The 47,323-nt window shown below is 71.3% G+C and carries 43 protein-coding genes and 1 pseudogene (1 of these 44 running past the window's edge); 22 read left to right on the top strand and 22 right to left on the bottom strand.

Going from position 1 to position 47,323, the window contains the following annotated elements; all coding sequences use genetic code 11:
• Both ACYVK5_RS19545 and ACYVK5_RS19540 read left to right on the top strand, forming a co-directional pair.
• Positions 1 to 314, top strand: a 314-nt coding sequence (locus ACYVK5_RS19545; protein WP_460707642.1) for an HNH endonuclease, incomplete at its 5' end; no start/stop codon positions are given.
• 94 nt (positions 315 to 408) lie between these two features.
• Positions 409 to 831 carry a nuclear transport factor 2 family protein gene (locus ACYVK5_RS19540; RefSeq protein ID WP_460707641.1) on the top strand — a complete coding sequence of 141 codons (423 nt, stop codon included), beginning with the start codon at positions 409 to 411 and terminating at the stop codon, positions 829 to 831.
• Here ACYVK5_RS19540 and ACYVK5_RS19535 read toward each other — a convergent pair.
• A complete protein-coding gene (locus ACYVK5_RS19535) occupies positions 803 to 3,778 on the bottom strand; it encodes a glycoside hydrolase family 2 TIM barrel-domain containing protein (RefSeq protein WP_460707640.1) in 2,976 nt (991 codons plus the stop codon). The two genes, ACYVK5_RS19540 and ACYVK5_RS19535, sit on opposite strands and share 29 nt — an antisense overlap.
• A gap of 202 nt (positions 3,779 to 3,980) precedes the next feature.
• Between ACYVK5_RS19535 and ACYVK5_RS19530 the strand changes: the two genes are divergently transcribed.
• Positions 3,981 to 5,369, top strand: coding sequence for a family 43 glycosylhydrolase (locus ACYVK5_RS19530; protein WP_460707639.1), 1,389 nt, complete (start codon positions 3,981 to 3,983; stop codon positions 5,367 to 5,369).
• Between the two features lie 93 nt (positions 5,370 to 5,462).
• Positions 5,463 to 6,935, top strand: coding sequence for a glycoside hydrolase family 43 protein (locus ACYVK5_RS19525; RefSeq protein WP_460707638.1), 1,473 nt, complete (start codon positions 5,463 to 5,465; stop codon positions 6,933 to 6,935).
• A gap of 47 nt (positions 6,936 to 6,982) precedes the next feature.
• Here ACYVK5_RS19525 and ACYVK5_RS19520 read toward each other — a convergent pair whose 3' ends face one another.
• Positions 6,983 to 7,423, bottom strand: a complete 441-nt coding sequence (locus ACYVK5_RS19520; protein ID WP_460707637.1) for a gamma-glutamyltransferase — start codon at positions 7,421 to 7,423, stop codon at positions 6,983 to 6,985.
• Between the two features lie 111 nt (positions 7,424 to 7,534).
• Between ACYVK5_RS19520 and ACYVK5_RS19515 the strand changes: the two genes are divergently transcribed.
• Together ACYVK5_RS19515 and ACYVK5_RS19510 are read left to right on the top strand one after the other, a co-directional pair.
• The gene (locus ACYVK5_RS19515) at positions 7,535 to 9,013 is read left to right on the top strand and encodes an NAD(P)/FAD-dependent oxidoreductase (protein ID WP_460707635.1); all 1,479 of its coding nucleotides are present in this window, start codon (positions 7,535 to 7,537) and stop codon (positions 9,011 to 9,013) included.
• Entirely contained in the window at positions 9,010 to 9,438 is a 429-nt protein-coding gene (locus ACYVK5_RS19510; protein WP_460707634.1) for a hypothetical protein, read from the top strand. The genes ACYVK5_RS19515 and ACYVK5_RS19510 overlap by 4 nt, the downstream gene beginning before the upstream one ends.
• A 15-nt stretch (positions 9,439 to 9,453) precedes the next feature.
• Here ACYVK5_RS19510 and ACYVK5_RS19505 read toward each other — a convergent pair whose 3' ends face one another.
• The 5 genes from ACYVK5_RS19505 to ACYVK5_RS19485 form a co-directional block, all read right to left on the bottom strand.
• Positions 9,454 to 11,856: a glycoside hydrolase family 65 protein gene (locus ACYVK5_RS19505; protein ID WP_460707633.1), complete on the bottom strand. Its 2,403-nt coding sequence runs from the start codon at positions 11,854 to 11,856 to the stop codon at positions 9,454 to 9,456.
• Positions 11,831 to 12,556, bottom strand: coding sequence for an HAD family hydrolase (locus ACYVK5_RS19500; protein WP_460707632.1), 726 nt, complete (start codon positions 12,554 to 12,556; stop codon positions 11,831 to 11,833). Before ACYVK5_RS19500 ends, ACYVK5_RS19505 begins: the two co-directional genes overlap by 26 nt.
• 23 nt (positions 12,557 to 12,579) lie before the next feature.
• Entirely contained in the window at positions 12,580 to 12,861 is a 282-nt protein-coding gene (locus ACYVK5_RS19495) for a DUF1876 domain-containing protein (RefSeq protein WP_460707631.1), read from the bottom strand.
• A 65-nt stretch (positions 12,862 to 12,926) separates the two neighbouring features.
• On the bottom strand, positions 12,927 to 13,859 hold the full coding sequence (locus tag ACYVK5_RS19490) for an aldo/keto reductase (RefSeq protein ID WP_460707630.1): 933 nt from the start codon (positions 13,857 to 13,859) through the stop codon (positions 12,927 to 12,929).
• Complete coding sequence (locus ACYVK5_RS19485; RefSeq protein ID WP_460707629.1) at positions 13,856 to 14,740, bottom strand: aldo/keto reductase; 885 nt, start codon at positions 14,738 to 14,740, stop codon at positions 13,856 to 13,858. The genes ACYVK5_RS19490 and ACYVK5_RS19485 overlap by 4 nt, the downstream gene beginning before the upstream one ends.
• A gap of 126 nt (positions 14,741 to 14,866) precedes the next feature.
• Here ACYVK5_RS19485 and ACYVK5_RS19480 point away from each other — a divergent pair, with 126 nt between their 5' ends.
• Positions 14,867 to 15,793 (top strand): LysR family transcriptional regulator, encoded by a 927-nt coding sequence (locus tag ACYVK5_RS19480; protein ID WP_460707627.1) that lies wholly within the window; start codon positions 14,867 to 14,869, stop codon positions 15,791 to 15,793.
• A 10-nt stretch (positions 15,794 to 15,803) separates the two neighbouring features.
• Here the strand turns inward: ACYVK5_RS19480 and ACYVK5_RS19475 are convergent.
• From ACYVK5_RS19475 to ACYVK5_RS19465, 3 genes and pseudogenes are all read right to left on the bottom strand, one after another.
• Positions 15,804 to 16,118: pseudogene (locus ACYVK5_RS19475) on the bottom strand (DUF3626 domain-containing protein); the annotation flags it as partial.
• The gene (locus tag ACYVK5_RS19470) at positions 16,115 to 16,735 is read right to left on the bottom strand and encodes a response regulator (RefSeq protein ID WP_460707625.1); all 621 of its coding nucleotides are present in this window, start codon (positions 16,733 to 16,735) and stop codon (positions 16,115 to 16,117) included. The gene ACYVK5_RS19470 and the pseudogene ACYVK5_RS19475, both read right to left, overlap by 4 nt.
• Positions 16,732 to 17,985: a sensor histidine kinase gene (locus ACYVK5_RS19465; protein ID WP_460707624.1), complete on the bottom strand. Its 1,254-nt coding sequence runs from the start codon at positions 17,983 to 17,985 to the stop codon at positions 16,732 to 16,734. Before ACYVK5_RS19465 ends, ACYVK5_RS19470 begins: the two co-directional genes overlap by 4 nt.
• 186 nt (positions 17,986 to 18,171) lie before the next feature.
• Between ACYVK5_RS19465 and ACYVK5_RS19460 the strand changes: the two genes are divergently transcribed.
• From ACYVK5_RS19460 to ACYVK5_RS19450, 3 genes are all read left to right on the top strand, one after another.
• A complete protein-coding gene (locus ACYVK5_RS19460) occupies positions 18,172 to 19,272 on the top strand; it encodes an ABC transporter permease (RefSeq protein WP_460707623.1) in 1,101 nt (366 codons plus the stop codon).
• A gap of 21 nt (positions 19,273 to 19,293) precedes the next feature.
• Positions 19,294 to 19,989: an ABC transporter ATP-binding protein gene (locus tag ACYVK5_RS19455; protein ID WP_460707622.1), complete on the top strand. Its 696-nt coding sequence runs from the start codon at positions 19,294 to 19,296 to the stop codon at positions 19,987 to 19,989.
• A gap of 129 nt (positions 19,990 to 20,118) precedes the next feature.
• Positions 20,119 to 20,271 (top strand): hypothetical protein, encoded by a 153-nt coding sequence (locus tag ACYVK5_RS19450; protein ID WP_460707621.1) that lies wholly within the window; start codon positions 20,119 to 20,121, stop codon positions 20,269 to 20,271.
• 11 nt (positions 20,272 to 20,282) lie between these two features.
• Here the strand turns inward: ACYVK5_RS19450 and ACYVK5_RS19445 are convergent, their stop codons facing one another.
• Together ACYVK5_RS19445 and ACYVK5_RS19440 are read right to left on the bottom strand one after the other, a co-directional pair.
• A complete protein-coding gene (locus ACYVK5_RS19445) occupies positions 20,283 to 21,314 on the bottom strand; it encodes a DUF2157 domain-containing protein (protein WP_460707620.1) in 1,032 nt (343 codons plus the stop codon).
• Positions 21,315 to 21,368: 54 nt separating this feature from the next.
• The gene (locus ACYVK5_RS19440) at positions 21,369 to 21,998 is read right to left on the bottom strand and encodes a superoxide dismutase (protein ID WP_460707619.1); all 630 of its coding nucleotides are present in this window, start codon (positions 21,996 to 21,998) and stop codon (positions 21,369 to 21,371) included.
• A gap of 176 nt (positions 21,999 to 22,174) precedes the next feature.
• Between ACYVK5_RS19440 and ACYVK5_RS19435 the strand changes: the two genes are divergently transcribed.
• From ACYVK5_RS19435 to ACYVK5_RS19425, 3 genes are read left to right on the top strand one after another with little or no spacing between them, the layout of a single operon-like run.
• Complete coding sequence (locus tag ACYVK5_RS19435; RefSeq protein ID WP_460707618.1) at positions 22,175 to 22,843, top strand: ECF transporter S component; 669 nt, start codon at positions 22,175 to 22,177, stop codon at positions 22,841 to 22,843.
• A 3-nt stretch (positions 22,844 to 22,846) separates the two neighbouring features.
• The gene (locus ACYVK5_RS19430; RefSeq protein ID WP_460707617.1) at positions 22,847 to 24,739 is read left to right on the top strand and encodes an ABC transporter ATP-binding protein; all 1,893 of its coding nucleotides are present in this window, start codon (positions 22,847 to 22,849) and stop codon (positions 24,737 to 24,739) included.
• Positions 24,736 to 25,527 carry an energy-coupling factor transporter transmembrane component T gene (locus ACYVK5_RS19425; protein ID WP_460707616.1) on the top strand — a complete coding sequence of 264 codons (792 nt, stop codon included), beginning with the start codon at positions 24,736 to 24,738 and terminating at the stop codon, positions 25,525 to 25,527. Before ACYVK5_RS19430 ends, ACYVK5_RS19425 begins: the two co-directional genes overlap by 4 nt.
• On the opposite strand, the gene ACYVK5_RS19420 is transcribed toward ACYVK5_RS19425, so the two are convergent.
• The gene (locus ACYVK5_RS19420) at positions 25,460 to 26,431 is read right to left on the bottom strand and encodes a LysR family transcriptional regulator (RefSeq protein ID WP_460707615.1); all 972 of its coding nucleotides are present in this window, start codon (positions 26,429 to 26,431) and stop codon (positions 25,460 to 25,462) included. The two genes, ACYVK5_RS19425 and ACYVK5_RS19420, sit on opposite strands and share 68 nt — an antisense overlap.
• A gap of 117 nt (positions 26,432 to 26,548) precedes the next feature.
• Here ACYVK5_RS19420 and ACYVK5_RS19415 point away from each other — a divergent pair, with 117 nt between their 5' ends.
• On the top strand, positions 26,549 to 27,529 hold the full coding sequence (locus ACYVK5_RS19415; RefSeq protein ID WP_460707614.1) for a DMT family transporter: 981 nt from the start codon (positions 26,549 to 26,551) through the stop codon (positions 27,527 to 27,529).
• Here the strand turns inward: ACYVK5_RS19415 and ACYVK5_RS19410 are convergent.
• Together ACYVK5_RS19410 and ACYVK5_RS19405 are read right to left on the bottom strand one after the other, a co-directional pair.
• Positions 27,468 to 28,373: an ATP-grasp domain-containing protein gene (locus ACYVK5_RS19410; RefSeq protein WP_460707613.1), complete on the bottom strand. Its 906-nt coding sequence runs from the start codon at positions 28,371 to 28,373 to the stop codon at positions 27,468 to 27,470. The two genes, ACYVK5_RS19415 and ACYVK5_RS19410, sit on opposite strands and share 62 nt — an antisense overlap.
• A gap of 359 nt (positions 28,374 to 28,732) precedes the next feature.
• Entirely contained in the window at positions 28,733 to 30,277 is a 1,545-nt protein-coding gene (locus ACYVK5_RS19405; protein WP_460707612.1) for a hypothetical protein, read from the bottom strand.
• A gap of 275 nt (positions 30,278 to 30,552) precedes the next feature.
• Here ACYVK5_RS19405 and ACYVK5_RS19400 point away from each other — a divergent pair, with 275 nt between their 5' ends.
• The 5 genes from ACYVK5_RS19400 to fxlM (ACYVK5_RS19380) all read left to right on the top strand — a co-directional run bounded on the left by ACYVK5_RS19400 (position 30,553) and on the right by fxlM (ACYVK5_RS19380) (position 34,165).
• The gene (locus ACYVK5_RS19400) at positions 30,553 to 31,383 is read left to right on the top strand and encodes an HAD family hydrolase (protein WP_460707611.1); all 831 of its coding nucleotides are present in this window, start codon (positions 30,553 to 30,555) and stop codon (positions 31,381 to 31,383) included.
• Entirely contained in the window at positions 31,380 to 31,637 is a 258-nt protein-coding gene (locus ACYVK5_RS19395; RefSeq protein ID WP_460707610.1) for a KOW domain-containing RNA-binding protein, read from the top strand. Before ACYVK5_RS19400 ends, ACYVK5_RS19395 begins: the two co-directional genes overlap by 4 nt.
• A 262-nt stretch (positions 31,638 to 31,899) precedes the next feature.
• Positions 31,900 to 32,295: a hypothetical protein gene (locus ACYVK5_RS19390; RefSeq protein ID WP_460707609.1), complete on the top strand. Its 396-nt coding sequence runs from the start codon at positions 31,900 to 31,902 to the stop codon at positions 32,293 to 32,295.
• A 46-nt stretch (positions 32,296 to 32,341) separates the two neighbouring features.
• Positions 32,342 to 32,812: a helix-turn-helix transcriptional regulator gene (locus tag ACYVK5_RS19385; protein ID WP_460707608.1), complete on the top strand. Its 471-nt coding sequence runs from the start codon at positions 32,342 to 32,344 to the stop codon at positions 32,810 to 32,812.
• 102 nt (positions 32,813 to 32,914) lie between these two features.
• Positions 32,915 to 34,165, top strand: coding sequence for a methyltransferase, FxLD system (gene fxlM / locus ACYVK5_RS19380; RefSeq protein WP_460707607.1), 1,251 nt, complete (start codon positions 32,915 to 32,917; stop codon positions 34,163 to 34,165).
• Between the two features lie 12 nt (positions 34,166 to 34,177).
• Here fxlM (ACYVK5_RS19380) and ACYVK5_RS19375 read toward each other — a convergent pair whose 3' ends face one another.
• Together ACYVK5_RS19375 and ACYVK5_RS19370 are read right to left on the bottom strand one after the other, a co-directional pair.
• Positions 34,178 to 35,422, bottom strand: a complete 1,245-nt coding sequence (locus ACYVK5_RS19375) for a lanthionine synthetase LanC family protein (RefSeq protein ID WP_460707606.1) — start codon at positions 35,420 to 35,422, stop codon at positions 34,178 to 34,180.
• Positions 35,419 to 38,298 (bottom strand): lantibiotic dehydratase, encoded by a 2,880-nt coding sequence (locus ACYVK5_RS19370; protein WP_460707644.1) that lies wholly within the window; start codon positions 38,296 to 38,298, stop codon positions 35,419 to 35,421. Before ACYVK5_RS19370 ends, ACYVK5_RS19375 begins: the two co-directional genes overlap by 4 nt.
• Before the next feature lie 659 nt (positions 38,299 to 38,957).
• On the opposite strand from ACYVK5_RS19370, the gene fxlM (ACYVK5_RS19365) reads away from it, so the two are divergent.
• Both fxlM (ACYVK5_RS19365) and fxlA read left to right on the top strand, forming a co-directional pair.
• A complete protein-coding gene (fxlM, locus tag ACYVK5_RS19365; RefSeq protein ID WP_460707605.1) occupies positions 38,958 to 40,184 on the top strand; it encodes a methyltransferase, FxLD system in 1,227 nt (408 codons plus the stop codon).
• Between the two features lie 13 nt (positions 40,185 to 40,197).
• Positions 40,198 to 40,374 carry an FxLD family lanthipeptide gene (fxlA, locus tag ACYVK5_RS19360; protein ID WP_460707604.1) on the top strand — a complete coding sequence of 59 codons (177 nt, stop codon included), beginning with the start codon at positions 40,198 to 40,200 and terminating at the stop codon, positions 40,372 to 40,374.
• A gap of 779 nt (positions 40,375 to 41,153) precedes the next feature.
• Here fxlA and ACYVK5_RS19355 read toward each other — a convergent pair.
• Positions 41,154 to 41,846, bottom strand: a complete 693-nt coding sequence (locus tag ACYVK5_RS19355) for a DUF4241 domain-containing protein (protein ID WP_460707603.1) — start codon at positions 41,844 to 41,846, stop codon at positions 41,154 to 41,156.
• A 211-nt stretch (positions 41,847 to 42,057) separates the two neighbouring features.
• Here ACYVK5_RS19355 and ACYVK5_RS19350 point away from each other — a divergent pair, with 211 nt between their 5' ends.
• Complete coding sequence (locus ACYVK5_RS19350; protein WP_460707602.1) at positions 42,058 to 43,542, top strand: alginate lyase family protein; 1,485 nt, start codon at positions 42,058 to 42,060, stop codon at positions 43,540 to 43,542.
• Between the two features lie 143 nt (positions 43,543 to 43,685).
• Here the strand turns inward: ACYVK5_RS19350 and ACYVK5_RS19345 are convergent, their stop codons facing one another.
• The 4 genes from ACYVK5_RS19345 to ACYVK5_RS19330 form a co-directional block, all read right to left on the bottom strand.
• Complete coding sequence (locus ACYVK5_RS19345; protein WP_460707601.1) at positions 43,686 to 44,198, bottom strand: OsmC family protein; 513 nt, start codon at positions 44,196 to 44,198, stop codon at positions 43,686 to 43,688.
• A gap of 94 nt (positions 44,199 to 44,292) precedes the next feature.
• A complete protein-coding gene (locus ACYVK5_RS19340) occupies positions 44,293 to 45,399 on the bottom strand; it encodes an NAD(P)-dependent alcohol dehydrogenase (protein WP_460707600.1) in 1,107 nt (368 codons plus the stop codon).
• Positions 45,396 to 46,892, bottom strand: coding sequence for an aldehyde dehydrogenase family protein (locus tag ACYVK5_RS19335; RefSeq protein WP_460707599.1), 1,497 nt, complete (start codon positions 46,890 to 46,892; stop codon positions 45,396 to 45,398). The genes ACYVK5_RS19340 and ACYVK5_RS19335 overlap by 4 nt, the downstream gene beginning before the upstream one ends.
• 26 nt (positions 46,893 to 46,918) lie before the next feature.
• On the bottom strand, positions 46,919 to 47,323 hold the 3' portion of the coding sequence (locus ACYVK5_RS19330; RefSeq protein ID WP_460707598.1) for an alpha/beta hydrolase fold domain-containing protein. The gene runs 537 nt beyond the window's last position; 405 of the gene's 942 nt are visible here — the last part of the coding sequence; its start codon lies off the right edge, out of view; the stop codon is at positions 46,919 to 46,921.

The raw sequence follows: 47,323 nt of genomic DNA, 5'->3' as shown, positions 1-47,323 counted from the left end.
GGTTCTACGCCGACGGCCTGGCCGACCTCCTACGCGTGCGCGACCAGGGCATCTGCCGCACCCCCTGGTGCGACGCACCGATCAAACACCTCGACCACATCACACCCGCCGCCGCCGCAGGAGCCACCACCCTGAACAACGGCCAAGGCCTGTGCGAAGCATGCAACCAGACCAAAGAAGCCCCCGGCTGGACCGCCCACGCCGACACCGACCCCACCACCGGACGACACCGCGTCACCACCACCACACCCACCGGACTCCGATACGACTCCATCGCACCACCACCACCCACACCCGCGCAACACGCCGCCTGATGCACCCGCTGGTGCTCATCCACCCCGATGAGCACCACACCGGAACACGCCCACGTACCGCCGCCGGACACCACACGGCGACTACATTCGAACCATGGGCGACGTCGCCGGCACACCCCACCAGGCCCCCGAGGGGGATCCTCTCCACGCCCAGTTCCTCGCCCTCGCGACGGACTGGGCCGATGCCATCGTCTCCAACGATGCCCTCAGGATCGGTAGCTTCATGGCCGACGAGTGGGTCATCGTGTCCGAGTCAGGCATTTCCGCCAAGGAGCCGTTTCTCTCACTCATCGAGTCCGGGGAGCTGACCCACTCGGCAATGACCAGCATCAGCGAGCCGAGGATCCGGGTCTACGGCGACACCGCGATCCTCACGGCGCGGGTGACGAACACGGCCCATTACCTGGGCCAACGATTCGACGCCGACGAGTGGGCCACCGACGTCTTCGTGAACCGGAACGACCGCTGGCTGTGCGTGCTGAGCCACATCACGCCGGCAGCCCCGGACCCGCCGTGAACCGCAGCCGGAGCGTCGTCGGCTCCGCCACCAGCCGCGCCTCCGGTACGACCCCGGGCCCGCACGCGGCACTGCCGACCCCGTGCTGCGCGGCGTCGAGGTGCAGCCACAGCGCTCCGTCGGGCACCAGGTCGTGGGGGTGGGCGGCGGCGTCGAGCGCGTGGTCGGTCCAAGGCCGCGCGGTCAGCTCGACCCCGTGGACCGGTCGCCCGCCGACGTCGATCGCGCCCGCCCGGACGGTGAGCGGGGCGCCGGCCAGGCCCAGGGTCGCCCGGACGACGCCGCGCCGGGCGCCGTTCTCCTGGGGATGGGTGCAGGACGTCGCCAGGCCGTCGACGGTGTGTGTCCAGCGGCCCGCGAGCGCCGCCCGCCGGGAGTCCGTGTACGACTCGCCCGGTCCGAGGCCGGTCCAGTCGACCGGCACGTCGCCGGCTCCGGGCTGGTCGAGGCCGAGGAGCCAGCCGATCCGGGCGACCGATCCGGGCCAGCGGCCTTCCGGCGTCAGCCGCAGGGTGAGGTCGGTCGTGTCGCCGTCGACGGCTCGCCACTCGTAGCGCAGCCGGAACCCGCAGTCGCTCGGGGGTCCGCCGAGCCGGCCGGTGACCACCACGACGTCGTCCTCGAGCCGGATGTCGTCGAGGCGTTCGACGAGCCGCGGCAGTCCGGCGCGGTCCCACGCCTCGCCGTCGCCGATCTCGTCGTACCAGGACTGCTCCCGGTCGTTGTCGGTGCGTGCCCGCCAGGCGTCGGCCCGTGCGAGGCGGACGGGTGTGCCGGCCACGCGGACGGGCCGGCCGGCGCGGTCGAGCACGACCGCGCCGAGGTCGTACCCGTCGTCGGCGGTCCGGCGGGGCGCGCGGACCAGCGGGGACGGCAGGGCCGGGGCCTGCAGCAGCACCTGCCCGCCGCCGAGGTCCACGCCGTCGGGTACGCCCGGGACGGGGCCGGACGCGCGGGCGCGGAGCACGTACCAGGCGGGTGACGACGGCGGGAGGCCGGCGAGCCTGTCGCCGACGACGGCGCGGGGGTCGACGTCGGTGTGCTCGCCGGGTGCGAGCGCCGGCAGGTCGAGTTTGCCGTCGGCGATCGTGCCGTCGTCGGTCACCAGTTCCCAGCGCCAGTTCACGTGCTGGAGCGAGCGGAAGGCGTACCGGTTGCGGACGCGCAGGACGCCGTCGGTGTGCGGGGCGGGGCGGATGCCGACGGGTGCGTAGACGGCGGCGGTCTCGGCCAGGCCGGGCGAGGGCGTGCGGTCGGGCAGGAGCAGGCCGTCGGCGATGAAGGTGCCGTCGTGGAGTTCCTCGCCGAAGTCGCCGCCGTACCCGAAGAAGGGTTCGCCGTCCGGGGTACGGGTGGCGATGCCGTGGTCGATCCACTCCCAGACGAAGGCGCCCATCAGGCGTTCGGCGCCGTCGACGAGGTCGATGTGCTCGGTGAGTCCTCCGGGGCCGTTGCCCATCGCGTGCGCGTACTCGCACAGGACGAACGGCTGGGCGCGGCGCCGGGCGTCGTCGTCGGCGTCCGGCAGCGGGTCCTCCTCGCGCCGGGCGATGCGCGCGACCTCGTCGATGCTGGGGTACATCCGCGAGTAGACGTCCACGTGGGCGCTCGACCGGTCTCCCTCGTAGTGCAGGGGGCGGGTCGTGTCGAGCGCGCGGATCGTCGCGGCCATGACCTCGACGTTGCGCCCGCTCCCGGCCTCGTTGCCGAGCGACCACAGCACGATGCTGGGGTGGTGGGCGTCGCGCCGGACCATCCGGGTGGCGCGGTCGGCGAGCACGGGCGCCCAGGCGTCGTCGTCGGTCGGGTTCCCGCGCCAGCCGAGGAGCTCGAACCCGTGGGTCTCGAGGTCGTTCTCGTCGATCACGTACAGGCCGTGCTCGTCGCAGAGGTCGAGGAAGTGCGGGTGCGGCGGGTAGTGGCTGGTCCGTACGGCGTTCACGTGGTGCCGCTTCATGAGGAGCACGTCGGCGAGCATCGTCTCCCGCGTGACGGCGCGCCCGCGGTCCGGTTCGAACTCGTGGCGGTTGACGCCGTACAGCTTCACCGGGCGGCCGTTCACGGTGAACACGCCGTCGGTGACGGCGACGGTGCGGAACCCGGCGCGCAGCGTCACGGTCTCGGCGGGTGTGGTCACGACGACGTCGTACAGCCGGGGGTGCTCGGCGCTCCACGGTTCGACGGCGAACGTCTCCGCCTGCCCGGGCCGCGACGTGATCCCCAGCTCGGGCACCGAGACCAGGACGTCGGGCGCGGAGGACTCGACGTCCACCCGCAGCGTCCCGTTGCCGGTGGCGGGGTCGTAGTCGGCCCGGAGGCCGACGTGCTCGACGCCGTCCGCGGGCCGGTGCTCGAGCGTCACGTCACGGAAGATCCCGGACAGCCACCACTGGTCCTGGTCCTCGACGTAGGTGAACGCCGACCACTGCGTGACCCGGACGGCCAGAAGGTTCTCGCCGTCGACGACGGCGTCGGTGACGTCGATCTCGGTCGGCAGCCGGGACCCGTGGGACTGCGCCAGCACGCGGCCGTTGACCGCTACCTCGAACCAGGAGTCGACGCCCTCGAAGCGCAGCACCACGCGGCCGTTCGACCGCCAGCCGTCGGGGACGACGACGGTGCGGCGGTACTCCCCGGTCGGGTTCTCGTGCGGCACGCGCGGCGGGTCGACAGGGATCGGGAACTGCACGTTGGTGTACGCGGGAGCGCCGTACGGGCGGGTCCCGGGGGTGCCGGCGAGCTGCCAGTGCCCCGGCACGGTCAGCGGGCCCCACCCGGCGCCGTCGTCCGCGGGGTCCGCCTCGGTCTCCGCGCCGGGGAAGAGCCGGAACCGCCAGTCGCCGGCGAGGTCGAGGCCGGCCGCGGAGCCGGCCCCGGTCGGCGGGCGGAACCGTGCGGGACGGACCCCGGAGGGGACGACGACGGACTCGTGCGTGGGGCGGGGCACGGCGGCTCCTCCGGGGTGTCGTGGGTGCGGAGTTCGGGCGGCATGACCGATCCCGGGGCGTCCTGGGAGGCGACGGCCGCGTCGAAGAGTACCTCGCCCGCCTGGTTTCGGCAGGTAAGCGCTTCCACTCACCGGATGTGAGCGCTAACATGCAAGGGCACCAAGCAGGCGACGACGCCTGCTGTGTCCTCGAAGGAGAGCGATGAGAAGAATTACCGCACTCGTCGTCCTGGTCCTGGCGTCGGCCGTGGTCATCCCGCCCGCCGGCGCGGCCCCCGCGACGATCGACCTCGGACGGGCATCACTGGAGTCCGTGAACTACCCCGGGCGGTACGTCCGGCACCAGGACTGGCTGGGCCGCATCGACCCGGTCACGTCCTCCAGCACGAGCCTGACCAAGCAGGACGCCACGTTCACGGTGGTGCCGGGGCTGGCGTCGACGTCGTGCTACTCGTTCCAAGCCGTCAACGGGCAGTTCCTGCGGCACCGTGACTACCGAGTCCAGCTGGAGACGAACGACGGCTCGGCCACGTTCCGCGCCGACGCGACGTTCTGCGCCGAGACGGGCTCGGTGTCCGGCTCGGTGGCATTCACGTCGTACAACTTCCCGGACCGCCGGCTGCGTCACCGGGACTACGAGCTGTGGATCGACCCCGTCCAGGACTCGGACCTGTACCGCGCGGACAGCTCCTTCCACATCCGCTCCCCCTGGGTGCCCAAGACCACGGCCAACCCGGTCCTGCCGGGCCTGTTCGCCGACCCCCACATCGTCCACCTCGACGGCCGCTACTACCTGTACCCGACCACCGACGGGTACGCGAGCTGGTCCGGCACGCAGTACACCGCATGGTCCTCGGCGGACCTGGAGACCTGGACCTTCCACGGCAACATCCTGGACCACGGTCCCGACGTCTCCTGGGCCGACAACTCCGCCTGGGCGCCGGCGGTGGCGGCCAAGAACGGCCGCTACTACCTGTACTTCAGCGGCGGCGCCGCCTCGGGGAACACCGCCAAGCAGATCGGGGTGGCCGTGTCGGACTCCCCCACCGGACCGTTCCAGGACGCCCTGGGCGAGCCTCTCGTGGAGGACGCCGCGTACCCCGGCCAGACGATCGACCCCATGGTCTTCACCGACGACGACGGCCGCTCCTACCTGTACTGGGGACAGGGCGTCCTGCGGGTCGTGCCCCTGAACGACGACATGACGTCGTTCGACCCGGCACAGGTCCGCGAGATCACGCCATCGGGCTACAACGAGGCACCGTTCGTCATCGAGCGTGACGGGACCTACTACCTGATGTGGTCGGAGAACGACACACGCAGCGAGGACTACCGCGTCGCCTACGCCACCTCCACGTCCCCGCTGGGGCCATGGACCAAGCAGGGGGTGATCCTCAGCAAGAACCTCGACCTCGGCATCAAGGGCACCGGCCACCACTCCGTCGTCCAGGTGCCCGGGAGCGACACCTGGTACATCGCCTACCACCGGTTCGCGATCCCCGCAGGCAACGGCACCAACCGCGAGGTCGCCATCGACCCGCTGACGTTCAACGCCGACGGCACCATCGCCGTCGTCGTCCCGAGCCCCTGACCACGTCCGTCCAACCGCCGGACGACACCGCCCACGATCACGCCCTGCTCCACGACCACGTCCACCCACTCGCGACACGAAGGAGTGCTCGCAATGACCTACACCCTTCGCCGACGGCGCACCGCCGTCTGGCTGACCGCGTTCCTCGCCGCCCTCTCCCTGGTGACCGGCTGGACCGTCGCCACGGCCGAGCGCGCCGCCGCGCTCGACCCGTTCACCGGCTACCTCATGGCGCACTTCACCGGTGAGTCGTCCAACAACGGCGAGCAGATCTACCTCGCCCACAGCGACGACGGCCTGACCTGGACGGACCTCAACAACAGCGACATCGTCCTGCGCAGCGACGTGGGCACCGGCGGGGTGCGCGACCCCGCGCTCGTGCGCTCGCCCGACGGCGACCGCTACTGGATCATCGCCACCGACCTGTGCATCGGCTGCGGCACGAGCTGGTCGACGGCGATCAACAACGGCAGCCGGAGCCTCGTCGTCTGGGAGTCGACCGACCTGGTGAACTGGTCGGACCCGTGGCTGCTCGACGTCGCCGGCGCCATCCCCGACGGCCGCAACGCCTGGGCTCCCGAAGCCATCTGGAACCCCGCCACGGGCGACTACGTCGTGTACTGGGCGACCAACGTGCCGCAGAACGGCGCCACCAAGCACCGCATCTACTACACACGAACCTCCGACTTCCGCAGCATCACGACACCCCAGCCCTACATCACCCCGGCAGGCTCCGAGGAGATCATCGACACGCAGATCATCGACGTGCCGAACAGCGTCGGCGGCTACCGCTACTACCGGGCGAACGTCACCGCCCGGCACATCACCGTCGACGCGAGCAACAGCATCCTGGGCTCCTGGACCAACCTCGGGAACCTGTCGCACATCAACATCTCCAACGGGGCGATCCCCGGCAGCACCGTCGTCGAGGGTCCCATGTGGATGCAGTTCAACGGCCGCGACGAATGGGCGATGTGGCTCGACCAGTTCGCCACGGGCAGCGGCTACATGCCGATCACGTCCACCGACCTCGGGGACGTCACCAACTTCCAGCGGGAGAGCGGCTACAGCCTGGGCGCCAACCGCAAACGGCACGGCTCCATCCTCAACCTGACCCAGGCCGAGGAGAGCCGGGTCCTGGACCGGTGGGGCAGCACCGCGTCCAGCCGCATCCAGTCCTACAACTTCCAGGACCGGTACTGGCGGCACGCCAACTACGAGGCGCGCATCGACGCGAACGTCTCCCCCGCGCAGGACGCGCAGTGGCGTATCGTCCCCGGCCTGGTTGGTACGGACACCGTGTCCTTCCAGTCGGTCAACTTCCCCGGCTACTACCTACGGCACGAGAACTACGAACTCGTCCTGGAGGAGGACGACGGATCGGCCCAGTTCCGGGCCGACGCGAGCTTCCGGGCGGTCGACGGGCTCGCGTCGCCGGACTGGACGTCGTACCAGTCGTACAACTTCCCCGACCGGTACATCCGCCACTACGCGTACGAGCTCCGGATCGACACCATCGGCGACGCCACGGGCCGCGCGGACGCGACCTTCCGCGTCGTGGGCTGACGGGCGGCCGGCGCACCGCGTGTGCGCCGGCCACCCGATCCCGGCGACTACTCCGTGGGCCACACCACGCGGGCCGATCCGCCGCCGAGGCGGGTCGGCTCGGCCACGGCGGTGAGCCGGCCGCCCGGGCCGATCTCGATGGCGGTGGCCGCCCCGATGTTCGTGGTCGGCCACAGCTGGTGCCCGTACTCGGTGAGGTCCGCGCCGTAGCTGTCGATGAACCCCTGCTCGGACACCGTCCACGTCCCGTTCCGCGGCGTCGCGCGCGGTGCGGCGATCGCCTCCTGGACGGTCATGCCGCGGTCGATCCGGTTGATCAGCATCTGCAGGACCGTCGTGATGATCGTCGACCCGCCCGGCGACCCGAGCGCGAGCACCGGCTCGCCGTCAGCCAGCACGATCGTCGGCGACATCGACGAGCGCGGGCGCTTGCCCGGCTCGATCCGGTTCGGGTCGCCGGCGTCGTACGTGAGGCTGAAGTCCGTCACATTCGGGTGCGCGACCCGATGGCCGGCGCCCGGCACAGAGCACCGATGCGGCAGACTTACCACCAGGCAGAACGCTGGATCACGGTAGGCAGGCGACCTCAGGAGGCCCTTTTGGGCGGCACCGGGAACGGACCGATCCGGATCGACTCGGGACGCGGCCACGCCGTCGTCGTCGGCGGGAGCATCGCCGGACTGCTGGCCGCAGCCGCGCTCGCGCGGCACGCCGAACGGGTGACGATCATCGAACGCGACCGCTACCCGCAGCGTCCCGAACCGCGCAAGGGCGTCCCCCAGTCCAAGCACACGCATCTCCTGCTCGACGGCGGCCGGTTCGCGCTGGAAACACTGCTCCCCGGGCTGGACACCGAGCTGCTCGCGGCCGGCGCGCTCGACATCCCCGCCCCCACCGCCTACCTGCAGCGGCTGCGCGACCGGTGGTTCGGCCGCTGGGACGCCTCGGGCGGCAGCCTCTGCCTCACACGACCCGTCCTGGAGCATCACATCCGCGAACGGGTCCTGGCCGAACCAAGGGTCGACGTGATCGAGGGCGCCGACGTCACCGGACTGACGGGCGACCCCGCACGCGTGACGGGGGTACTCCTGCGACGCCGCGGCACCGGCCCGGACCGGGAACCGGAATCCCTGCCCGCCGACCTGGTCGTGGACGCCTCCGGCCGATCATCGCGCACACCGGACTGGCTGGCAGGCCTCGGGACCCGCCGGCCCGCCGAGGAACGCGTCGAGTCCGGCATCGGATACGTGACCCGTGTCTATCGCGACGGCACCGGCGGCGCGCTCACCGACGCCCGGCTCATCGTCATGGTGGAGGACACCCTGGGCGCCGTCGTCCTCCCGGTGTCCGACGACGGGACGACCATGGTCACCTTCGCGACCCCGCCCGGCGAGCCCCTGCCGTCCGACCCGGAGGAGTTCGAGGCGCTCGCGGACCGGCTGTCGCACCCGATCGTGCGGCAGTGGCTCGACCGGTCCGAGGGCATCTCGCCCGTGCACCGGTACCTGAGGACCGAGAACGTCCGGCGCGCCTACGACGCCGTCGTCCCCGACGGTCTGCTCGTCACCGGCGACGCGATGTGCGCGTTCAACCCGGTGTTCGGGCAGGGCATGTCGGCGGCGGCGGTCGCGGCGGTCGCGCTCGACGACGGCCTGGCGGCCGGGCGCACCGGACGATCGGTGCAGAAGTCCCTGCTGAGTTCCGCCGTGAGCCCGTGGGCGATCGCCGCCGGCGGGGACAAGCAGCGCCCCGGCGTCACCGGGAACGCGGCCCGGCGCACGGCCGGCGACAAGGTGAAGTCCTGGTACCTCGGCCGTGTGCAGGACCGCTGTCCGGTGAACGAGGAGGTACAGCTCACGTTCCGCCAGGTGATGCAGCTGTCGGCGCCCCTGACCGACCTGTTCCGGCCCGCCGTCCTGCGGTCCGTGCTGTTCCAGGCCCCGGCACACCCGGGCGGGGCGCCCCGGCTCTGGCTCGACGATACGGGCGACCGCGCACCCGGGGGAGGCGACGCCGTGGACCGCGAATCTCGGGGGTGGTCCCGGCGCCCTCCCAAAGCAGGGATACTTGAACCGTGACCACCTCGAGCGAGATACCCGTGACAGCAGGAGCACAGATCCCCGTCGAACTGCTCTACCGGGTTCCGCACGGCAAGGTCCTGCACGGCAAGGACTGCCAGCACCTGTCCAAGTACCGTCTGGCGTCCCTGGAGCCCGCCACCGAGCTGGACCGCGAGAAGTTCGTGATCTGCAGGTCGTGCCTCCGGGCCCTCGGCGGGGACGAGCCCGCCGACGACGGCGACCGCGCGGCGCCCGCCGCCCGACCCGCAGCACCGGCGGTCAAGAAGAAGCGCCAGCCGGTCGTGCGAAGGATCCCCGGCAGCTCCGACCGGACCCCGATGCCGGACTCGGCGCGTGCGGTCTCACCCGAGCCGGATCCGCCGACCTGCCCGAACTGCTACATGCAGCTGCCCGCCACGGGTGCGTGCGACACCTGCGACTGACCGGCTCGCGCCGCGTCACGCGGGCCGTCCCCCGTCGCGCGACGGAACCTCCCACGTCTCCCCCGGCGCCAGGGTGTGTTCCCGGCCGAGGACGGCGACCCTGACCGGAAGCTGCCGGGAGGGGGCCATGCCGATGGCGACCCTGTCGTGCGTGCACCGCACCGTGATGCCCCAGTGGTCCCGGAACCGCAGCCGGAGAACCATCGAGTCGAGCTCCTCGGGCAGCCGCGGCGCGAGCCGCAGCACGCCGCCGGCGAGGTCGAGGCCGCTGTAGCAGCGCTGGAGCAGGTCGATCGTCCCGGCCATCGCGCCCAGGTGGATGCCCTCGGCGGTGGTTCCGCCCTGCACGTCGGCGATGTCGCTGTCGAGCGCCTCGCGGAAGAACCGCCAGGACGCGGCGCGGTCCCGGCTGGCGAGCACCCACGCGTGGACGACGGCGCTCAGGGTCGAGCCGTGGCTGGTGCGCGCCAGGTAGTAGTCCACGGTGCGGTTCAGCGCGGCGACGTCGAACCGGTAGCCGAGCGTCGCCAGTGCGTCGCGGACGCCGCGCTCGCCGAGGACGAACACCAGCATCAGGACGTCGGCCTGCTTGGACGCCTGGTAGCGGTTCACCGAGTCGCCCTCCGCCTCCAGGATGCGGTCGAGCCGCCGGATGGAGTCGTAGCGTGACCGGTAGGTCTCCCAGTCCAGTTCGGCGAGCCGCTCGTAGCCCTCGAACTGGCTGATCACGCCGTCGTCGTGGAACACGACCCGCATCCGTCGTCCGACGTGGGCGAACAGTTCCGTCTCGTGGTCCTCGAGCCGGAGCCGGTGGCGCACGGCGCGAGCCTCCCGTTCGGGCAACGTGGCGAGGGCGTCCAGGGTGTACCGCAGCACCTGGGAGACCATGACGTTGGTGTACGCGTTGTTGTCGATCCCGGGGCGGTCGGCGTCGGGGTAGCCGTCGTGATACTCGTCCGGCCCCACCACGCCGCGGATGTCGTACCGGTCCGAGACGTCGTCGTACGTGGCGAGGCTGCACCAGAACCGGGCGATCTCCACGAGCATCTCGACGCCGTGGGCGTACAGGAACGTGAGGTCGCCCGTGGCCTGGAAGTACTGCCAGATGTTGTGCGCCACCGCCAGGCTCACGTGCCGCTGCAGATCGGAGTGATCCTCGATCCACCTGCCCGACGCCGGGTTGAGGTGCATCCGCTGCGTCTCGTCACGTCCGTCGCTGCCGCTCTGCCAGGGATACATCGCACCCCGGTACCCGGCGTCGGACGCCGCGCGCCGCGCCCGCGGCAGGCGCCGCCACCGGTACATCAGCAGCGACCGGGCGATCCACGGGAAGCGCAGCAGCAGGAACGGGAAGACGAACAGCTCGTCCCAGAACACGTGCCCCCGGTAGGCCTCCCCGTGCAGGCCGCGCGCGGGCATGCCCACGTCGAGCTGCCCCGTGTGCTCGGACAGGGTCTGCAACAGGTGGAACACGTACAGGTCCAGGGCCCGCTGCGACTCCCCGGGAACGACGACGCGGCTCGCCTGCCACAGCCGCTCCCAGGCGTGCGCGTGGTCCGCCAGAAGTTCCTCGAAGCGCGGCAGGCGGGCCGCGTGCCGGCGTGCGGCATACAGCGACTCGGAGATCGCCCGGTCCCGCGACGTGTACACCGCGACCCGCTTCTCGACCGTGACCGGCACCCCCTCGGCCAGCACCGGACTCAGGACGACGACGGCCTCGCCGGGGGCGCGCTCGAACACCGGGGACGGGCCCGCCGGCCCGGTGACCACGATCGCCGCCGCCTCCGCGACCCGCACCCGCGAGGTCGCGGTGCGCACCTGCAGCCAGGCGACGTGCTCGTCCTTGTCGTACCCCTCGACGCCGGGGACCAGGTGCCGCCCGTCCAGGTCGCGGTACCGCTCCACACCCGCATTGGTCACCCGTCCGTCGAGGCCCGCGCGGACCTCCAGCGGGCCCGACCAGTTCTCCGCCACGAAAGTGGTCTCCAGCGCGGCCACGTGCGGATCGTGCATCGACACCAGCCGCCGCTGGGTCACCACGAGGACGCGGCCGGCCGGGTCGCGGAACCGGGTGCGCCGGGTCAGGACGCCCCGCCGCGTGTCCAGGTCCTGCCGGTGGTCCAGGACCTCGCTCCCCGTGAGGGTCAGCCAGTCCTGCCCCGGCGTGCGGAACTTGAGCGGCAGCCAGTTCGGGACGTTGACCAGGTCCTCGTTCTCCACGGCACGGCCCGACACCACGGACGTCAGCCGGTCGTAGCAGCCGGCGAGGTAGGTGCCGGGGTAGTGCACGCCGTCGGCCCGCGACTCCGGGGCGGCGCCCCGCGTCGCGACGTAGCCGTTCCCCAGGGTGCACAGGGCCTCCCGCAGCCCCTCGTCCTCCGGGTCGAATCCCTCATACGACAGTGTGGCGTCTTCCATCCTGCCTCCCCGTCAGGGTGAGCTCGGCGAGATCGCCCACCACCAGATGCGCGCCCCGCTCGCGCATCTCGTCGCGGATCCCGCCGGCCCGGTCCACTCCGATCACCGTTCCGAAGCCGCCACGCCGGCCCGCCTCGACGCCGGCCAGCGCGTCCTCCACGACCGCGCACCTCCCGGGCCCCGCCGCCAGGCGCCGCGCGGCCTCCAGGAACAACGCCGGGTCCGGCTTGCCCGGCAGGTCCAGTCGGGCGGCGTCCACGCCGTCGACCCGCACGTCGGCGAGCGCGTCCACGCCCGCGGCGCGCAGCACCGGCCCGCAGTTGCGGCTCGCCGAGACCGCCGCGACGCCGACCCTCCGGCGCCTCAGCTCCTGCAGGAACGCCACCGCGTCGGGGAACGCCCGGACCCCGTGCGCCGCCACGTCGTCGAGGAAGTACCGCGTCTTGCGGTCCAGCAGGGACTCCAGAGCTTCCTCGGGCAGCACGATCCCGCGCGACCCGAGGAAACCGCGAGCGCCGTCGGCCCGCGGCCTGCCGTCGACGTACCGGAGGTAGTCGCTCTCGGCGTCGAACGGCGGCTCGCCCCGCTCCCGCAGGAGCTCGTCGAAGGCGCGCTTCCAGGCGGCCGCGTGCACACGGGCGGTGTCGGTGATGACACCGTCCGTGTCGAGGACGACGGCGTCGATCGTCTTCAGGTCCATCAGCTCCCCTCCGCCGACGACGGTCACCTTCGCAGATGCACCGGGTGATGCTCGATCTCCGAGATGTCCTCCGACGTCACCCGCAGCAGCCGGTCGGCCAGGTCACGCAGCGCACGGGCCGTGGCGAGTTCCTCGCCGATCACCGGGACCTCCGGGTCGTCCGGGTTGCGCCGGGCACGCCCGTGGCCCTCGAGCGAGGTCCCGTCCGACGTCGTGAGGACGGCGTGAGCCGCGGTCTCCGTGCTGTGGGTCTCGACGTCGTCCGCGTTGAAGAGCTGGATGACGACGTTCCAGGTGTGGTTCATGGCGATGCTCCTCTCACCACCCAGCGTCTCTCGCGCACGCGTCCCTCACCAGGGGGCACCCCGTGTCACGGCACGACGTGACCCGCCGCGCGGAACAACTCGTACCACTCGGCGCGCGTCAGCGGCACCTGGGACCCCTGCGCCGCACCCGCGACCCGCTCCGGCGTCGTCGTCCCCAGCACCACCTGCATCCGGGCCGGGTGGCGCGTGATCCACGCCGTCGCGATCGCGATGGCCGGCACGTCGTACCGCGCGGCCAGCCGGTCGATGACGGCGTTCAGCTCCGGGAACTCCGGGGACCCGAGGAACGTGCCCGTGAAGAACCCCGCCTGGAACGGCGACCACGCCTGGACCGTGATGTCGTTCAGCCGGCAGTAGTCGAGCACGCCCACCTCCCGGCTGGTCGACTGCTCCAGACCCACCATGTTGGCCGCCACACCCTGCGCCACGATCGCGGCGTGCGGCAGCGACAGCTGCAGCTGGTTGGCCACGATGGGCTGGGTCACGTGCCGGCGCAGCAGCTCGATCTGCCCCGGCGTGTGGTTGGAGACGCCGAACGCCCGCACCTTGCCCGCCGCGGACAGGTCGTCGAACGCCCGCGCGACCTCCTCCGGCTCCATCAGCGCGTCAGGCCGGTGCAGCAGCAGGATGTCGAGGTAGTCCGTGCCGAGCGCCTCGAGCGACCCCTCGACCGACTCCACGATGTGCTCGTACGAGAAGTCGAAGTACGGCCCGTCGCGCACGATGCCGCACTTCGTCTGGATGACCAGCCGCTCACGCTCGGACGGCGTGAGCCGCATCGCCTCCGCGAAGCGGCGCTCGCAGCCGTGCGGGCCGGAGCCGTAGACGTCGGCGTGGTCGACGAAGGTGATGCCCGCGTCGACGGCGGTGCTCATCAGGGTGCGGATCTCCGCGTCGGACTTCTCCTGGATCCGCATGAGGCCGAGCACGACGTTCGGCGCGACGATGTCCGTCCCGGGGAGGGTGAAGGTCTTCATCGGGTCACCTCCGCGCCCGCCGCGCTGAGCCGCGCGATCTCGTCGTCGGACAGGACGAGGTCCGTGGCCCGCACGGAGTCCGTGATCGACTCCGGCCGCGAGGCGCCCGGGATCGGAACCACGACCGGCGCGAGGGCCAGCTCCCAGGCAAGCGTCACCTGGAACGGGCTCACCTCGTGGTCCCGGGCCACGTCGAGGAAGGGCTCGAATTCCTGCCCCAGCTCGCCGGAGCGTGCCCGGGCGATCCCGCCGAGCGGGCTCCAGGGCAGGAAGGCGATACCGAGCTCGGCGCACAGCTCGAGCTCCGGGAGCGAGGAGCGGAAGCGCGGCGAGAACTGGTTCTGCACCGAGACGAGGCAGCCTCCGAGGATCTCGTTCGCCTCGCGGATCTGCTCCGGGTTCGCGTTCGAGATGCCCGCCATCTGGATGACGCCCTCGTCGAGCAGGTCCGCGATCGCGCCGACGGAGTCGGCGTACGGGACGGCGGGGTCGGGGCGGTGGAACTGGTACAGGCCGATGGCGTCGGCGCCGAGCCGCTGGGCCGAGGCCTTGGCGGCCTCCTTGAGGTAGGCGGGGTCGCCGTTCTGCGTCCAGGAGCCGTCGCCTGGGCGCAGGTGGCCGCCCTTGGTGGCTACGAGGACGTCGTCGGCCGAGGATCCGGCGGAGCGCAGCGCGGTGGCGATGAGCTCCTCGTTGTGGCCGACCTCGGCCGCGTCGCGGTGGTAGGCGTCGGCGGTGTCGATGAGGGTGACGCCGGCGTCGAGCGCGGCGTGGATGGTGTCGATCGACCGGGCGGTGTCCGGGCGGCCCTCGATGGACATCGGCATGCCGCCGAGACCGATCGCGCTCACCTGACGGCTGCCGATGCTGCGGTTCTGCATCGTGGTACATCTCCTTGGTCGTGCTGGATGGTCGAGCGGTGGAGGACCGCACGGGCCGACACTAGAGAGCGATAGCCTAGAAGTCCAACAACTTCAACTCATGACTCCCAGAAGAAGGACTTGTCAATGGAGCTGCGACAGCTCGAGTACCTCGTCGCGCTGGCCGAGGAGCGTCAGTTCACCCGGGCCGCGGACCTCACCGGAGTCTCGCAGTCGGGGCTCTCGGCCGCCATCCGCAGCCTGGAGGACGAGCTGGGCACCAAGCTCTTCGACCGGACCACGCGCAAGGTGGAGCCCACCGAGGCCGGGGCGGCGCTCCTGCCGTTCGCCCGCTCGATGCTCGGCCAGGCCGCGGCCGCGCGCGACGCCGTCGTCCACGTCTCCCACGAACTGTCCGGGCAGCTGCGGGTGGGCGCGGAGCAGTGCCTCGGCCTCGTGGACGTGCCCACGGTGCTCGAACGGTTCCACCGGCGCCACCCGCGCGTCGAGGTCGAGTTCACCCAGGCCGGCTCCGACGACCTCCTCACGGGAATCCGCGAGCGCCGGCTCGACGTCGCCTTCGTCGCCGGGACCGAGCAGTTCGGCTCGCTGTCCAGCACGCGTATCGGGCACGAGGCGCTGGTCGCGGTGCTGCCCCCGGGGCATCCGCTCGGTGTGCGTACGTCGGTGGAGCACGGCGAGCTCGCCCGGGAGAGCTTCATCGACTTCCACGCGTCGTGGGGGATGCGGCGGCTCAACGACACGGCGTTCGAGGCCCGGCGGGTGCACCGACGAGTGCGTTTCGCGGTGAACGACGTCCACACGCTGCTCGATCTGGTCAGGCGCGGGCTCGGCGTCGCCGTCGTCCCCCGGCACGTGGCGGCGAAGCCGCAGGCGGCGTCGCTCACGACGGTGCCGCTGCGAGGTGAGGTGGGGCCGGACTGGGTAGTGTCGCTGGTGACCGCGCCGTGGGCGGCGGACTCGCCGGCGCCGCACCTCGTCGAGCTGGTCCGGGATCCGCCGGCCTGCCGCGAGGCCCATGCGGAGGCGGTCGCCGTCGGGCCGTGCACGTGAGCCTCGACGTAGTCGCTTCCGGTCGCAGCCGGAGATGTGCCGAGCCGAAGCGCGGTGAGCCGCCCGTCGTACGGCCAAGGCGGTTCAGCACGCCGTACTTGGGACGCGCGTGGGCGGGGCCGTCGTCGTACTTTCCGGTGAACAGCCGTGCCTCCCACCGCCGGCGGTCACCGCCGGGGTGCGCCGTCAGGCCACCGTTGGAGGTGCCGGTCTCGAACTGCGAGCGCCAGAAGCCGTCGTGCGCGAGCCGCTCGATGAGCGTCTCCTTGCTGTCCGGGATGGCGCGGTCGGGGTGGAAGTTCGTGCCACCGGCGTCGACTTTCACAGCATGCCGCGGTCGCGGGCCGTGGCGGCGGCCTCGGTGCGGGACTGGGTGCCGAGCTTGGTGTTGATGTGCGCGAGGTGGGACTTCACGGTCGCCACGGACACGAACAGCTCGCGGGCCACCGCCTCGTTGGACCGTCCGGCCGCGACGAGTCGCAACACCTCCAGCTCCCGCGCGCTGAGGTTGAGGGCGGGGGCCCGCATGCGCCCGAGCAGTCGCCGCTGGACGTCGGCGCCGAGTGCGACCTCGCCGGCCGCGGCGGAGCGAATGGCGCGCGCGAGTTCCTCGGTGGGGGCGTCCTTGAGGAGGTAGCCGGTGGCGCCGGCCTCGACGGCGGCGAGGATGTCGGCATCGGTGCCGTAGGTGGTGATGACGAGTACGGGCGTGGCGTGGCGCCGGGCGATGGTTCCGGTGGCCTGGGCGCCGCCCATGCGCGTGTCGCCGAAGCGCAGGTCGAGGAGGATGACGTCGGGCCGGCCGCCGTCGTCGAGCCAGCGGATGAGGTCTTCGGCGGTCGGGGTCTCGTGCACGACCCGCATGTCGGGCTGACCGTCGATCACGGCGCGCAGCCCCGCACGGACCACCGGGTGGTCGTCGGCGAGGACGACGTCGATCACGAGGGATCCTCCAGGGGTCGGATCGGCAGGGTGGCCGCCAGGGCGGTGCCGCCGCCGGGGCTGGTCTCCAGCGCGAGCGTGCCACCGAGCTCCTGCACGCGCGAGCGGATGGCGGGGATGCCGAAGCCGCGGCCGGTCCTCCGGCCGGTTCCCGTCGCCGCGGGATCGAAGCCCTTGCCGTCGTCGACGACGTCGAGGGTGACGCTGTCGGCCTCATAGGTCAAGGTCACCTGGGCGCGGGCGGCGTCGGCGTGCTCGGCGACGTTCGCGAGCGCCGACTGGGCGATGCGCAGCAGCGCGGTCTCCAGTGGTACGGGCAAGGGGCGCACGGTGCCGCTGGTACGCACCATGACCGCGAGCGGCCGCGGGGTGCCGGTGGAGGCGGCGTCGTCCGGTGTGCCGGCGGTCCGTTCGGCGACCCGCCGTATCGCGGCCGGCAGGGTGGTGCGGTCCAGGTCGGCCGGCGTGAGGTCCTGGACGACGCGCCGGGCCTCGGCCAGGCTGTCCCGCGCGGCGGAGCGCGTCTGACCGACGAGCGCCCGCGCCTTGGCCTCGTCGGAACCGACGGCGCCCTCCGCCGCGCGCAGCAGCAGCTCGATCGCCGAGAGGGACTGCGCGAGCGTGTCGTGGATGTCGCGGGCGAGGCGCGCGCGCTCGTCGGTGACGGCGCGTTCCCGCTCGGCCTGCGCGAGGTGGCGGCGGGCCTGCGTCAGCTCGTCCACCGTGCGCTGCCGCGACTGCGACTCGCGGACGAACGCCTCGATGCCGAGCACCACTCCCACGGCGACGCCCGCGCCGAGCAGGGGGCCCAGGACGTACCCGGTCCACGGCCCGTCACCGGCCCGCACGAGGAGTCCCTCGACGACCGCCACCGCGGCGGTCAGCACCACGGCGAGAACCCCTCGATGCGGCCCCAGCACGTGCATGTGCAGGAGCATGAGCGGGAATGCGACCCACAGCGCCGCCGACGACAGCCACAGCAGCAGCACCCATACGATCGTGAGCGCGCAGATCCATGCGGCGTCGGGCCACCATGTGCCCCTGGGGGCGTCGACCGCACGCTCGTGCATGCGCACGACGGCGCGCCCCCACACGTAGATCGCGAGGAACGCTCCGGCGGCGGCCACCGCGGGCCGTCCGCCTCCTGGAGGGGCCTGGACGACGGCGATCACCACCAGCGTCACCAGCAGGACATCGAGCCCCACGACGAGTCCCCGGGTCGCCGGGAGGACGGGGTGGCGGCGGATCACCCGTCCACGATAGCCAGCCGTCGCGCGGGCGCATCGTCCGAACGGATGATCTGTCCGTCCGCCCTTCGGCGTCGCACGATCACTCCGGGTCCCGATGATTCCGCACTCGTCCGGGCGGAGGCTGGAGCATGCCCGACGCCGGGTCCGGCGGCTGCTCCGGGCCCCCGTTCCGTATGGAGGTATCTCGTGTTCGTCGCCCTGCGCGATCTGGCGCATGCTCGTGGCCGCTTCGCCGTGATGTCCGTGGTGATCGTGCTGATCACCTTCCTGGCGACGTTCCTGGCGTCCCTGACGGCGGGGCTGGCGCGCGACTCCACGTCCGCCCTGACGGATCTACCGGTCGATCACGTCGCGTTCTCCATGCCCGCCGACGACCACGCGCCCGGGTTCACCGCATCCCGCGTGACCTCCGACCAGTGGGAGGCGTGGACGCGTACGCCGGGCGTCGAGTCCGCTGCCCCGCTAGGCGTGGCGACCACCCGCGCCGAGTCGGACAGCACGACGGCGTCGGTCACGGCGCTCGGCGTGGCGGAGGGCACGAACCTGGTGCCGTGGGACGCGGGCGACGTCGGCCCCGGCACGGTCGTCCTCACGCCCGGCGCGGCGGACGAGTTGGGCGTGCGAACCGGCGACGCGGTCACCCTCGGCGACAGTGAGCTGACGGTCGCGGCGACGGTCGGCGCCGACGGGTCCTTCTCCCACACGCCGGTCGTCTGGACGAACCTGGACGACTGGCAGGCGATCGGGGCACGCGGCCCCGCCGACCCGGACGACGGCCCGGTGGCGACGGTCATCGCGCTGACCACGTCGGGAGCCGACGACGACGCGCTGGCCACCGCGGACGACGCCCTGGGCACAACGACGGTCACAACGTCTGACGCCCGCTCCGCGGTGCCGTCCTTCGCCGGCGAGAACACGTCGCTGACGATCATGCAGGCATTCCTGCTGGCCATCTCCGCCCTGGTGGTCGGTGCGTTCTTCACCGTCTGGACCATCGGCCGCACCGGCGACATCGCCGTGCTCAAGGCGCTCGGCGGGTCCACCGGGTACCTGCTGCGCGACGCCCTGGGGCAGGCCGCGGTGCTGCTGGCCTGTGGCGTGGCGATCGGCACCGGGATGGCCGTCGCCGGGGCCTCGCTGCTGCCGCCCGCCATCCCGGTCGACATCACCACCGCCACGATCCTGACGCCGGCCGCGAGCCTCGTCGTGCTCGGCCTGGCCGGCGCCGGGGTGGCCGTGGCCCGGATCGCCCGCGTCGACCCGCACGCCGCGCTCGCCGCCCGCTGAGGATCCCCGAAGGAGACACCGATGGACCTGCATCTGGAGAGCATCACTCTCATCTACCCCGACGGCGACACCACGCTCACCGCCGTTGACGGCGTCGACCTCACCGTGCCGGCCGGCACGACCACCGCCCTGCTGGGTCCGTCCGGGGCGGGGAAGTCCAGCCTGCTGGCCGTGGCCGCCGGACTCACCCGCCCCAGCCATGGCACGGTGGCGATCGGCGGCGGGATCGTCTTCACCCCCACCACGACGGTGGCGGAGACGACCCGCGTGCGGCTCGAGCGCATCGGCATGGTCTTCCAGTCTCCGCAGCTGCTCGGCTCGCTCACCGCGCTCGAGCAGCTCGAGCTGCACGCCCATCTGCGCGGGCGCCGGCCGACGAGCGTGCGCGAGCGCGCCCTGGAACTGCTGGACGCCGTCGGTGTCGCGGACCTGCGCGACCGGCGGCCGGCACAGTTGTCCGGCGGGCAGCGGCAGCGGGTTGCGATCGCGCGGGCGCTGGTCGGGCGCCCGCAGGTGCTGCTCGTGGACGAGCCGACGTCAGCGCTCGACCACGAACGCGGCACCCGAGTGGTCGAGCTCATCACGGGCCTGGCCCGCGAGACCGGCGCGGCGACCCTGCTGGTCTCGCACGACGCGGCCACGCTGGCGACGGTCGACGCCACGGTCCGCATGCTCGACGCGCGGATCGAGCAGGACGCGTGGATCGGCACACGCTGAGACGGCGGCCGTCTCGGCTCAGCCCGGTGCCGCGGCGACGCTCCGGACCGCGTCCAGCATCTCGTCGACGGAGCCCGCGCTCCTCAGTCAGCTGCCGCGATCCCGCTGGGCGGGCTGGTCGCGGGCGTCGTGGCCGAGACCGCCGGGACCGCCGGGACCGCCGGGACGCGGACGGTCCTCCTCGCCTCCGCGTTCGTCCTGCTCCTGGCACCGGTGATCGTCTGGTTCAGCCCGATCCGGCGGCTGCGGAACCGGGAGGGCTTCTCCCGGACGGGCCGGTAACGGCGCTCGGGCTACCCCTGCCTACCGGGCGTCTCCTGGGTGTCCGGCGTGTGCCGCCGCCGCGCGATCCAGATCGCGGCCACGACCAGGAGCACCCCCGCTCCGAGCAGCGCGACCAGGGCGGCGAGGGTGCCGCCGAACCACGTCGAGAAGGACCACGGCAGGGCGATGAGCAGCCCCGCGGCGCCGATCCCCAGAAGCACCAGATCCGTCATCACGACTGCCATCACGGCGATCGCCGCGGCCGTGGCCAGCGTCACCACGAGCCCGGCGTCGTCGGTCGCGAACGAGAGCAGCAGCGCCCCGAAGATCGCCAAGGACGCCCCGAGCCCGAGCGCGAACCTGCGCGGACGGAGCACGCCGAAGTATGCGAGCACGAACCACACCAGGCCCAGGGCCCAGACGCCGATCCCGGTCGGATAGCCGTAGTCGCTGACCTGGTCGATCGTCGCCTCCACCGCGGTGGCCAGGGCCACCAGAGCCACGAGGTGCTGCAGGGCCGTCGGCCGGAGCCACCAGAGCGCCACGGCGACGACGGCGGTGGCGGCGCTGGTGATCAGGAAGCTCGTGCCGTCGTGGGTCTCGTGGTCGTTGATCTCGAAGAAGACCTCCGACGTGAGCAGCCCCATGAACCCGGCGAACGCGCCCGTGGCTCCCGCCCAGAGCACGGCCCGCAGGCGGATCCCCTGGTCGCCCGCCTGCCGGGGTACGGCGATACCGGCGACGAGCAACACCACGAAGGCCCCGCCGAGCACGGCCACGCGGCCGGCCACGCCGAAGTCCTCCCAGAACTGGGTGGCCAGCAGTATGGCCGCCACCAGGATGATCACGCCGCCGACGTAACCGAGCGCCTCGACGAGCAGCGATCGGCGGGCCGCGGGCGTCGCGTCCGCCCGGGCCGCCCGGGCACGCTCGTGAGCGGCGACGCGGTCGGCCTGCTCCTGCGTGATGATGCCCGCGTCGACCCATTCGGCGAGGCGGGTTGCCGGGACGGGGTCGGCGGCAGGAGGGTGACCCGCGGACGTGCGGGCTGAGTTTCTCATGCGCGTGATCATGGCAGACGCTTCCCGCCGCGACCACGAAAGTCCCGCTCGCGGTCACACGGCCGGCGTCAGAAGGCCCTGTGTCGCGGAGCGGGCGCGGTCGAGCCGGGCGGCGACGTCCTGCCAGTTCGCGATGTTCCAGAACGCCTTGACGTAGTCCGCCTTCACGTTGAGGTAGTCCAGGTAGAACGCGTGCTCCCACATGTCCAGCATCAGGAGCGGCACGGTGCCGGCCGGCAGGTTCGCCTGCTGGTCGAACAGCTGGAACACCGAGAGGCGCTCCCCCACCACGTCCCAGGCAAGCACGGACCAGCCCGAGCCCTGGATGCCCGTCGCCACCGCCGCGAACTGCGCCTGGAACGCCGCGAACGACCCGAAGAACTCCGTGATCGCGGCCGCCAGCTCGCCGTCGGGCGCGCCGCCGCCGTCCGGGGACAGGTTGTTCCAGAAGATCGTGTGGTTGACGTGGCCGCCGAGGTGGAACGCCAGGTTCTTCTCGTGCAGGTTGACGGCCGCGAGGTCACCGGTCGCGCGGGACTCGGCCAGCGCGTCCAGCGCGGCGTTGGCCCCCGCCACGTAGGCGGCGTGGTGCTTGTCGTGGTGCAGTTCCATGATGCGGCCGCTGATGTGCGGCTCCAGGGCGGAGTAGTCGTAGGGCAGGTCCGGCAGGGTGTAGGCAGGCATCGCTGATCCTCTCGTCCGTTGTGTCGTCGTGGACGTTCGCCACGCTAGGACCTCAACCAGCATTCAGGTCAACGGTGACGCTCGCCACTGGACGCGGCGTCCGGCCCGCTGCCACAACCCCCCTCCGTCGTCTAAGGTAAGGCTCGCCTCACCCCCATCGACCGCCCGGAGTCGCCATGACCCTCATCTCGCGCTACTCGACCCGCCTGCTGCTCAGCACCGCCGCCATCGGCGCGGCGGGCGGCCTGCTCGTCGTCGGGCTGAACTACGCCCTCGTCGGCCTGCCGCCCAGCAGCCTGACCTACGCGATCTACGCAGCAACCACCCCCGCCTGGGCGCTCGGCTCGTTCGTCGCGATGGCCCTGTTCCGCCGGCCAGGAATCGCCCTGCTCACGTCCGTGTTCTCCGGCGTGATCAACCTCGCCTCCCCGTTCGGGGTGGCGCAGCTCGTGAACTTCCTGGTCATCGGGCTGCTGCTGGAGCTGCCGTTCGCCGTCGCCCTGTACCGGCGCTGGAGCGACAGGTTCTTCTGGATCGCCTTCCCGGTGGGGGCGCTGCTGCTCAGCGTGGGCTACCTCGCCCCCACGCTCGCGGCCGGCGCCATCGACCCCTCCGAGATCACGGGATGGCTCTCGACGCTCCTGGTCGTGGCGACCGTCGCCCTCGCGCTCGGACTCACCGCCCTCTCCCTGCGCACGGCCACGAGCCTGCGCAGGGCGGGGATCGTCGGCGGGACGGGCGGGGTCAGAGGATCGACCAGCGCCGCGGGATCCACCGGCGCACCCGCCGACGCCGTCGGACACGCAACCGCGCCCGCACGCGGCGACGCGACCGCCACCGAGTAACACATGCCGACGCCCCTGCTCCTGGCCGACCACGTCACGATCCGGTACGACGGCGCCGCCGTCGCCACACCCGGCGACGCCACCCTCGCCGTCGAGCCCGGCGAGGTCGTGCTGCTGCTCGGGCCGAGCGGCTGCGGCAAGTCCACGCTCGCGCTCGCGGCCAACGGGCTGGTCCCGCAGTCCGTGCCCGCCACGGTGAGCGGAAGCCTTCTCGTCGGGGGTGGAACCGATCCCGGCACCACGCCGACGCCCCAGGTCGCCGCCCGGGTCGGCATGGTGTTCCAGGACCCGGACGTCGGACTGATCGCCGGCACCGTCCTGGACGAGGTGTGCTTCGGCCCGGAGAACCAACGGCTGCCCGTCGACGAGGTGCTCGCCCGCGGGGAGGACGCGCTACGCCGCACCGGCCTCTGGGAGCGCCGCCACGACAACCCGGACACCCTGTCCGGCGGGGGCCGCCAGCGACTGGCGATCGCCTGCGCCCTCGCGCTCGGCGCCCCGCTGCTGGTCCTCGACGAGCCGACGGCGAACCTCGATCCGGTCGGTACCGAAGAGGTGTACGCGACGCTGCGCGACCTGGTGTCCGACGGCGATCACGGCGTGCTGCTCGTCGAGCACGACCTCGACGCCTGCGCGGGCCTCGTCGACCGGGTCGTCGTGCTCGACCGGAACGGGCGCACCGCGCTGACCGGCACCGCGCGCGAGATCCTGGCCGGGCGGGCCGGTGAGCTCATGGACCTCGGCGTCTGGCTGCCCGTCGCGACGCTCGCCGCCTGGCACCTGCGTGCGGCCGGGGTGCCGTTCGACGGGTTGCCGCTCACACCGGCCGAACTGACGGCAGCAATGGACGCGGCGCTCGACGCGGTCCCGGCGCTGCCGCCGCCCGCACCGAGAGCAGTGCCGTCGCAACCGGCGACGGCGACCCGACCAGCCGGATCATCCCCCGCGCGGCTGCCCGGACCGCTGCCGCTGCCGAACCCCGGGCTTCCGGCCGGCCCGGCTCAGCCGTCGGGCATGGCTTCATCGTCGCCGGCCCCGGGCCGTGCGTCCGGTCCCTCGCGGGCCGACGACGTCGTCGTCGACGTCGCGCACCTGACGGTCATGCGGCATGCGCCCACCCGGACCGGCGGCCCGCGCCGCACGACCGTGCTCGACGACGTGTCGCTGACGGTGCGCCGGGGAGATTTCGTCGCCGTCGTCGGCACGAACGGCGCCGGGAAGACCACGCTGCTGCGTGCCATCGCGGGCGTCACTCCCCCACCCCGGCGCACGGTGACGGTCGCCGGGCTCGACCCCGCTCGCGCGAACGTGCGGGAACTCGCCCGGCGGGTCGGGTTCGTGTTCCAGAACCCCGAGCACCAGTTCGTGCGGTACACCGTGGCCGAGGAACTCGCCCACGCGCTGGAGGTGCAGCGTGTGCCCGCTGCCCGGATCGCCGAGCGTGTCGAGGAGATGCTCACCCGGTTCGGGCTCGGGGAGCACCGCGACCGGCACCCGTTCCTGCTCTCCGGCGGGCAGAAGCGCCGGCTGTCGGTAGGGACCGCGCTCATCGCGGGCGCGGAGGTGCTCGTCCTGGACGAGCCGACGTTCGGGCAGGACCGCGAGCGCGCCGCGGAGCTCCTGGAGATCCTCGCGGGCCTCAACGCGAGCGGCACCACGGTGCTCGTCGTCACCCACGACCTGCAGCTCGTCGCCGACCACGCGAGCCACGTGGCGGTGCTGCGCGACGGCCGGCTGGTCGCCCACGACCGTACCGAACACGTCTTGGCGGGCGACGCCCTGCTCGATGCCGGGCTGCGCCTGCCGCCACTGGCCGAGGCCACCCGGGGGCTGGCCCGGCACCCGGAGTGGCGTTCCGTCACCCGCGTCGCCGACCTCACGGCGGTGCGTGCGTGACCCGGTTGCTCCACCGGCTCAACCCGCTCGCCGTCGTGGCAGCGGTCGCTCCGGCGGTCGTCGTGCTCGTCGCCGTGCGCGACCTCTCCACTCCGCTCGTGCTCCTCGTGCTCGCGACCGCGCTCCTGCTCCTCGGGGCGCGCGTACCGGCGCGGCGCGCCCCGCTGGCCTTCGGGCTGCCGGTCGCGTTCACGCTGGTGGCGGCCGTGTCGTTCGGGCTGTGGGCCGATCCCGACGCCATCCCGGGCACGCCGACTCTGATCGAGGCCGGGTCCTACCGGTTCACCCTCGGGTCGTGGCTCGCCGGGCTCGGGATCTCCCTGCGGCTCGGCGCGCTCCTCGCCGTCGTCCTCGTGCCGGGGTTCGCCACGACGGGACCGGACCTGGTGCGCGCCGTCGTGCAGAACCTGCGCGTGCCGTACCGCATCGGGTACACGGCGTTCGCGGCGTTCCGGTTCGTGCCCCGGTTCGGGCACGAGCTCGCGGTCATCCGCGCCGCGCACCGGGTGCGCGGGGTCGCCGGCGGGCGCGGCCCGCTGGCCGGGCTACGGCGCTGGGCCGGCTACCTCGTTCCGCTGCTGGCGGGCGCGATCCGGCACGCCGAGCGGGTCGCGCTGGCCATGGACGCCCGCGCGTTCGGCGCGCACGCCACGCGGACCGAGCGGTACCTCGTGCCGTTCCGGGGGCGCGACGGCGTGTTCGTCGGCGTGTGCTGGGCCGTCACGGCGGCGGTGGTGGTGTTCGCGCAGCCTGTGCTGGGGTTGCCGCTGCCGGTCGCGGCGGGCTGAGGGGTGTCGCGTCCCCGACGAGCTCGCGGCGCCGCAGCAAGGCGGCACGCAGCGCGGCGACCACCGGTCGCTCGTCGTCCTCGCGAGTGACCAGGTGGAGCCGGCGCCGCAGAGGCGCCTCCAGCGCGACGAAGGCCACCCCACGCTGATCGGCGGCCACCCGGGCGAGGCGCGGTACCAGCGCGACCGCCAGCCCGCTGGCGACCAGATCGAGCTGCCCCGTGTAGGAACTGATCTCGTACCGGATGTCGGGGTCCAGACCGGCATGCCGGAGGACGTCGACGACGGTGGTGTACGGCCCGCTGCCCGCCGGGCAGACGACCCACGGATGATCGGCGGCCTCGACGATGCTGCGCGGCCGCGGCGCGAGACCCGCCGGAACCGCCAGGTCGACCGGCTCGTCGAGCAACAGCTCGGCGCGCAGCGAGGACAGTTGCGGGAAGCTGTTGCTCGCCCAGCTCTCGACGATCGCGACGTCCAGCCGGCGCCCGGCCAGCATCTCGACGAACTCGGGTGCCTCACCGTCCACGATCACGGGCTCGACGCGCGGGTGGTCCGCGACCAGGCTCGCGACGGCTGGACCGATGACGGTCCGGATCGCCGACATCACGCCGCCGATCCGCAGCCGCCCGCCGATCTCCTCCGACATCTGCCCCAGTTCGTCGTCGGCCTGCCGCACGACCTGGCGTACTGCCCGCGCATGCCGGGCGAGGACGACGCCCGCGGCCGTGAGCCGGATTCCTCGGCCCGACGGTTCGACCAGCGCGGTGCCGAGCTCCCGCTCGAGCTTGCGCAGTTGCTGGCTCACCGCCGGGCCGCTGACGTACAGCGCCTCGGCAGCGGCGCGGACCGAACCGTGCTCCGCCACGGCGTCGAAGACCCGCAGCCGGTCCCACTGCTGCATGGCGCGCCTCCGTTCGGCCAGGACAAAGCCCTGTTCGGCTAAAACAAAGCCTTGCTTATCGATTTTCCGAAGTATTCCTCTATTGAGTTTATCAGTAGGGGTTGGAACGATCGTCGAGTGACGCATGCGACCCGCGCCGCCGAGACCCGGGCGGAGCCCAGGCCTGCCGAGGCGAACCAGATGTCCGTGACGCTGGTGCTCGTGCTCGGCTGCGCGCTTGTCGGCGCGTCATCGACTTTCATCAAGCTCTCCGGTGCCACCGCCGACACCGCGGCTTTCCTGCGGTGCACGCTGGCCCTGCCCGTGCTCGTTCCGCTCGCGGTACCGGAGTGGCGGCGGTACGGCAGACCACCGGCGCGCATGATCGGCCTCGGCGCCCTCGCCGGCATCCTCCTCGGCCTGGACTACCTCATGTGGACGCAGAGCATCCTCGACGCCGGTGCGGCGGTAGCGACCGTACTGATCGGCATACAGGTGGTGGCGTTCCCGGTCCTGGCCCGGATCTTCGGCGGCGAGCGCCTGCAGCGGCGGTTCCTGGTGGCGTTGCCGGTGATGATCGTCGGCCTCGCTCTCACCGGAGGCTTGCTCGACGCGGACCCGGGCGCGCCGCATCCGGTGCGCGGGACGGTCCTGGGGATCACCGCGGGTGTCTGCTACGCAGGATTCCTGTACGTCATCCGACCCGCCAGCAACGTCGACCGCCGGATGGTCGTCACGCCTATCAGCGCCGCCACGACGGCGGCCGCCGTCGTCATCGGGTCGGTCGGAGCGCTCTCAGGTGGCATCGATCTCGCGCTCACCCCGCACGCCTGGTGGTGGCTGACGGCCGTAGCGCTCGGTGGCCAGGTGCTGGCGTTCCTCCTCATCGGGTACAGCTCCGTCCGGCTGCCCGCAGGACGGGCTGCCGCCATCATGCTCCTGCAGCCCGTCGCGGCGGTCGTGCTCGGCACGCTTGTCCTGCATGAACAGCCCGCAGCTGCGCAGTACACCGGAATGCTCCTGACCGTGGCCGCGATCGCCGTCGCGACCGTGGTGGTCAGGCGCGGGCGAGCGAGCGCAGGATCGGTGACGGGTCCTGGCCGGCGGGCAGGTCGCTGACCTGGCCGTCGCCGACCTCGATGACGCGCCAGGCGCCGTCGGATCGCTCGGCCAGGTCCGTCGTGACGAACGGTGTGCCGAGTGCGCGGACCCGTTCGCCGACGTCGTCGAGTGCGCCGGCCGGAACCTCGGGCGCGGATTCCGGCGTGTCGGGGTGTGAGGTGACCAGCGCAGGCTCACCGCCGACCCACCAGACACGCGCCTCGCGGGTGCGCCCGGCGTCGTCGGCCCGGAACGACTCGAAGGCGCGGGCGACGATCCCGCCGACCAGGTCCTGGTCCTGCAGCTCGACCAGACGGGCTACCACGCGAGTCGCCGCCCCGATATCGGCGAGGTCGGGCACGAAGCACGCCTCGTGCCACTCGTGCTTGCGCGACTTCACGTAGTCCTTCACCACGCCGGGCCCGCCGCCGAGCGGCGCGGTCAGACCGGCGACGTCGTCGTACGACGGCGTGCGGCCGGCCTCCCACGGCAGCCAGGCACTCGCCGGGGTCAGGCCGGTGAACACGTCGTACCAGCCGGGCAGCTCGTGGGCGCGCCGGTAGGCGCCGGGATCGGTGGCCAGGTGGATGCCCCGCGACGCCAGCATGGCCGCGAAGCGTGCGTAGGCCGGGGCGGGGAGCATCCATCCCCGGTACCAAGCCGTCACGGCGTCGTCCCCGGCGTCGGGCCCAGGTGCCGGAACCCGGCGGAGCGCGCCGGGATCGCCCGCCAGCAGCACGTCATGATCCACCACCGCCGCGCCCCAGCCCGCCTCACGGGCGGCCTCGGCCTCACGGGCGTAGTGCAGATCGGGCAACCGAGGCGCGAGCGGGTCGGCCGGGACGAGCAGGAGCGAGGTCACGGACGTCAACGTAGCGCCCCGGTGGCCCCGTGGAATCGGCGCGGAGCGCGCCCTGTCCGGTGATCGTCACGTCCGGGATCAAGCCGCCGCGAGTCTGCCTTCCTCCTTGAGGCCGGGGCTGCTGCACGGATAGGTGACACCTGACTTGTGGCGCTGTATGGCGCTGTATGGCGCTGCTGAGAGGATGTCTCCCGTGCCCCGACGACGACGAGATTTCTCGGTTGGCCCAGCTCGGTCGCCGGTTCCTTCAGGCCTGTGCTGCCTGGAGCGTGTGGCGGACCTTGGCGGCGCGGCCGTTTCGTCGCTTCAGCCGAGCTTCACGAACCTGAGCATCTCGAAGGCCCCAGGCGCCTTGCACATCAGGCAGCGCGAAGAGTGGTGATTTGTTCGGCAAGCTCGCGCGCTTCTCCGTTGCGCGGGTGGAGATTGGCGCCCTGCTGGACCCAGGCCAGGCGGTCCATCAGCCGAGACGAACGCACGGATTCGAGTCTGGGGAGGACGTCCGAGGCGATGCGTACTCCCTCTGTGACATTGCCGGCTCGAAGGTTGTTTGCGGCCACGGCGATAAGATCTGAAGCGCGAGAACGTGCGTCCGAGTCGTCGCGCATCTTGAACGAACGCGACGCGTGATGAGCCCCGAGTTCGGCGAAGGACGCGTCGTGCGCGGACAGCGCCGTGTAGGCCATGCCAGATACACCTTCGATCTCGGCGGCCGTCATGAAGTTGAGCCATGTCGGCGTAGCCTGGTTGGTGTCGCGGGCCAGCTCGTCAGATGCACGGCTGAGCAGGCTCTTGGTCTGCTCAGCGTTGCCTATATCAGCATGCGCCCACGCCGTGCCGAGGCACAACAGAGAGACTGCTCGGGGGGAGTTGGCGTCTTGCGCCGCCAGTTGCCCGAGCTGGAATACCTTGTGCGCGCTCTCAGGTTCCTTCTGATGAAGGTAGACGCGACCCATCTGCCAGAGAACCTTCGCGGCGAGCGCGTGTTCCTTGCTCTCCTTGGCGAGAACGAGTGCGTTGGCGAAGTGTCGGTTGGCCTGCTTGTGTGCTCCGGTGTCGAAGGACACCCAGCCTGCCAGGGAATGCAGGTCCGCGAGAGCGCACCGCAAGCGGTCACGAACATCGTCGGACGTCGAGGAATCCAGCATTCGTGTCGCCCACTGAAGATGGCCCCCTACGGCCGACCTGACCGACTCCCCGCCGAATTGATCGTCTTGTGCACGGAAGAACTCGACGGTGCTCTCCAAATTCCTGACGTCGGCGTCTCCGATTCGACCAGGCGCTGGCGCGGCCTGGGGAACGATCCGGATTCGGTCGAGCTCAGCACCGGTCAGGCCGACCATCGCAGCCTTGGCAACCAGGCCGATGAAGCCTCTGCGTTCCACGTCGGAATCTCCTTCCACTTCACTCCCGCTCGGCGGGCCTACGGCCATCGGCGGGCCTATGGCCAAATGGGTACGGCGGTCCTGCGGCCCCTGGACAGGAGAGGCGCGGACAAGAGCAGCAGACCCGCCCGCCGCGAGAAGTGCGCCGCCGTTCAGGACATGTCGTTCAGGCGTTGAGTAGGAATCCAGGTCGGCCTCGTCCAGCAGGTCGCCCACGGTACAGCCGTGACCGAAGGTGTGAGCCAGCGCCCCGAGGATCGTCAGCGATGGCTTCGCGCCGCCATAGGGCCAGGATTCCCACTCGCTCACCCGGCTCTCCGAGATCGGGAAGCCCGGGTTGGCGGCGCGCAACTGCTGCACGAGCTTCCATTGGGGCCAGCCCATCGCGTACCGCCAGGCCGTGCGCGGCCGGACGCGGAACGTGCCGGCGATCTCCGAGGCTACGTGCCGCATCGTGAGCCCTTGCGAAAGCAGGTGCTCACGGAGCTGTTCTCTTCGTGCCTTGGCGCTGGTGGCCATGCCCGCCCCTTCGACGGCCCGTTGACGTGCGGCTTCGTGGCAATTGTAGGGAGCGCCCGTTCGCCAGTCATCACCGGAGCGAAAACTTCCAGCTCCCTGGAAGAAAACCACCCGACGGCGACGGGATCTTCCAGGACCACCTGCCCACACAGTGGTCGGACTCGAAGGTGGTAGTTCCTGCCGCCCGAAGCATCCGAACTCAACCGCTGGAGCGCGACATGACGAGCATCCCGCAGGAGTCCTCATTTCATAAGCCAGCCGCGTATCGCCGCCCGGTGGGGGTCGTTTTCCTCGGTCTCGACGGCACCCTCGTGCGCGAAGGCGACGACGTCGTGCCGGAGCCGACGCGTCGCGCGGTGGCAGCGACGATCGCGAGGGGTATCAAGGTGGTGCCCTGCACGCGCCGATCCGCGTTGAGTGTCTTGCCGATCGCCGAACTCCTGGGACTCGGCAAGGGCAGCCTCTTCATCGCGTCCAACGGCGCGGTCACCGCCGAGCTGACCGGGAACCGGCGTCGCCCGTTCGAGATTCTGCGCCAGCGGATGTTCGACCCGTGGGCGGCGTTTACCGTGTCCATGGCCGTGGCACCGCAGGTTGCCATGGCGGTCGAACAGGTGGGAGTCGGATGGCGCGTCAACAAGCCCTTCCCTCCGGGCCGACTGCGCGGGCTTGAGCACATCGTCGACGAGCGCGTCCTGTGGTCCGAACACACCACGCGCGCCGTCGTCCACGCTCCCGGCATCGCCGAGTACGCGCCGCAGATCGAGGGAGCCGGGTACACCGCGACACCGGCCGCCGCCGATTGGCTCAGCATCGCCCAGCGAGGACTCTCCACGGCAACCGAAGCCGACGCGCTACGCCACCGGTGGGGCATCCATCCCGATGACACCGCCGCGATCGGCGACGGCGCGAGCGACATCCGCCTCCTGCACCAGGTCCAGCATGCCTTTGCGATGGGCAGTGCGCCGCAGCAGGTCAAGGATGCCGCCGACTACATCACCGGCTCGACCGACCACCACGGCGCCGCCTCCGCCCTGGACACCCTGACGCTGTCCACCCGCGAGTCCGAGCAGGTGCCGGCCGAGACCGGGACAGGGACACGATGAACATCCTCGGGGGCGAGGAAGACTTCGCCGCCAAGCACACCCATGACCCCGTCCGCCGACCGAAACAGTGGCAGGTCGGCGACCGGGTGCGGATCGTGGACGGGCCTCGCATGCTGCTCGGCGCGACGGGGACCGTCGTCGAGGTTGAGGCCCTCCAAGCCTGGCAGGTCAGGGTCGACATCGATCGGGCCGGGTTCAGCACGGCGCTCCTGGCCGCGCACGAACTGGAACCCGCAGACAAGGCAGCGCCATGACATGGGTCCTGATCGGGTACATCGTCCTGCTCGCCATCCTGCTGGGCGTGCTCCGCGCCTCACGAGTGCGGCGATAGGCGCCCCCGTCCCAACCTTCCTAATCTCCCATTCTTGCGGCCAGACGTGCGCCCCCGGGAAAACCCTGCACCTCCTTGCACAGCGTCCGGCCGCGAGCCCGTCCACCCCCGGGCGGGCAACCCAGGCGGGCCGGGACCGATGCCCCCTTCGGTCCCGACCCGCACCCCGGGCACCACCGACGACGATGACCGAAGACCTGGAGGTGACGAGCGACATGTCCCACAATGCCGTCGCGGTCGGCTACGCCCGCAACGCCTCACAACTCGCCGTCGTGCAGACCCACGCCCGCGACCACGGCTACCTCCTGGCCCACGTCGTCGACGACCGGCGCGATGCCGCCACGATCAGCCAGCTCACCAAGCAGGCGATGGACCAGGGCGCCGAGGTCGTCATCCTTCCAGGCGACGCGATCTTGTCGGCCGCCCGCAAGCGGCTGGAGAAGGAGCTGACGAGCGTCGGCGCGAGGTGCGTCGTGCTCGGTGCCCCGAGCGCCCCCGCCCGGGCCGCGTTCGAACGCGTCCTGCCACGCCGCGACTTCGACGCGGCTCGCGGCAAGCACTCCAAGCGCCCCCGCAGATGACCCATGTCCCGCAATACCTCGCACGACCGACCACGCGGAGGAACGCATGCGCACCAAGGGATCGGACCGGGCGAGTCGTCTGGTCGTCGACCGCCTGCCTCACCGACTCGAAGGGCTCGTCGGTGAGCTCGGAGTGAAGACCGTAATAGTGATCGTCGGCGTCGAAACTGCTGCCGAACTCGGCCTGCCCGCACCCGTGGGTGCCCCCACGCCGTCGCGGGAAGCAGGTCGACACTCTGCGCTGGCCCAGCGGCGACTCGACGTGGGGCTGGCTCAACAGGATCTGGCTCATCAGATCGGCGTCCAGCCCTCAACTGTCAGCAGGTGGGAGCGAGGCATCACAAAGCCGGTGCAGTGGGCGCGGGACCACCTGTGCCGCATCCTTGGCCTGACGCACGCCGAACTCAACACGCTCCTCGACGAAGCCGGTTCCGCGCCAGTGCGAGTACTCCATGCGGTGGAGTTGGGCGACGACCCCGACGCACAGGACGAAGTTTCTGCTTCACAGATCTCATAGCTCTCCTGCCCGATCGGGCATCTGGAAGGCACTTGGATGGCATCTACTGTGGTTCACGGGTTCTCGGGCGTGTCGCGTGGCCTGTGGTCGTAGCCTCGATGGGTGGACAAGACAAAGAACGTTGAGTCACTGATCGAGGAGATGCTGCGGCACATGGAGGATGCGGGCGGTGGCCCGCTGGCCGAGGACGTCGCCGAGGCGATGCGGGCGGTGCCGCGGCACGTGTTCGTGCCGCAGGTTCCCCTGGAGCAGGCGTACTCGTCCAGCCCAGTCGTCACGCACCGCGACGCGGACGGCGTCCCGATCAGCTCGGCGTCGGCCCCGGGCACGGTGGCCGGGATGCTGGAGCAGGCCGAGGTCAAGCCGGGTCATCGGGTGCTGGAGATCGGCTCGGGCACCGGCTACAACGCCGCGCTGCTGAACCATCTGGTGGGTCCGGAAGGTGCGGTCACCACGATCGAGTACGACCCGCAGGTCGCCGACGCCGCCCGCGCCGCACTGGCCTCCTACGGCGCCGAACGCGTGCGGGTGGTGACCGGGGACGGCACCCTCGGCGCGCCAGAGGATGGACCGTTCGACCGCATCCTGGTCACCGCCGGCGCCTGGGACGTGACGCCGGCCTGGCGCGAACAGCTCGCACCCGGCGGCCGGCTCGTGCTGCCGCTACGGCTGAACGGCCTGACGCGCGTGACCGCGTTCGAGCACGATGGTGACGGGCTGCGGAGCGTGTCGGCGGATGAGGACGGGTTCATCCCGATGAAGGGCATCGGCGCCGTCGTCGAGCAGACCGTCCGCCTCGGTCCCGGGCCCGATGTGACCCTGAACGTTGACGACAATCAGCCCGTGAACGCCGAAGCTCTCGCGGACGCTCTGGGCAACGCGCCGGAGACAGTCTGGACCGGTATCGAGGCTCCGTGGGCGTGGACCGAGAACCTGGATCTCTGGCTGGCGAAGTTGCCGGGCTTCTGCCGGATGTTCGTGAACGCCGACGCGGTCAGCGCCGGGCGGGTTCCGCGGCCGAAGGAGGCGTGGGGTGGTTCCTGGGGGATCTTCTCGGAGAACTCGCTCGCGTACCTGACCTCGCGGCGGGTCGGCGGCGTTGATGAGATGCCGATGCTCCAGATCGGCGCGTGCGGGTTCGGCCCCGAAGGAGCGCAGCTCGCCCAGCAGCTCGCCGATCGGGTCACGACCTGGCGGCAGGACACCGAAGGGCGGATTGAGGTGATCATCCACGCGCGCCCTACGAATGGTGCGCTCACGAACGATGAGGAGGAGGCGTTGGTCGTGGTCGAGAAGACCGACCATGTCTTCGTCGTCACCATCAGGCCGCGCACCGTGGACGCTGCGGCGTAGGGCCGGTTCCGGTCAGGACACGAGCAGGAGCGCGTCCCATCGTGTCCTGACCGCAGCGGCCGGCAGATCGGCGTGCTCGGCGAGCGCGAGGGCGACGCCCGCGGCCCCGGTCAGGAACCCAGGATCGTCGCGGGGCTGCCCGTGGTCCTGGTCGACGAACGCGAACGGCGCGGATGGGTCGTACTCGCGCTCGACGGCCTGCGATGCCAGAGCGGCAACGGTGTCGTCCTCGCCGTCGGCGCATCGCAGTATCCCGGCGTGTCCGTGGCAGAGCGTCGGACCTTCGGCATCCCAGATATCCGGATGGTGGGACATCCTGGTGAAGGCATCTCTCGCGGCCTGGATCATGGCGGTGTCGTCGAGTGCGAGTCCGGCCAGGTGCAGGGCACGGCCGATGCCAGGGATTCCGTAGCACCAGGCTGTGTTCCGGCCACCGCGAGGTGGCATGCAGCCCGCAGCAAGCTCGTCGCCCGTGATCTCGGGTGGCCATCCCGGGCCGCTGCGCCAGTGGGTCAGCCATTCGACCGCGTTCCGGATCGCGGTCTCCTGGCGCGGGACGCAGTATCCGGCCCTGAGCGCAGAGGCGAGCAACGCCAGGGGGCCGGCGACGCCGTGTGCCATACCTGTCGTTGCGGCTCCGGAGTCCGCCGTGCGTTCGGCGACGATGGGCGAGTGCTGGTCGCGTGCGGTCCACCAACCGGGGCGATGCCCATCGTTCTCGGCGAGCATGCCAGTGAGAGTCCGGAGCGCAGCTTCGAGACCTAGTTCCGCGTCGGTGTAGCCACAGGTGGCCGCGGCGAGCAGGACCCGTCCGGTCCCGGCCAGGCCATCGATCACGTCGTACACATGCCAGGGCGCGCCCCGGCCTCCGGACTGGCGAAAAGCGTCGTGCTCGCCGGAGAGACGCACTGCGTAGGCGGAGTTCCAGCGCACCGCCCGTACCACGGCCGTCCGGTTCGTATCAGGGTCGGGGAGGTAGGGCGAGCCGATGATCAGGGAAGCGGACAGTCCGCCCCGGACGTGATACACGCCGCCAGATGACGGCGAGCGGGTCGCGAGTTCGGCCGCTCGCGCCCAGTGCACGGCGGCAGCCCGCTCGAACGTCGGGTCGACGGCGGACAAGCGTGCATGCAGCAAGGCGGTGCCGGGCAGACCGTCAGCCAGTGTCGCACCACCTCCGGCCGGCACTGCGTCCAGCACGATCGCCGGGTCCAGCAGGCGCTCCGCGACGGTGATCGCCATCGTGCCGGGCGTCATCGAGCCTCCTTGGCGAGGATCTGGACCGCGAGGGCGCGTGCGAGTCGTTCATCGTCACGGCTGGCGCCCATCCGGTTGGCGTGCATGTGGATCAGCGACGACGCGCAGTCAGCGCGACGTGAAGCGGGCACAGCGGTCCGGTAGACCGTCAGGGCGCCGCCACGTCGCGCCCATGCGTCTGATGCCGCGCCGTCCAGTAGCTCGGAAGGCCGCTGTGGTGTGCTGGTTCGTAGGGCGTTGACCCGCCGTCGTGCCGGCTTGTCCAAGCGCGGACCGCTCAGCGCGGCAGGGTCCCCGTCGGCCACGGTCTGAGCAATCTCTACGGCAGACAGCGCGATCAGCATCAGTCGCCCGTCCTGGCCTGGCCGAGTCGCCAGGACGGCCGGAACGAGGGTGCTGTCTGCGTGAAAGACGTGTTCGACCCACATGATCGCGTCCGGCCCGCCGTAGCGGTCGATCTCGGGTTCGTATGGCTCGACGACAACGGGACCGACCGCGCCCTGGGCCATGAGGATCGCGCACCGTTGCGAGATTGCGGGGAGAACTCGGCCGTTCAGTGCGTCTGGCTCTCCGTGGAACCGGATGCGCAGGTGCGGGCCGTGGGCGTTGTTGGCGTAGCGGAGCCAGAACCAGCCCGCGATGTCGTCGCGCACCTGTTCGGCCATGTCGCTCAGGTGCGTCAGGAGGTCATCGTGGTGCGCGGGCGGGGCTGGCAGCGTCAGCGAGAGCCACTCGCTGCCCGGTAGGTGGACTACAGGGTTGGTGACCGGTCTCGGCCGTCCATGTGGCTCGAGCTTCGGCTGCTGTCCCCGCAGGGGGATGACCAGCTCCAGCGCGTGGCCGCCATCAGCACCGGCCACGACGCCTTGGACAGCCGCGGGACCGCCCGGTGGCTCGGTGACGGTGTCGGTTCCCCGCCTGACGTATCGGCGCAACAGGTCGCGGTCCCGCTCGTCGTCGAGGTCCAGGGGCAGACGACGGTCGCTGTCCTCGGCGAGGACGACGCTCGGCGGGCGGGGCGTGGTCGTGGTTCGCCAGCGTCCCAGTTCTGCGGCGAATGCGGCGGCGTCGTCGGATGCGGTGACCAGTGAGTGCGGGAGTCGCCACTGTGCCGGCGACAGGATTGTGCGGCGCCAGCGCACGCGCGGCAGGAATGGCGCATCGTCCAGCGGTCCCCAGGTCCAGGGGTGCCACGGCCGGGTTCCGGACTGCGCGAGGTCTGCCAGCAGCCGCGCGACCGGCGGGATGTGCGACGGCCCGATCCGGGAGAACAGGGTCGGCACCACCTCCTGATCCCGGCTGCGCGACCACAGAACGAGGCGGTATCCGTCCGAGGCAAGCTCCAGGTCATCCAGCGTCAGGTCACCCGGCCGAGGAGCGACGCCGACGCAGATGCGCGGCGAGGCGAACCCGGACGGCGGCGCGACGGTCGCGAGATAGGACGCTCTCGGGCGGACCACGACCTCCGCAGTCACTGCCTGGCCCGAAGGGGCTTGGAGACTTCCCTCAAACCCGCCAAGCAGCGAGGCGAACCTCCCGACGCTCGATCCCGCATCCTGCGTGCAACCGAGATATGCGGCGAGCTGATACCGACCGTGTTCCGCGTCCTGACGTGACGCGGCAATGACCTGGGCGTAGATCTCACCTGTCCGCGAGGGCGGAACGCCGTCGGCTCGAACGCGTAGCCCGGCAACCGCGTCGTCGTCCAGCGTCACCTGCACGTCGCCATCAGCCGAAGCGATGAGCCCGGCCAGGACCCGCGCACGCCTCCGCGACACCGCCTCGCTCGCGCCGCTCTCCTCAGCTCTGCTCTTGTTGCTCACGTCCTCGTCGGGATCGCCGAGCCCGACGACCGGGCCGACGACATGTTCCAACGGCACGCGCCGGTCAGTGCCGTACCGGTCGACGAAGCGAGCGTGGTACGAATCCAGCGCCGTGCCGGTCGGTGTGATGCTCCACAAGAGCCCGGCCACCTCAGCGGCCTCGGACAGGAGCGAGGCCGGGACCTGGAGGTCGGCGTCGGCCACCACGTCGACCGTGATCGGGGTCTCGTGCCGGGTGATCGCATCGCACAGGTCACGAGCCGTCGACAACGCCTCGATCCGCTCCGCAGCACCAGGCGGATGCCGGTCCGCCGCACGCAGGTGCTTGCTGATCATGGTCAGCGGTTCGACGAGGTCCTCTCCGTCCGGGAGCTTCGACAGGACGTGGCCGAGCGGGTCGTCAGCAATGTGGTCTGGTAGCAGGTCGGTCAGGAGCAGGCCCGTGCGGACCATCTCCACGACCGTGGAGCGCACCATCTGCTCCGGTGCCTGCGCCCACGCGTCGATGACCGCCGCGACGATCTGGTCGAGCATGGCGTCACGGCGGCAGGTCTCCAGGATGAGAGACACTGCCGCCGTCGCCCGCATCGTCACGCGCGACGGCTTGTCCGCGCCGGTCGTCCGCTCGTTCACGAACCGGTCGCCACGCCGGGACACGAGACTGTTCGCGCTGAAGCGCAAGCCGGCCAGAACGGTCGGGTCCCCGATCAACCGGTCGGCCACGTCATCGAGCCAGGCCCCGGACGGCGCGCTGCGCGCTCGATGGGCCGGACCGAGACGCAACCGGGCAGAGCCGTCCGAAGGACGCGCGACCTGAACACCAGCGAACGCCCCACGAGGTGTCGCGCGCGTACGAGCCCGCAGCTCGTACGCGCGCAACGTCCCCGCCAGACGGGCATCGACCTCTACGTCGCCAGCCGCGACCCGACCGACCGAGCGGGACGCGAACCGCACCGCCTCAGCCAGCGGCCCAGTCAACGCGCCAGCAAGATCCCGAGACTCGGACTCGACCGGCAGCAACGGAATGCGCGCCACCACCGGGAACTCAGACATCCGCTCGAACACGCGATCCCGACCCATCGATGCCATCCCCCTACTTGCAGTCCTTGCGACCCTTACAGGTCTTCGAACAGCCGCGGCTCGGACATTCCCTGCCCGAACAGCCGCCCTCCGAAGCGCGGCTCCCCATCACGTACGGGACGGTCGTCTCCTGAACGTCCAGGTCGAACAGGTCAGCAGTCGCACGGTCCAAGACCGCCACGTTCTCGCTCATCGAGACCAGCCCCTAGCAGTTCTTGCACGTCTTGCAGCTCTGACACGTCTTCGAGCAGCCCACGCTCGGGCAGTCCCTCTTCGAGCAGCCATCGTGCGTCGTGTCGTTACCCACGATGTACGGGACGGTCGTCTCCTGAACGTCCAGGTCGAACAGGTCAGCAGTCGCGCGATCCAAGACCGCAACGTCGTTGTTCACAGGTTCCCCTTCCAGCTCATGACTCTTGTCATCAGCAATCGAACCCGAAACCCACCAGAATGAACAGAGCACTCAAAAGGCATCTATTTGCACCTTGGTGATTCACGAGTCCTCGGGCGTGTCGCGCGGCCTGCGCTCATAGCCTTGACGCCGCGGCCAGACCGCCGTGAGACCCGCTGGTACCGATATCCAAGGACCGCGCGATGCGCGGCGGCTTCAGTTTCGTGAGAGGACACCAGGGATGAGCGTCAGCACCGCAGGCAGCGAAGACCTTCGTAACGCGATGGTCGAACGGTTGGCCGCCGATCATCGGGGGAAGGGCCTGGTGCTGCGCCCGGAGGTGGAGACAGCCCTGCGGACCGTCCCCCGCGAGCTGTTCACGCCGGGGATCCCGGTGGAAGAGGCGTACGAGAACACCGCCATCATCACCAAGAAGCTCCCGACGGGGGAGAACATCAGTTCGGTGTCGGCGCCCTTCCTGATCGCCGAGATGCTCGGCCAGGCGGCCGACGCTCTTGGTTCCCTGGACGGGCGCCATGTCCTGGAGATCGGCTCTGGTGGCTACAACGCGGCGCTCCTGCGTGAGCTTGTCGGCGCGTCCGGATCGGTCGTCACCGTCGATATCGATCCCGATGTCACCGATCGGGCCTCGGCATGCCTGGACGCTGCGGGCTACAGCGACGTCACGGTGATGTGTGCGGATGCCGAGCACCCCATCGAGCAGGGCCGCCGATATGACCTGATCATCGTGACGGCCGGTGCGTGGGACATCCCGCCTGCCTGGCGCGACCAGCTCGTGGACGACGGTGTGCTCGTCGTGCCGCTGCGGATGTACGGCACCACTCGGTCGTGGGCGCTGCGCCGGTCCGGTGACCGTCTGACCAGCCTGAGCCGTCGCTTGTGCGGGTTCGTGCCGATGCAGGGAGACGGCGCCAGCGCGATCCGCTACATCGACCTCGCCGACGGCGTCCACTTGCGGCTGGATGAAGGCGAGCAGGTCGACGAAGCATCCCTGGAGGGCATCCTGGATCAGCCCCGCGCGGAAGCCTGGGCCGGGGTGAGCCTGCCCCCCCGCACTGTCCTGGCCGACCTGGGCACGTGGCTGGCCATTCACCAGCGCGAGCAGTACGTCGTGTTGTCGGCGCAGGACGCGGCGATCACCGCCGGGACTGTCGCCCCAGGGTGGCAGCACGGTACCCCCGCCACCCTGGCAGATGGCACGTTCGCCTACCGGTCGCGGCTCCGCTGGGCTGACAGGCGCTTCGATCTCGGTTCCTATGCCCATGGACCCGACGCTAAGGCCGCGGCCGAACGCATGGTCGAGCACATGCGTGCCTGGGTCGAGGCCGGCTGCCCTGCCCCGTCCCTGGGCGTCTTTCCCGCAGCGACCCCGGACGGCGACTTGCCGGACGGGGCGGTTCTGGACAAGCGGCACAGCCGTCTCGTCCTGTCCTTCACCACTCGATAGAAGGGAATGTCTGATGACCCTCGAACTGAACCTCCGCCTGGTTGACGCTGGACCCGCCACCAGTGCCTACGCCACCAACACCGACGACAACTGCGGCTCGGGCGACACGGGCACCGACGCCTGCTCCGACGGAGACGGAAGCTCTCTGACCGCTCGGACGCCAGCAATGTCTAGCGCTCGTCCGCTCTGACACCTGTCCACCGATCGGGCCCGGCCTGCCACAGGCCGGGCCCTCGTGTTCTTCCCACCAACCCTCCAGGAGCGCGGATCGAGTCATGTTCGAAAGCGCGGATGCGGCGTTGATCAGGGCCGCCGCTGCCCGACTGGCCCGACCTGACCTCCGACCGGCCGGACCGCTGGATCGACTGGCTGGCACAGGTGTGAGCTCTGCCGGAGTTCCCCGGCGTTGTCGCCCAGGCTGCACCCGACTTGGCCGGCCGCATCGCGGCCGTTCTCGCGGGCGAGGCGATTCCGACTCGGAGGCTCCGCCGCCTGATCGAGGCCACCCTGCGCGGCAGTGCCGACGTCCGGCTGCAGCTCAACCTGGAGGAGAACGCCCACCTCTCACTCCTGCGCAGCCACCTCGACCGGCATCCGACCGCAGTCCTCACCGAGGCCCCAGGCCCGGCGGGCTGGATCGACGGCGGGCCGGCCGAGATCCTACTCACCCTCACCAGCACCCCGCCGGAACCCCGGCCCACCGCACGACCGGTCCGGCCTGTCAGCAACCTCCAGCACCGGCCCGGAAATGCACGCTGGCTGGAGGCCCGATTCCACGGTCCCACCGATCCCATCCTCAGATCGGCGACGAGATCTATCCTGTCGCGCCCGACTTCCGGACCAGGTATCTCGCCTGGCTCGACCGTGCCGAGAAGGAGGCCGGGATTTCCTGACGAAGTCCCAGCATCATCCGGGACCCGAAGGACGCCGTGCGCACGCCCCTGTCCGGGACAGCCCGTCAGCGAGCGATCACTCGTCCTCCTCGTCGGTCGCGTCCTTCCAGTGGGTCGTGTCCGCGACCAGGAGGTCGATGTGCACGCCCAGGAGACGGCCGTCGGAGTCGTGCGTGGTGATCACCGGGTAGAAGCCGTCGCCCCAGCCGGAATGGGTCAGCACGACGTTCTCCCCACCCGCGACGCCAGGCAGAGGGGCATTGGCGCGGTCCTTCCCGTGGTGGCGCGGATCGTCCAGCAGGTCCATCCACCGGTCGTGCGTCTCTTCGAGGGACGAGTCGAACGACCTGGGCAGCGCTTCGGCAGCGGTGGCGTCGGCGAACGCGACCGTGCCGGCGTCCACACCGGTGCCGTACCAGGCGCCGTCCTCCGGCGTGTCCTTGCCCTCCGGGATCCCGAGACGCACGGCGGCCACCGGGGCGTCGTCGTGCAGCACCACCGAGAGGTACGACTCGCGCAGATGGGACCCGTCCGCCGCCTCGGACACGTCCGCGACGGTCACGAACGCCGGGTAGGAACCGGGCGGAATCGGTACGGTGCAGCCCTCACCGAGGAACACGAACGGGTCACTCGCCTCCAGGCGTCCCGACGGGACGTGGAGGTCACCGACCTCGTGAACGGTCTGCGGGTACGCGCATCCCTCCGGGCGGCCGGTCTGCAGGGCGAAGAACGGGCGAGGGTGCGGCGGAGCGGTCGTTGTCGTCGTCACGGGACCAGACAGTAGACCGGGTGGCGGACATCCCCTGCGCGCCGGACCCGATGACCGGCATCCTCGGCACGTCGTGGCCGCACGTCCGGCAAGGCCGCTCGGCCCTGGGACCTCGGGCAATTAGGGTGAAAAATCCTGATAACGTTATCCCGCTTCGAGCCCGCTCCTCGAACCCGCTTCCTCGATCCCTGCCCAGACGAACGGATCGCGCATGCCGCAGAAGAAGACCCCTGGTCCGCAGGCGAGCCACGCTCGCCGACCACTGTTCACACCCCTGACCTCAGGCCGTACGATCTCCCGCCGGACGGTCATCGCCGGTGCGGCCGCCGCGGCTCCGTTCATCGCCTGGTACGCCTGGGCGGAACGACCCGGCGTGACCACCGGGACCGCGGAATCCGCGACCGTGGGAGACCAGGCGTCCTGGTCGGCTCTCCAGGGGACGAGCCAGTCCCCGAGCGCCTCACCGTCCGCGTCACCGTCGCCCTCGGCGTCCCCGTCTCCCTCGCCCAGCCCCTCGCCGTCGGCATCGCCGTCCGCCACCGCCTCGCCGTCGGCCGCCCCCTCACCGACGCCCACGCCGTCGGACCCGACACGGCCGGGCCTGCTGCACTCCGCGTCCGACCTCGAACGCGTCGCCGAGCGTGTCGCCTCCGGCGCCCAGCCCTGGGCCTCGGGCTGGGACCGCCTGGTGGCCAACGGCCGGTCGCACTCCGACTGGTCACCCCGTCCGCTGCGGGACGTGATCCGCGGCGGCGCCGGCGACAACGTCGGCCAGATGTACGCCGACATCGCCGCCGCCTACCAGAACGCCCTGCGCTGGCGGATCAGCGGCGAGAAGGCCCACGGCGACGCCGCCGTCCGCATCCTCAACGCCTGGTCCGGCACGATGCGGTCCCTGCGCGGCAACGCCGACCGCTTCCTCGCCGCAGGGATCCACGGCTACCAGTGGGCGAACGCCGCCGAGCTCGTACGCGACCACCCGGACTTCGACCTGCCGCGCTTCCGGAAGATGCTGCTGGAGATCTTCTACCCGATGAACGAGGACTTCCTGACCCACCACAACACCTCGGTGATCACGAACTACTGGGCCAACTGGGACCTGTGCAACATGTGCTCGGTGCTGGCCATCGGCGCCTTCGCCGACCGCAAGGACCTCGTGAACCGGGCCGTGGACTACTTCAGGAACGGCAAGGGCAACGGGTCCATCAAGAACGCCGTCCCCTTCGTGTACGAACGCGAGGGCCTGGCCCAGTGGCAGGAGACCGGCCGCGACCAGGGGCACAGCGTCATGGGCATCGGCCTCATGGCCACGTTCTGCGAGATGGCCTGGCACCAGGGCATCGACTGCTACGGCTACGACAACAACCGCTTCCTCAAGGCCGCCGAGTACGTCGCCAAGTACAACCTCGGCCACGACGTGCCCTTCACCGACTACACCTGGCAGCACGGCCCCGACACCATCGCGGCCCACGTGAACTGGGAGACCCACACCGAACCGAGCCCTGCCGCGCGCGGCCACGTGCGGCCCGTCTGGGACCTCGTCCTGGGCCACTACGCCGGGCGCCGGGGCATGGCCGCACCGTGGACCCGGCGCATGGCCCAGAGCATCCGGCCCGACGGCGGCGGCGGCGACTACGGCAACGGCGGCGGCTACGACCAGCTCGGCTTCACCACGCTGATGCACGCGCCCGGGTAGGCCGGGAGACACCGCGCCGACGATGGGCGCCATGGTGGAGACGATCGCCGTTGCCGGAATGCCCCTCTGGGAGATCCCGGCGGTGCTGGGGGACGGTCTTCGGCCCGACGGCGCATTGCGCGGCTGACGACCCGGACCATGCCTCAACCGCCTACGCCGCGGCGCACGACGATGACGGGCGGCACCCGCAGGCTCTGACCGACGACGCAGTACCGCTCCGTGAGGGCGGCGAGCTTCCGCAGCGTCGCGTCGTCCGCATCCGTCTCGAGGGTCGCCTCGATCGTGATCTCGCCGACGCCGACCGGAACGTCGCGATCGAGGCCCAGCGTGCCACGCGCGTCGAACGAGCCGACCGTTGTCAGGGCGGCGGAGCGGATCGCGACGCCCATGACCGTGGCGACGCTGCGGAGCGTGACACCGGCACAGGCGAGCACGGCCTCAAGCAGCATGTCCCCGCTGCAGGCGTCGGCCCCATCGCCGCCCGTGGCGCGGTGCAGGCCCGCGCGCACCGGCCCCGCCCAGGTCGCGACCGTCGTCGTGACATCGGGTTCGGCGAAGGTGGCCGAGGCGCGCAGCGGCGTGCTCGCCGCGCTCGGGTCGGCGCGATACCGCTCCTTCAGGGGTGCCTGGCGGCCTCGGAGCTCGGTACTGTCCATCCGTCCATTGGAACAGTCGGTTCCGGTGGGCGCCATGATGCTGCCGCCGAGCAGCCGGAGGAGTCGATGTGGCTGCTCCCCCGGCGCCCCGGGTTCAGTGCACGATGACCGGCTTCACCGCCGTGCCCTGGTACATGTCGGTAAAGGCGGCGTCGAGCTCGGACAGCTTGTACTGCTTGATGAGCCGGCCGAGCGGGAGCTTCCCGGCCGCGACGAGGTCGACGAGCTGCGGGATGAGCACCTTCGGGTCGGCGTCGCCCATGGTCACGCCGCTGACGGACTTCCCGGCGAGGATGCCCTGGAAGTCCACGGGAATCTCCGTGCCGGGTGGCGGGGCGGCACACGTGACGAGGCGCCCCCGCCCGCCGAGGGCGTCGATCGCGGACCGCGCCACGGCCGGCAAGCCCGTGGTGTCGAGAGCGTGGGTCAGGCCCGCGCCGCCCGTGATCTCGGCGATGCGCGCGACGACGTCCTCCTCCCGGCCGTCGACGGCGTGCGTGGCCCCGAGCTCGATCGCGAGCGCCAGCCGCTCCGGCACGACGTCGACGGCGACGAGCAGGCCGGGCTCCCGCAAGGCGGCGGCCACGACAGCCGACAGGCCGACGGCCCCGGCGCCGAACACCGCGGCACGGGCGCCCGGCCGGACGTCCAGCGCGTTCCACACCGCCCCGAAGCCCGTCATCACCCCGCACCCGAGCGGGGCGAGGCCCGCCAGGTCGGCGTCGGCACCCACGACGACGACGTTGCGCTCCTCCGCGACCGCGTGCCGCGCGAACGACGACTGGGCGAAGAAGTGCCCGCCGATCGCCGAGCCGTCGATCGAGAGCGTCGCGGTCCCGTCCTCCCGCGCCCCGGCGAACAGGTTCCGTGGCAACCACGTGGCGCAGTAGGCGGGGTGGCCGTCCCGGCACGCCGGGCAGTCGCCGCAGGACGTGTAGCTCAGCACCACCTTGTCCCCCGGCGCGGCCGCGGTCACCGCCGAGCCGACCTGCTCCACCACCCCGGCCCCCTCGTGGCCGATGACCCCGGGCAGCGGGAACGGGATGCCACCGGCCCACACACCCAGGTCGGTGTGACACACGCCGGTGGCGACCATGCGCACGAGGATCTCGTGGTCGCGGAGAGCGTCCAGCTCCACGTCCCGCACGGTGAACGATGTCTGCGGCGCCGACAGCACGGCGGCCCTGGTCGTGGTGCTCATGCCGGATCCTCCCCGAGGTCGATGACGATCGACTTGGTGCGCTGGTAGGACGCCAGCGCCTCGGGTCCGTACTCGCGGCCCCAGCCCGACGCCTTGACCCCGCCGAACGGCACGGCCGGGTCGAGCACGGCCCAGCCGTTGACCCAGCAGATCCCGGCGTCGAGCCGCTTGGCCACCCGGTGCACGCGCGCGATGTCCGAGGACTGGATGCCCGAGGCGAGGCCGTAGGCCGTGCCGTTGGCCATCGCGACGGCCTCCTCCTCGGTGTCGAAGGGCTGGACGGTCAGGACCGGCCCGAACACCTCCTCACGGACGCACTCCGCGTCCGACGACAGGCCGGCCAGGACCGTGGGCCGGTAGTAGAACCCGCCGCCCAGGTCCGCCGGCTCGCCGCCGCACACCACCTGCGCGCCGTCCTGGCGCGCGGACTCGACCAGGGCGGTGACCTTGTCGAGCTGCTTGCGGCTGGCGAGCGGTCCGACGACGGTCGCCTCGTCGGTGATGTCACCGAAGGGCACGCCGGGGACCGCCTGGCCCAGGATCCCGAGCACCGTCTCGTAGATCGGCCGCTCGACGAGCAGACGGGGACCGGCCATGCAGAACTGGCCGGCGTTGAAGACGAAGGCGCTGATCACGGTGCCGATCGCCGTGTCGAGGTCGGCGTCGGCGAACAGGATGTTGGCCGCGTTGCCACCGAGTTCGGCGGTGAACGGCTTGAGGGTGCGGGCGGCGAGCGCCGCGGCGTGAGCCCCCACCTCCGTCGACCCGGTGAAGGCGACCTTGTCGACCTGCGGGTGGCCGACCAGGTGGTCTCCCAGGCTCGCGCCGGAACCGGTGACGACGTTGAACACGCCGTCGGGGACGCCGGCGTCCTGGAGCACCTGGGCCATGAACAGCGCGCTGAGGGGCGTGTCGCCGGCCGGCTTGTGCACGATCGAGTTTCCGGCGACGAGGGCCGGGGCGATCTTGGTCGACGACAGGATGAGCGGGAAGTTGAAGGGGGTGATCGCGGCGACGACGCCGATCGGCTCCTTGCGGATGTAGGCGTGGGCGTTGGCGGGGATCTCGCGCACCGAGCCGTCCAGGTGCTGGCCGAGGCTCGCGGCGTACTCGAACTGCAGGATCGCGTGCTCGGTGTCGACGATGCGCGCGAACGTGATCGGCTTGCCGACGTCGTGGCTCTCGAGCTGCGCGAGCTCTTCGCGCCGCTCGCGCAGCAGCTCGACGGCCTTCAGCAGGATGCGCGACCGTTCCCGGCCGCTCAGGCGCGACCAGACGCCGGAGTCGAACGACTCGCGTGCGGCGGCGACGGCCGCGTCGATGTCGGCGGCCTGTGCCCAGGCCACGGAGGAGATCACGCGGCCGGTCGCGGGGCTGATCACGTCGCGGCGTCCGCCGTCGGCCGCTTCGCGCCAGTGGCCGCCGATGAACAGGCGTCCGGGCGGGAACTGGATGCTGCCGGTGGCAGCAGGGGGGTTGTCGGTGATGGTCATGACAGTCCTCTCGTCGTCGAGAAACCTCATTGAGAAGCCGACCGCTGCGCCGCCTCCCGGAGGCGCTCGGCGATGAAGGCGTAGCTGCTCCGGGCGGTGTCGACGTCGCTCATGTCGTACGCGTGGTCGACCCCAGGGATGTCGATGTGGGCGACGAGAGCGCCTACGTCGAGAAGCCGCCGCGCGTAGGCCACGCCGTCGCCACGGAGCCGGTCCAGCTCGCAGGTCAGGACCACCGCGGGGGCGATGCCGGTCAGGTCGGCGTCGTCGGCGGGGTGGGCCGGCGAGGCGAGGCGGTCCGCGCGCAGCGCGGGGTCGGGGATGTAGGCGTTGTCGAACACGTCGCCCATCCAGGGCTTGATCATCGGGTTGGTACCGGCCGCCGCCTTGTCCCGGGCATGGGTGACCAGGTCGAGCGGCGCGTAGTGGAT

The organism is Myceligenerans halotolerans (assembly GCF_054782975.1).
The sequence above is the reverse complement of the archived record's forward strand: the minus strand, read 5'-3'. Positions and strand labels throughout refer to the sequence as shown.

Excerpts from the sequence above, each read along its gene's own strand:
- ACYVK5_RS19540 (WP_460707641.1), top strand. The coding sequence starts at position 409 with ATGGGCGACGTCGCCGGCACACCCCACCAGGCCCCCGAGGGGGATCCT.
- ACYVK5_RS19530 (WP_460707639.1), top strand. The coding sequence starts at position 3,981 with ATGAGAAGAATTACCGCACTCGTCGTCCTGGTCCTGGCGTCGGCCGTG.
- ACYVK5_RS19525 (WP_460707638.1), top strand. The coding sequence starts at position 5,463 with ATGACCTACACCCTTCGCCGACGGCGCACCGCCGTCTGGCTGACCGCG.
- ACYVK5_RS19505 (WP_460707633.1), bottom strand. The coding sequence starts at position 11,856 with ATGGAAGACGCCACACTGTCGTATGAGGGATTCGACCCGGAGGACGAG.
- ACYVK5_RS19500 (WP_460707632.1), bottom strand. The coding sequence starts at position 12,556 with ATGGACCTGAAGACGATCGACGCCGTCGTCCTCGACACGGACGGTGTC.
- ACYVK5_RS19495 (WP_460707631.1), bottom strand. The coding sequence starts at position 12,861 with ATGAACCACACCTGGAACGTCGTCATCCAGCTCTTCAACGCGGACGAC.
- ACYVK5_RS19490 (WP_460707630.1), bottom strand. The coding sequence starts at position 13,859 with ATGAAGACCTTCACCCTCCCCGGGACGGACATCGTCGCGCCGAACGTC.
- ACYVK5_RS19485 (WP_460707629.1), bottom strand. The coding sequence starts at position 14,740 with ATGCAGAACCGCAGCATCGGCAGCCGTCAGGTGAGCGCGATCGGTCTC.
- ACYVK5_RS19480 (WP_460707627.1), top strand. The coding sequence starts at position 14,867 with ATGGAGCTGCGACAGCTCGAGTACCTCGTCGCGCTGGCCGAGGAGCGT.
- ACYVK5_RS19455 (WP_460707622.1), top strand. The coding sequence starts at position 19,294 with ATGGACCTGCATCTGGAGAGCATCACTCTCATCTACCCCGACGGCGAC.
- ACYVK5_RS19445 (WP_460707620.1), bottom strand. The coding sequence starts at position 21,314 with ATGAGAAACTCAGCCCGCACGTCCGCGGGTCACCCTCCTGCCGCCGAC.
- ACYVK5_RS19440 (WP_460707619.1), bottom strand. The coding sequence starts at position 21,998 with ATGCCTGCCTACACCCTGCCGGACCTGCCCTACGACTACTCCGCCCTG.
- ACYVK5_RS19435 (WP_460707618.1), top strand. The coding sequence starts at position 22,175 with ATGACCCTCATCTCGCGCTACTCGACCCGCCTGCTGCTCAGCACCGCC.
- ACYVK5_RS19430 (WP_460707617.1), top strand. The coding sequence starts at position 22,847 with ATGCCGACGCCCCTGCTCCTGGCCGACCACGTCACGATCCGGTACGAC.
- ACYVK5_RS19420 (WP_460707615.1), bottom strand. The coding sequence starts at position 26,431 with ATGCAGCAGTGGGACCGGCTGCGGGTCTTCGACGCCGTGGCGGAGCAC.
- ACYVK5_RS19405 (WP_460707612.1), bottom strand. The coding sequence starts at position 30,277 with ATGGCCACCAGCGCCAAGGCACGAAGAGAACAGCTCCGTGAGCACCTG.
- ACYVK5_RS19395 (WP_460707610.1), top strand. The coding sequence starts at position 31,380 with ATGAACATCCTCGGGGGCGAGGAAGACTTCGCCGCCAAGCACACCCAT.
- ACYVK5_RS19390 (WP_460707609.1), top strand. The coding sequence starts at position 31,900 with ATGACCGAAGACCTGGAGGTGACGAGCGACATGTCCCACAATGCCGTC.
- ACYVK5_RS19385 (WP_460707608.1), top strand. The coding sequence starts at position 32,342 with ATGCGCACCAAGGGATCGGACCGGGCGAGTCGTCTGGTCGTCGACCGC.
- ACYVK5_RS19375 (WP_460707606.1), bottom strand. The coding sequence starts at position 35,422 with ATGACGCCCGGCACGATGGCGATCACCGTCGCGGAGCGCCTGCTGGAC.
- ACYVK5_RS19370 (WP_460707644.1), bottom strand. The coding sequence starts at position 38,298 with ATGTCTGAGTTCCCGGTGGTGGCGCGCATTCCGTTGCTGCCGGTCGAG.
- fxlM (WP_460707605.1), top strand. The coding sequence starts at position 38,958 with ATGAGCGTCAGCACCGCAGGCAGCGAAGACCTTCGTAACGCGATGGTC.
- fxlA (WP_460707604.1), top strand. The coding sequence starts at position 40,198 with ATGACCCTCGAACTGAACCTCCGCCTGGTTGACGCTGGACCCGCCACC.
- ACYVK5_RS19350 (WP_460707602.1), top strand. The coding sequence starts at position 42,058 with ATGCCGCAGAAGAAGACCCCTGGTCCGCAGGCGAGCCACGCTCGCCGA.
- ACYVK5_RS19345 (WP_460707601.1), bottom strand. The coding sequence starts at position 44,198 with ATGGACAGTACCGAGCTCCGAGGCCGCCAGGCACCCCTGAAGGAGCGG.
- ACYVK5_RS19340 (WP_460707600.1), bottom strand. The coding sequence starts at position 45,399 with ATGAGCACCACGACCAGGGCCGCCGTGCTGTCGGCGCCGCAGACATCG.
- ACYVK5_RS19335 (WP_460707599.1), bottom strand. The coding sequence starts at position 46,892 with ATGACCATCACCGACAACCCCCCTGCTGCCACCGGCAGCATCCAGTTC.